Genomic DNA, 54,660 nt, shown 5'->3' on the forward strand with positions numbered 1-54,660 from the left:
GGTCGGCCGTCGACGTCGAACAGACCCTGGACCTGGCCTCGGCCCTCAACGGCGCGCGGGCAATTGCCTGTTCCGACGAGCACTACGGCAGCATGGGCAACCTGCTCAACCCCGGCCGCGGCGTGAACATGGGCGACGGCTGGGAAACCGCCCGCCGCCGCACCCCCGGCAACGACTGGGTGATCGTCGCGCTGGGCCATCCGGGCGTCATCGAGCAAGTGATCGTCGACACCCTGCACTTCAAGGGCAACTACCCCGACAGCTGTTCGATCCAGGGCGCATTCGTCAAGGGCGGCACCGACAGCCAGATCGAAACCCAGAGCCTGTTCTGGCGCGAACTGCTGCCCAGCCAGAAGCTGAGCATGCACGCCGAGCATGTGTTCAACGAACAGATCAAGGACCTGGGTCCGATCACCCATGTACGCCTGAACATTTTTCCCGATGGCGGCGTGAGCCGGTTGCGGCTGCTGGGCGTCGCGAAAAGCCTCGGATGATTCAAGGCTTTTCGCGACCGCTGGTCGCTCCTACCTATCTCTATCCACAGAAGAATCCCCATGCGCCGCCTGATCATCGAACCCTTGACCAAACACGCCTTCGCCCCTTTCGGCGAGGTGATCGAAACCGAAGGCAGCGCGCATTTTGCAATCAACAACGGTTCAACCCAGCGCTATCACCGCCTGGCCGAGGTGCAGACCGCCACCCCTGACGACAAGGCGATCATCAGCATCTTCCGTGCCCAGGCGCTGCCGTGGCCGCTGACCATTACCATGCTCGAACGCCACCCACTGGGCAGCCAGGCCTTTATCCCGTTGCTGGGCAACCGCTTTGTCATCGTGGTGGCGCCGGCAGGTGACGAGCCGGATCCTGCGTTGATGCGCGCCTTTATCACCGATGGCAGACAAGGCATCAACTACGGTCGTGGCGTGTGGCATCACCCGGTGCTGAGCCTGCAGGCGCAGGATGATTTTCTGGTGGTGGACCGCAGCGGCGAGGGCAATAACTGCGATGAGTATTTCTTTGCAGAGGACCAGATGTACCAGCTGGACCCACACGCGACCTGATCGATAGCCTCCTGCAGTGATACGCCACGGCACACCGTTCATCTGACATTGTGTTGACGTAAGCGCCGCATTGGTGTCTTCTGAAACCGTTTTCAGAACCCGCCAATAAAGACAAAAGGTGTTCACTGTGGGCAGTTTTCCGGCGTCGCCACGCATGCGCGTGACCATGAACGATGTGGCCGAACTGGCCGGTGTGTCCAAGGCCAGCGTCTCGCGTTTCATTGGCGAGGACCGCCAGTTGCTGTCCGATGCCATCGCCTTGCGCATCGAACAGGCCATCGACACCCTCGGCTACCGCCCCAACCAGATGGCGCGTGGCCTCAAGCGCGGCCGCACCCGCCTGATCGGCATGCTGGTCGCCGACATCCGCAACCCCTATTCCATTGCTGTCATGCACGGCGTCGAGACCGCCTGCCGCCGCCACGGCTACAGCCTGGTGGTGTGCAACACCGACCGCGACGACGAGCAGGAGCGCCTGCACCTGGCGGCGCTGCGCTCGTACAACATCGAAGGCCTGATCGTGAACACCCTGGGCCATCACCTCGACGAGCTGCGCGACCTGCACCGCGAACTGCCCATGGTGCTGGTGGACCGTGACGTCGACCAACTGGACAGCGACCTGATCGGCCTGGACAACGTCGCCGCCGTGCAGCAAGCCATCGATCACCTTGAAGGCAATGGCTATCGCGACATCCTCCTGATCAGCGAACAGCAGGACGGCACCAGTTCGCGCGCCCAGCGCATGGCGGCCTTCAAGGCGCAGATCAGCCAGCGCCCGGCCTTGCGCGGCCAGGTATTGCAGACCGACGAGCACCTGGGCGACCACTTGCGTACGTTTCTCGCCGCACCAGGGCCGGGCCCCAAGGCGCTGTTTACCGCCAATGGCGTCGCCACCCTGACCTGCACGCGCCTCTTGCGTGAACTGGGTTGCGACCTGTTCAACGACATCGGCCTGATCGCCCTGGACGAACTGGACTGGTATCCCCTGGTGGGCAGCGGCATCACCGCCCTGGCGCAACCGACCCACGAGATCGGCGTCACCGCGTTCCAGTGCCTGCTGGGCCGGCTGCGTGGCAACGAAGACCCGGCCCGGCACCTGGATTTCACCGCCCGGCTGATCGAACGCGGCTCGACCCGACCGCGACCCTGACACCTGCTACGGTCAAACCGGGGCGCCATCCGCCGTTTTTCACCAGCCCCTTTCACGAAACAAAATGAAACCGGTTTCAGAGGACAATAACAATGCACATGAACCCCGTCTCCATCAGCCTTTCCAGCTTCGGTGCCAGCGTGGTGCGCGAACGCGGGCAGGCGGCTTTTATCCCGCTGCTGGTCGACTGTGGCGTGTCGCGCATCGAACTGCGCGAAGAGCTGTTCACCCGCGAAGACCTTCCGGCCCTGGCCCATGCCATTGCCGCACAAGGGCTGGAATGCCTGTATTCATCCCCTCTGGAGCTGTGGCTGCCCGACCAGGCGCAGCCCAACCCGGCACTGGCCGCCGCCCTTGAACGTGCGCAAGCCTGTGGCGCGCAATGGCTGAAAGTATCGCTGGGGCACTTCACCCCGGCGTGCGACGTGCAGGCGCTGAGTGCGCAACTGGCGCGCCAGCCAGTGCAGTTGCTGGTCGAAAACGACCAGACCGCCCACGGCGGCCTGATCGCGCCGTTCTGCGCATTCTTTGCCAGGGTGCAATCGCTCACGCCCGCCATTGCCATGACCTTCGATGTCGGCAACTGGCAGTGGCAGGGCCAGGACGTGCTGCACGCCGCCGAGCAACTGGGGCGCCATGTGCGCTACGTGCACTTCAAGGCCGTGGCCCGCAAGGCCGACGGCCGGCTGGTCGCCACGCCACCGACCGAGGCCGACCTGCCGCACTGGCGCGCCGTGCTGGCGCACCTGCCTGCCGCCGTACCGCGTGCCATCGAGTACCCCTTGCAAGGCGACGACCTACAGGCGGTGACGCTCAGCCAGGTCCACCTGCTGGCGCGCCTGGCGCCGCCGGCACCGGTTCAACCCGCACAGGTGGCTCATCATGGCTGAGATCGACATCCTCTCCTTCGGCGAAACCATGGCCATGTTCGTTGCCGAGCAGCCGGGCGATCTGGCCGGCGTCAGCCATTTTGAAAAACGCATCGCCGGCGCCGACAGCAACGTCGCCATCGGCCTGGCACGCCTGGGCTTCAAGGTAGCCTGGCTGAGCCGGGTCGGTGACGACTCGCTGGGGCGTTTTGTGGTCGACACGCTGGAGCGCGAAGGCGTGAGCTGCGCGCACGTCAAGACCGACGCACACCTGCCCACCGGCTTTCAGCTCAAGTCCCGCGAGTTGGGCGGTGCGGACCCTGTGGTGGAGTACTTTCGCAAGGGCTCGGCGGCCAGCCGCCTGGCGCCCAAGGACATCGACCCACGCCTGTTCCAGGCCCGGCACCTGCACGCCACCGGTATCCCGGCGGCGCTGTCGGACAGTTGTCGCGAGCTGTCCCATGTCTTGATGCAGGGCATGCGCGACGCCGGGCGCAGCGTGTCGTTCGACCCCAACCTGCGCCCGTCACTGTGGCCGGACAAAGCCTGCATGGTGCGCGAGATCAACGCCCTGGCCGGCCTGGCGGATTGGGTATTGCCGGGGCTGGCCGAAGGCAAGGTGCTGACCGGCCATGACGACCCGCGCGACATCGCGGCGTTCTACCTGGAACGCGGGGTCAAGGCCGTGGTGATCAAGCTGGGGGCCGAAGGCGCCTATTACCGCACCCCCACCGATGAAGGCCGTGTGGCCGGCGTGCCGGTCAGCCAGGTGGTCGACACCGTGGGCGCCGGCGATGGCTTTGCTGTCGGGGTGATCAGCGCCCTGCTGGAACACCAGGACCTGACCCAGGCCGTGGCCCGCGGCAACTGGATCGGCAGCCTGGCGGTACAGAGTCGCGGCGACATGGAAGGCCTGCCGGGACGCGCGGCGCTCGACGCCGCCTGGCCGCCTGTTTCACACCCGTTAAAACAACCGGCCTGACCGCCATGCCCCTCCAGGGCACAACCGGCCCTGCTGGCCTGCTGACAACAACAAGAAACACAGGAATATCAAAATGGAAAAGCTACTTGACCGTGCCAAGGCCACCGGCCTGAAACGCCGCTGGCTGTTGATCATGCCCATTGTTTTCATCACCTACAGCCTGGCCTACCTGGACCGCGCCAACTACGGCTTCGCCGCCGCCGCCGGCATGGCCGAAGACCTGCACATCACCCCGGGCATGTCGTCGTTGCTCGGCGCGCTGTTCTTCCTGGGGTACTTCTTCTTCCAGGTGCCGGGCGCCATCTATGCCCAGAAGCGTAGCGTGAAGAAGCTGATCTTCGTCAGCCTGATCCTCTGGGGCAGCCTGGCGACCCTGACCGGTGTGGTGTCCAACGCCTACATGCTGATTGCCATCCGCTTTCTGCTCGGGGTGGTCGAGGCGGCGGTGATGCCGGCCATGCTGGTGTACCTGTGCTACTGGTTCACCCGCGCCGAGCGTTCACGGGCCAACACCGTGCTGATCCTCGGCAACCCGGTGACCATGCTCTGGATGTCAGTGGTGTCCGGCTACCTGGTGGCGCATTTCAGCTGGCGCTGGATGTTCATCATCGAGGGCCTGCCGGCGGTGATCTGGGCCTTTATCTGGTGGCGCCTGGTGGATGAACGCCCCGCCCAGGCCAAATGGCTGAGCGAAGCCGAGAAAACCCAGCTGCAAGCGCAACTGGATGCCGAGCAAGTGGGCATCAAGCCGGTAAAGAACTACGCCGAAGCCTTTCGCTCGCCCAAGGTGCTGCTGCTGGCGGCGCAGTATTTTTGCTGGAGCATCGGGGTCTACGGCTTTGTGCTGTGGCTGCCGACCATCCTGAAAAAAGGCATGCAAATGGACATGGTCGAGGCCGGCTGGCTGTCGGCGCTGCCGTACCTGGCAGCCGTGATCGGCATGGTCGTGGTGTCCTGGGCCTCGGACAAGACGCAAAAACGCAAGGCGTTCGTCTGGCCACCACTGCTGATCGCCGCCATCGCCTTCTACGGCTCCTATGCGCTGGGCACCGAGCACTTCTGGTGGTCGTACACGCTGCTGGTGATTGCCGGCGCCTGCATGTACGCACCCTATGGTCCGTTTTTTGCCATCGTCCCGGAAATCCTGCCGTCCAACGTCGCCGGCGGTGCCATGGCGTTGATCAACAGCCTCGGCGCCCTGGGCTCGTTCGCCGGCTCCTATCTGGTGGGTTACCTCAACGGCGTGACCGGCACCTTGAGCGCGTCGTACCTGTTCATGAGCGGTGCGCTGCTGGTCTCGGTGCTGCTGACGCTGATGCTGCGGCCCGATAACAAGGCCACGCCGGCCCGTCACGAATCCAACACCCAGCGCGCCTCGGCGCACTCTTGAGGCGGAGAGCCTGACGATGAAAAAACATGTTGTGCTGTACAAGACCCTGTCAGCACCCTTGATGGCCCGCTTGCAGGCGCACGCCGAGGTCACGCTGATCGAAGACCCCAAGCGCGACGGCCTGGCCCGGCTGCGCACCGCCCTGCCCCACGCCCATGGCCTGCTGGGCGCCAGTATCAGGCTGGATGCTCCTCTGCTGGACCTGGCCCCGCACCTGCAAGCCATCGCCACCGTGTCGGTGGGCGTGGACAACTACGACATCGATGAACTGAACCGGCGCGGCATCGCCCTGTGCAATACTCCGGACGTGCTGACCGAGACCACCGCCGACACCGGCTTTGCCCTGATCATGGCCACCGCCCGGCGCGTGGTGGAACTGGCCAGCCTGGTGCGCAGCGGCGAATGGACGCACAACATCGGCCCGGCGCACTTTGGCAGCGACGTGCACGGCAAGACCCTGGGCATCGTCGGCATGGGCCGCATCGGCGAGGCCCTGGCCCAGCGTGGGCACTTCGGTTTCGGCATGCCGGTGCTCTACCACTGCCGCTCGCCGAAACCGGCAGTCGAGGCGCGCTTCAATGCCGGCTATCGCAGCCTGGAAGCGTTGTTGCAGGAAGCGGATTTCGTCTGCCTGACCGTGCCGTTGACCGCCGAGACCGAGGGGCTGATCGGTCCACCGCAACTGGCGTTGATGCGCCCGCACAGCATCCTGATCAACATCGCACGCGGCAAGGTGGTAGTCGAACAGGCGCTGATCGAGGCCCTGCAACGCGGGCAGATCGGCGGCGCCGGGCTGGACGTGTTCGAACGCGAACCACTCGACCCCGCCTCGCCGCTGCTGCAGATGGACAACGTGGTGGCCACCCCGCACATGGGCTCGGCCACCCACGAAACCCGCGAAGCCATGGCCGCCTGCGCGGTGGGCAACCTGATCGATGCGCTGCAAGGCAAGCGGCCTGCCAACCTGGTCAATCCGCAAGCGTGGCCAGTGGCGTAGGAGCGCGCTTGCCGGAATGCCGGCAGAGACAGATGGCCGCCCCCGCGCTACAAGATCATTCCCCGGCTAGGCGGCAGTACTTTGCATACCTGTCCTGGAAATGTGGATCTTGTTGTCGCGTTCGAGCGGTTCGATGCGGCTGTCAATGTAGGTCGAGAAAAGCGGCGTCGTCATGGACGGTTTATCTTTCATCGCACCCAAGGTGTCAAACCAGCGTTGCGCCCAGGCAGTGGTAAATTCGATACACCCAAACGGTGGGAATTTCGTGTAGAGGCGAAGCCTGTAGCCTTCCACCTCGTGGTGAGTCCAGTCCCCGCTATTCATACCGATCACATCCACCTGCCCCTTGCGAACCTGATGAATGTAAAGAACCGTGCCGTTCTTTATGTCAATACCGAAGTATTTACCATCGCCTTCGCGATACACCTCGTGGGCTGAATCAGGATTGAAAATAGCGGGAGCGCTGAGAGCGTCTTTCAAATTCCGCAACATACGTTTGCGCGCTCGCAGGCGTACAATCAACATCAACACGGGCACCAGCACCGCAAGCCATAAAAGCGCCCACACATTCAAAGTCATGTACGCCTCTCTTCGACGCTTCTTTAATGGCATTCAGCCTACCACCCGAGAATGTCAGTCGGTAGCCTGCTTTTCTTGACGCCCACAAACGCAAAAACCCGCCGAGGCGGGTTGTTTGCACATGACCATCCGACATCCTGTCAGCAGCCGTCCTGGCAATGGTCGATCGTCCTTGATCACCGTAGCGCTTCCTTGGCTGCGGCTGTTGGATCCTATCTTACGAGTGTACGTTGCCTGCGCAAATGGCCGAATGCCGTCAGCGCGTGTAAGCCTTTGGCTATCGACCAAAGTCGTAGCCACAACACACAAGAAATTTCGTGACCCATCGCTCAACTCTGGTCACGATAGGTCGACAGCCTTCAATAAGCGCCTCGGGCTGTTCGGGCTCTTACCTGCATAACAATAACAAACGAGGGTCGATGCCATGAGCATGCGCCATCTTTCCATCAGCCGGCGGTTATGGCTGATTCTGGTTGTCTGTGTCCTGATGCTGTTCATCCTGGCCGCTGCGCTGCTCAAGCAGATCCACGACGACCTGTACCTGGCCAAGGCGCAGAAAACCATGCATGTGGTGCAGACCGCCAGTGGCCTGCTCAATCACTACCACGGCCTGGAAACGGCCGGCACTCTGACCCGTGAGGCCGCCCAGCAACAGGCGTTGGCCGCGATACGCGGGCTTCGCTATGACCAGAACGACTATTTCTGGATCAACGACCTGCGCCCGGTCATGGTCATGCACCCCATCAATGCCAAGCTTGAAGGCCAGGACCTGTCCGGCATCAAGGACCCGGACGGCTTTGCGCTGTTCAACGAGATGGTCAGCGTGGCCAAGCGCCAGGGCTCGGGCATCGTCGATTACCGCTGGCCCAAGCCCGGCGCCAGCGAGCCGGTGCGCAAGACCTCTTATGTGCAACTGTTCAGCCCCTGGGGCTGGATCATCGGTTCAGGCGTGTATGTCGACGACGTCGCCGTCGAGTTCAAGGGCCAGATGATCAAGGCCGCCCTGGTCTGCCTGGCAATCAGCGTGCTGATGGCCCTGCTGGTGATTCTGATCGTGCGCAGCATCGTTGTGCCGCTGAGGGCGGCCGTGCAGGCGATGGCCAATGTGGCCAGCGGCGAAAGTGACCTGACCCGCACCCTGGAAACCCGGGGCAGTGACGAGATCACCCTGCTGAGCCAGCATTTCAACACCTTCATTGCCCAGTTGCGCGATGTGATCCGCCAGTTGCAGCAGTCGGCGGTGGCGCTGGGCGAAGCCTCGCAAGGCATGGGCAGCAGCGCCGAGCAGGCCCAGGCGCGCAGCCAGCAACAGTCACAGCAGATGGAACTGGTGGCCACGGCGGTCAACCAGGTGACCTACGGCGTCCAGGACGTGGCGCGCAATGCCGAGCATGCCGCCAGTGAAATGCGCAATGCCGAGTCCGAAGCTCAGCAGGGGCTGGTCAATATCGACGGCAGCCTGCGCCAGATCCAGCTGTTGTCGACCACCATCGACCAGGCCGTCGAGGTCATGCGCACGCTGTCGGACGAAAGTAACCAGATCGGTGGCGTGCTGGAGGTCATCAGCTCGATCGCCGACCAGACCAACCTGCTGGCCCTCAACGCAGCCATCGAGGCGGCACGCGCCGGCGAACAGGGTCGCGGCTTTGCGGTGGTGGCCGATGAAGTGCGCCTGCTGGCCCAGCGCACGCAAAAATCCACGGCGCAGATCCAGGCCATGATCGAACGCCTGCAACACCACTCCAATGCCGCGGTGAAAGTCATCGGTGACAGCAGCCGCGCCTCGACCCTGACCCTGGAGCAGGCCAACCTGGCCGGCCAGAGCCTGACCTCGATCAGCCAGGCACTGCGTAACCTCAATGGCCTGAACGCCTCGATTGCCAGCGCTACCCTGCAACAGTCGCATGTGGTCGACGACATTAACCAGAATGTCACCCAGACCGCGCAACTGTCGCAAGGCACTGCGCTGGCCGCCGAGCAGTCCAGTGCCGCCAGCGTGAACCTGGCACGCCTGAGCGAGCAGCTCAATGGCTGGCTCAAGCCGTTCCGGGTGTAAATGTCGGCCCTTGGCGGGTTGAACCTGATCGCGGTTTGATCCTCCAATGGCCATCGTTCGACTGGCTTGGGGTTTTTATCAATGCGCACTTTGACACTGACAGGCAAGACGGTCCCGGCGCTGGGCCAGGGCACCTGGCACATGGGTGAAAAGAACCACCAGCGCTCGGCAGAAATTGCCGCGCTGTGCCTGGGCATCGAGCAGGGCATGACGCTGATCGACACCGCCGAGATGTACGCCGACGGCGGCGCCGAAGAAATCGTCGGCCAGGCCATCGCCGGCCAGCGCGACAAGCTGTATATCGTCAGCAAGGTCTACCCCTTCAATGCCAGCACCGAGGGCATCCCCAAGGCGTGCGAAGCCAGCCTGCGGCGCATGAACACCGACTACATCGACCTGTACCTGCTGCACTGGCCGGGCCAGTATCCCTTGTTCGAAACCGTGCTGGCCTTCGAGCGCCTGCGCGAGCAAGGCAAGATCGGCGCCTGGGGCGTGTCGAACTTCGATGTGTCGGACCTGCTGGCCCTGGACGACCCGCGCTGCGCGACCAACCAGGTGCTGTACAACCCGTCGCAGCGCGGCATCGAATTCGACCTGATCCCGTGGGCCGCCAACCGCCACCTGCCATTGATGGCCTACTGCCCGATCGGCCAGGGCGGCGACCTGCTCTGGCACCCGGCCCTGCAAGAAGTCGCCCGGCGCCATAACGCCACCCCGGCACAGATCAGCCTGGCCTGGGTGCTGCGCCAGGACAACATGATCGCCATTCCCAAGGCCGTGGACCCCGAGCACATTCGCCTGAACGTCGCAGCCGCCGATATCGTGCTCAGCCCTCAGGACCTGGCCGACATCGACCTGGCCTGGCCGGCGCCGATGCGCAAGCAGCGACTGGAGATGGTGTGACGTGCCTTTGGATGCCATTCGACAAGTCGTCGGTGGCGCGAAAGGTAAAGGCTTGGGCACATTAAGCACGTTCTGAACGCCGCCCTTGTCAAGCACCCGTGTTTACGCCAACAATGTAGAGAATCATTCTCACATACACGGCTGCCATGTCTGCACTCGACTCCTCCTCGCTGCACCACCTCTACCAGCAACACCACGGCTGGCTGAATGCCTGGCTGCGCGCGCGGCTGGGGCATTCGAGCGATGCGGCGGACCTGGCGCAGGACACCTTCATGCGGGTACTGACGGCGCGCAATGTGGAGGTGATCCGTGAGCCGCGTACCTACCTGAGCGCCATTGCCCGAGCCTTGATGATCGACAGGTTTCGCCGTCGGGCCGTCGAGCAGGCGTACCTGGATACCTTGATGCTGCGCCCGGAAGCGCTGGATATTTCGCCGCAGACCCGGCTGTCGATCATCGAGACGCTGACGGCCGTGGACGCCATGCTCGATGGCCTTGGCGAGCGCACCCGCTCGATTTTCCTGGCCGTGCAACTGGAGGGCTTGAGCTACGTGGCCGTTGGCGAACGGCTGGGGGTCTCGGTGACAACGGTAAAGAAACACATGGTCCGCGCCATGACCGAGTGCCTGTTACTGGTGGAGGACTGAGCCGTGCTGGATCGCAGCGTGCTTGAAGCGGCGGCCACCTGGTACGTGCAGCTCAGTGCTGCCGCGCCAGGCCAGGCCGACCGCAGCGGCTGGCAGGCCTGGCTGGAGCAGGATGCCCGGCATGTCCAGGCCTGGGCGCGCGTGGAGAAACTGCAGCACCAACTGGGCGGGCTGCCTCAGGAGGTAGCCCTGCCGACCCTGGCCGGCGCCCGCGCACGGCGACGCTCGGTGGCCAAGGTGCTGGGCCTGCTGCTGGCCCTCGGGGCCACCGGCTGGGGACTTGATGCCATCGAGCCTTTGCCTGCACGGCTGGCAGCCTTGCGCACCGGCAAGGGCGAGCGGCGTCAGGTGCAGTTGGCCGATGGCAGCCAATTGCACCTCAACACCCACAGCGCCGTGGACATTCACTACAGCGCCAGCCTGCGCGAAGTGCGCCTGCATCACGGCGAAGTGCTGATCGACACCGCCAGAGACCGATCCGGACGGCCCTTTGTCGTGCACACGCCCGAAGGCAGCGTTCACGCCCTGGGCACGCGTTTCAGTGTTCGCAGTGAAGCGGCGCAAACCGAAGTACGGGTGCTGCAACAGGCGGTGGAACTGCGCCCGTCAGCTAACCCTGTCGGTGTGCTGCGCCTGGAGGCAGGCCAGCAGGCGCGCTTCGATCAAGCCCACTTGGGTAAACCCACGCCCCTGCCCGCCCATAGCGATGCCTGGCTGCAGGGTCGGTTGATGGTACTGGAGTGGCGCCTGGCCGATCTGCTGGTGGAGCTTGAGCGCTACCGGCCCGGTGTCTTGCGGTGCAGCGAAGCGGTGGCCGACTTGCGGGTATCGGGCGGGTTCGATCTGGACCATACCGATGTCATTCTGGAAAACCTGGCCCTGTCACTGCCGGTGCACGTGCGCTACCTGACGCGGTATTGGGTGTCGATCGAGGCGGTATGAACAATCGTTGGGGCCGAACGTGCCCATTGTCTCGCCGTTCAAGGCGCGCTGATTAAACAAAATAACTTACTGATTTTATTGACTATCAGATTTCCCTGGTAGGAGCGCGCTTGCCCGCGACCGAGTGCGCAGCGCTCGCAAAATCTCGGAAACGCCACAAATTTACGACTGTGAATGCATTCAAGATTTGCGAAACGCCACAAATTCACGACTGCTAACGCAGCCGGTCGCGGGCAAGCGCGCTCCTACACCGGTCGCATGGTTGCTGCGCTTTAGCCGGGCGACAGGCAGGCGAACAAAAAACCTCGCTCAAGGGTTGCTGATTTTCATTCTCATGCGGCCATGCACTGAAGCGGCGAAAACGACCGCATGTGTGCCACGCCAACCCAGGAAAATCCGATGTCCCGTCTCCCTTTGCCCCGCGCCGTCCACCTGGCCCTGTTCGGCCTGATCGCCCTGCCCCTGATGGCCCCGGCAAGCTTTGCCGCCGAGCAGAATCAGGCCGGCCGTTTCGATATCGCCCCAGGCCCGCTGGGCACGGCATTGAGCCAGTTCGCCGTCGCTGCCGGAGTGACGTTATCGTTCGCCAGCAGCCAGACCCATGCCCTGACCTCGCCCGGCCTGCAAGGCAGCTACACCGTGGAGCAAGGCATTGAGCAATTGCTGGCCGGCAGCGGCCTGCAAGCACAACCGCAGGGCAATGGCAGCTTCGTGCTGGTGGCGCGGGCGCTCCCCGGCGACACGGCGATGGAGCTGGGGGCGGTGAGCATTTCCGGCAAGGCGCCAGGCTCGACCACCGAAGGTTCCGGGTCCTATACCACCGACTCCTCCAGCAGCTCGACGCGCCTGAACCTGTCGCTCAAGGAGACTCCACAATCGGTCACTGTGCTGACCCGTCAGCGCCTGCAAGATCAGAAGCTCGACACCCTCACCGATGCCCTGGACGCCACCACCGGCATCACCGTGATTCGTGAAAGCCTCGGTGCCGACAGCACCTCGTACCTTTCGCGCGGCTTTGCCATCAGCAACTTCGAGATTGATGGCGTACCGACCTCCTCGCGCATGGATAACTACACGCAGAACACCGCCATGTACGACCGAGTCGAGGTGGTGCGGGGCGCCACGGGTCTGATCAGCGGCCTGGGCAACCCGTCGGCGACCATCAACCTGATCCGCAAGCGCCCCACCGCTGACCCGCAAGTCGTGCTCTCGGCCGAGGCCGGCAGTTGGGACCGTTACGGCCTGAGCGCCGACGTAGGTGGCGCACTGAACGACAGCGGCACTCTGCGCGCACGCCTGGTCGTCGACCAGAAAGACCAGCACGCCTGGGTCGATCGCTTCAGCCAGGACACCTCGACGTTCTATGGCATCACCGAGCTTGACCTGAGTGACTCGACCTTGCTGACCCTGGGTCTGAGCCATCAGGTCACCCATGCCAATGCGCCGATGCGCACCGGTTTTCCGCTGTTCACCGTCGATGGCGGGCGCACCGACATCAAGCGCTCGTTCAACAGCGCGCCCGATTGGTCGTACTACGATCGCGAGCAAAGCACCGTGTTCACTTCGGTCGAACACCAGTTTGCCAATGGCTGGAGCGGCAAGCTCGAATACAGCCATGCGCGCAACGACTATGACACCGTGGTCACCTACATGGACGGCGCCATCAACCCGGCCACCGGTGCCGGCGGCTACATCATGCCGACCCGCTGGCAGGCCACCCCGACCCAGGACAACCTCGATGCCTACGCCACGGGTGGCTTCAACCTGCTGGGCCGCGAGCACGAACTGATCACCGGTATTACCCTGTCGCGCCTGGAAGAGCGCGGCACGCCCAATTACGGCGGCTGGCAGCGTCCGGGCAGCCGTTACCCCGGCACGATCGACAACATTTACACCTGGGACGGCCAGTCGCCCAAGCCGTCGTTCACCAAGACCGGCGCCAGCGACCTGACCGAAACCCAGTACGCTGCCTTCCTGACCTCACGCTGGCACCTGACCGACAAGGCCAGTCTGATCCTCGGCAGCCGTGTGGTGGACTGGAACCGTGAAAGCAAGGACTGGCTGTACAGCGGCAGCAACAGCAAGACCGAGCGCACCGAGAACGGTATCGTCATTCCTTACGCCGGCTTCGTCTATGACCTGAACGACACCTGGACCGCCTACGCCAGCTACACGCAAATCTTCAATCCACAAAGCGCCAGCATCCGCGACGTCAAGGGCACGTCGCTGGATCCACAGGAAGGCACCGGCTACGAGGTGGGGGTAAAAGCCAGTTTCAACGACAACCGCCTGAACACCAGCCTGGCCCTGTTCCGGGTCGAGCAGGACAACCTCGCCGTGGCCGACGGCAACCTGCTGCAACCCAACGGCTTCCAGGCCTACAAGGCTGAAAACGGCACCACCAGCGAAGGCGTCGAACTGGAGTTCAACGGCGAGCTTCTCGACGGCTGGCAGTTGAGCGGCGGTTATTCCTACAGCGTCAGCTTCAACGATGACGACCAGCGTATCGTCACCGAAATCCCGCGCAACAGTGTCAAGCTGTTCACCACCTACCGGCTGCCCGGCGCACTGGACAAACTGACTGTAGGCGGCGGGCTGAACTGGCAGAGTGAAACCGGCTATAACCTCAGCTACGCCACCACCCAGAGCAGCTATGCCCTGGCCAGCCTGATGGCACGCTATCAGGTCAATTCGTCGATGTCGGTGGCGGTCAATGTCAACAACCTGTTCGACAAGCAATACCTGACCACCACCGCTGCCGGTCTGTATGGCGCACCGCGTAATGTCATGACCACCCTGCGCTACGCCTATTGAGATCACGATCGCCACGACACGCGCTACACTGGCCGGCTTTTGCCACTACAGGGTCGAGGTGAACATGCGTTGCGTGGTGATCGGCACCAGTGGAGCCGGCAAATCGACCTTTGCCCAGGCCTTGTCGCAGGCCGCCGGGTGCCCCTGGATCGAACTCGATGCGCTGTACTGGGGGCCGCACTGGCAGGCCGTGGCGCCCGAGCAGTTCCGGCAGGCAGTCATCGACGCGACCCGGGGCGACTGCTGGGTCGCCGATGGCAACTACAGCGCCGTGCGCGATGAACTCTGGTCACGGGCTACCCATGTGGTGTGGCTCAACTACGGGCGCTGGACGGTGTTCCCACGGGTGCTGTGGCGCACCGTGCACCGAGGGCTACGGCGTACACGACTGTCCCACGGCAACCGCGAATCGCTGCGCATGGCATTTTTGTCCAGAGATTCGATCCTGCTCTGGTCATGGTCGACCTTCAGCAAGAACCGACTGAAGTTTGCCCGCCTGCGCGAACAGGCAGATTTTGCGCACCTGCAATGGACCGAGATTCGTCGGTCTGCACAGGCCAGGGCGTTTATCGAGCGGCATCGCCTGCAACACTGAACGAGCTTCGAGGGCACCTTCGGCGGCCACGCCACCGGCTCTATTCCCACTGCACCGCAAAGCGATAGTTGATGTCGACACCCTGTACCTGAAGCGGCCCCTCGCGCAGGCTCAGGACAAACTCGAACGCCGGTTGCAGGCTCCCTTCACGTTCAATCTCGCCGGCCAGCACTTGCACTTCATACCAGCCATTGGCGACCTCGATGGTCGGCCGGCCCTGCGCCGGATCGGCGTAGCGCTGCAACAAGTCCTCCACTTCCACAGGCGTAAAATCCTGCAGGATGCGCCAGGTGAATAGATGCACACGACCGCTTTCGACCTGCAACACATAACCGTCGCGCCGGTGCTGCAAACGGCTGCTCGGCTTGAGCAGCTCAGGCTCGGTGTCGTCCAGGGTGAACAGCACGGTGTAAGGGTGGTTCTCGACCCCTGCCAGCGGAATCAGCACGCCCTCCAGCACGGCACGGTCGCCGCTGTCATTGCTGATGAACTCGGCAGCCAGGTCGTCATCCAGTTGCTGTTCATCCTTGAAGCGCTGCAACCGCCTGAGGTCGCCAAGCAGGAAGTAGTCGATCAGGTCGTTGAGCACTTCGGGGAATTCATACTGCATGGGGCATCCTTGAACACGCGTGGCGGTGTTTACTTTTTGTTGGCGCAATCGATAACGCTGGCCTGGGTGATGATGTCCTGCGCATCGGTAAACAGAGTGATGTTGCAGAAATAGTCGATGACCGTCTCGTTCTCGTAGTAACCGACCGGGCGGTACACCGGGGTACTGTTGACCGGCATGATCCCGGTCGCGCCGCCACCGCCGATCACCGCGTAGGTCGTTTGCTCACCGACGTATTCGGTGCCGGTCTGGACAAAGACCTTGTCCGGGCCCACATGCGTCTGCAGCCGGTTCCAGGCGTAGAAACCGCCACTGCCATACGAAGACGGCCCCATGCCGTGGTCCGGCTTGCCAAACAGGTCAAAGGCCGTTTTCGCGGGCTGCCCTACCAAGCGCTCGGCAGCCTGCTGAATGTCATTGCCCTGATTTTTTGCAGGACCTGCACATCCGCTGATCACAAGCGTGAGTAGTGCAATACTGGCGAATTTCATTGAGGACATGACACAGACTCCTTGTGCGTGGGGCAGACTGAGAGGTTCGTAACTGAGCTACGGACGCCGGCAAGCAACGGTAAGTTCAATGCGCAGGTCCAGGCGCCGGAATCGGGCTCGGCCTCGCTCATGACACGCGGCTACTCCACTGCCGGGTTATAGAGCCCCAGGTACTCGACGGTGGCCGTGCTCTGGGGCAAACGCCAATCCGCCTGGGTCGATGGAGAACGCCGGTCACCCCAGATTGCATTGATACCCACCAGGATGAAATGACTGAACCGCGCCGCCTGGGCACTGAAGGCCTGCTGCTGCGACGCGTCGTGAATCTGCGATTTGACGTAGTCGGCATCATCGACCAGCTCGACAAAATCGGAATCCATATGGAACGCCAGTTCGTCCCTCAGCCGCCAGGTCGGATTGCTGTTTTCCCAGGCACTGTACTGGGCATCGGTGGCCGATGCCGGCGGCTCGGGCGCCCACTGCTCGAAGGCATACTCACGTGCCGCCAGGTCGCTGCTGAACGTGGCGGCGAACAGATGAAAGGTCCAGGCGTCGTCAGGCATGAGGGGCGTTTCCCGCTGGGTTATGGGCCGGTTTTGAACTTGAAGGGTCATTGCGGTCTTAGCACCACAGACGCCCACAAGCGCAAAAAAGGATTGAAGCGTGAACACGATACAAGACTGGCTGCAAAGGTTGAATGCCCGCAAGACACCGGCCCCGGACTGGCAGGGCCAGCATCACCTGGAGGCGCTGCGCTTGATCGAGCAGGTCGGGACCGGGGTCACCTGGGTCGAGCTGAGCCGCCATCGCAACGGGTTCATCCGCGAGATCGCGGTGCGCACGCTGTGCGAGCAGCCCTCCCCCGAGTCCTTGAACGCCTTGATCGAGCGCCAGAACGACTGGGTGCCGCAGATACGCGAACTGGCGGTCCAGGGCGTGGTGCATTACCTGGTGCCATCGTGCGCCGAGTCCTTGTTGTGGGCGCTGGAGCCATTGATGGCCCTGGCCGCCCGGCACCGCGCCGACCACGGCCCGGTCCTGACGAAGGTGCGGGCGGTCTTGCAACTGCCGGAAAATCGCGATCAGGTGCATGCGCACTTTCTGACCCGGCAAAGCAAGGCGGCGTGCTACCTGTTCAGCCTGTTGCTGGACAGTGACCCGGCACCGCAGGCGCTGCTGCGCGATGCCTTGGCCCATCGCGAGGTCACGGTGCGGTTGCTGGCCATCGCCGCCTGCCAGGCCTTGCCGGTCGAAGACGCCCGGCCACTGCTGCTGGGCGCACTGGCGCAACCGGGGGCCAAAGTCCGGGTCTGCGCGATGCGCGCTTTGCTGCCGTTGCTCGACGATCCAAAGCCCGTGCTGCGCACGGCCTTGCTTGATGCCGCGCCCTCGATCCGCAACCTGGCGCACTGGATGGCGGCACGCAATGAGGTCGATGCCCGTGCAGTATTGAGCGAACGTCTGGCGCAGCCACTGCCCACCGGCAAGCGTGAGTGGCTGGGTGTGCTGGGCCTGGCGGCGGAATTGAACGTCGAGCTTCCCGGGCACTGGCAGGTGCAGGCGTTGCAGGGCGCCTGCGCCAGCGTCAGGAAAATCATCGTGCGCCGGCTGGGTGCAGACCAGTTGCCCGAGTTGCTCAACGCGCTGGATGATTCGGCCGAGGGCGTATTCAACGCCGCCATTGCCGGCCTGGACGCTCTGGCCTGGGCCACGATCAAGCATGAACTGGATACGCGCCTGGCCAGGGACTGGCATCACCTGCCGGCGGCCCGACGCATTGCCCTGTTCGGTGTACGCCCGCAATGGCAACAGGTGGCCTTTTTGCTGGCGCGCCTGGATCAGGAGCCTGAACGCATGGCCTTCTGGTTGCGGCAGCTGAACCTCTGGTGCCACCGCCAGTACCACGTGGTCGACCACACCACCTCCAGGGCCGAGCGCAGCCTGCTGATCGAACGACTGCAAGCCCTGGCAGAGCGCGGCCTGCTGGACCGCGATAATGTCAGCCGTATTGTTTGAGGCGCGTATGAACACACCCTCTTCACCTGTCAGCGCGCAACAGGCCCAGGCTATTGTCCTGGCGCTGTACACCGGCAGTGAGCGTCTGCATGAAGGCGAGCCGGAGCGTTACGCAATCCAGTCATGCGAGCGCTCGCCCCGGGGTGATTACTGGATCGTGCGCTGCAATACCGAGGACTGGGTGCTGAATCAAGAGTCGATGCGCTGCCTGGTCGGGGTCAATGCTCATCTGGTCAATGTCCACAGCGGCGAGGTGGACGTGGTGGCCAGCGTCATGAGCGTCGATGAGTACCTGCAGGACAAATACGACCTGATGACCGCGGCTGGCCAGGTGTATGTGCTGGGGCCGGCATTTGATCGTTCCGACAAGGCGGCGCTGATTAACCTGCGCCAGGCGCTGGCTTGCACCTACCCCGAGGCCTTTGCGCTGTTGTCGCCCGAGCACGCCCGGTGGCTGACGGGCACCGCGCGCCAGCTTGCCGAGGTTCAGCAATTGCTGGCGGGCGTGCACATCCGCACTGTCGTGACGCTGAATGCCAGCGCCGGCCAGGCAGTGCCGGTCGGGGTGGAAACCTGGTATGCGGAGGCGGCCCTGAAAGCGTTGCGACAGCGGCTACGGCTTGCCAACGGTTAACGGCTGGATTGCCGACTGCTGTAGGAGCCCGCTTGCCGGCGACCGAGTGCGCAGCGCTCGCAAAATCTCGGAAACGCCACAAATGTACGACTGCTAACGCAGCCGGTCGCGGGCAAGCGCGCTCCTACCAAGCGCGCAGTACATCAGGGGATCAGGCGTGCCTGGCGCAGGCAGTCAGATTGCCGACTGCTGTAGGAGCCCGCTTGCCGGCGACCGAGTGCGCAGCGCTCGCAAAATCTCGGAAACGCCACAAATTTACGACTGCTGCGCAGCCGGTCGCGGTGGTCCGGCATTCCGGCAAGCGCGCTCCTACTAAACGCGCAGTACATCAGGGAATCAGGCGTGCCTGGCGCAGGCGGTCAAAGACGTCGAAGAACGCCTGGTCGCTGGCCTGGAAGGCGGTGAAGCCCAGCAGGCGGCTCTTGGACATGTCGGTGACCACTTCGATAGGACGCCCCAGGTCGGCATCGGTGTGCCAAGGCGAAACCAGGCGGCTGATGTCGGCTTCCTGCAAGCCGTGCTCACGCACGATCTCGCTCCAGGCACGCTGGTCGTCGGCCATCTGGGTTTCCAGCGGCGAAGGCTGGGCCGGGAAGTCGGCCGGCCGGATCTCGAAATATTCGGCGATGCGACCCCACATCCACTGCCAGCGGAACACATCGCCGTTGGTAATGTTGAACGCCTGGTTGGCCGCCGCCGGCGTGGTCGCCGCCCAGAGCTGCTGCGCAGCCAACTGACGCGCGTCGGTCATGTCGGTCAGGCTGTCCCACTGGACCCTGGAACCTGGGAATACGAACGGACGGCCGGTGGCCTTGCAGATAGACGCATAGACGGCCAGGGTGGTCGCCATGTTCATGGCATTGCCCACCGCCACACCGGTGACGGTGTGCGGGCGATGCACGCTCCAGGTAAAGCCGTCTTTCTCGGCGGCGGCAAAGACTTCGTCTTCCTGGGCGTAATAGAAATTCTCGACGTCCAGCCGCCCTTGCGACTCGCGGAACGGCGTCTGCGGCAAGGTGCCTTTGCCATAGGCTTCGAACGGGCCCAGGTAATGCTTGAGCCCGGTCACCAGCGCCACATGCTGCACGCTGCCGGCCGGCCGCACGGCATCGAGCACGTTACGCACCATCGCCGCGTTGACGCGAATGTTCTCGGCTTCGGTGGCCTGGCGCGACCAAGTGGTGATGAACACATGGGTGGGCTTCACGTCTTTCAGCGCCTGGTTCAGCGAGGCCGGGTCCTGCAGGTCGGCGGCCACCGGAATCACCCCGGCCACGGTGGAGGGCTTGCGCGACAGCGCCGCGACCTGCCAGTGGTTTTCCAGCAACAGCTGGACGATAGCGCTGCCAACGATGCCGCTGGCACCGACGACCAAAGCGGTCTGGGACATTGGATTCTCCAAAGGTAGTGAAATGAACGCTGTGGCAGCGTCGGCCTCATAAGGCCGGCGCTGCGCCATGCAGGGTCAGAGCAGGCACAGGCACGAGAGGTTCAATGCCCGGCGACAACCTTCATCATGCCTGACGCCTCAAGGCTGGCCTGAGCGATTACGCAAAGCCATGATGCGGGCCGCAGACAGTGCGCGCAGGTCTTCGTTATGAAACACCAACAGGGCACGGAAGGCCTTGGTTTCCGAATCCCAATGTTCCAGGTCCTCCAGGCGAAAACGAAACCGGCCCAGATAGGCCGCTGCCAGGTCCGCCGCCAGTTGGCGCGCCGCTTCACCCGGGGTGCGCAGGGTCCAGTCGATCAGCTCGGCCACTTGCTGTTGCGGCGTGGGGGTCGATTGACCGTTGGCCTGTGCCTGAATGAAGTCATTGTAGAGCGCTGCACCCTCCTCGGGGTCGTCGGCAGGATTGCCAGGGCACAGCCGGTGCTCCCAGGGGAGGGTGTAGGTTGGCCGGCCGAGGATGTCGGTCAACATGTAATCGGTGGGTTTGGCCAGACGGTGCATGGGCGTCTCCTGCATGAAACAGACGATGGTAGTGACTGGGGGGCGTGCGAGTACAGCCTGCAAGTGCCTTTCACGGCTGAAGCGGATCGCCGCTCCCGGGATCCTGCTGCCCCATGCCTGCTGCGCGACAGCGTTGCACCCTGGCGCGCCGCGCCCTCACCTGAGTCTTTTACGACATCCTTTTGGCGCAGTTCGCTTGCGTTACCTAGACTCACTTTCGTGCTGATTCCGACAATACGCAGACAAGGGGCCTTCTATGCGCCTGCACTCGATACGCGTCCAGATGATATTGCCGATAGCACTGCTGGCCCTGATCCTTGCGGGCCTGTTGTTGTTCATGCTGTCGATGACACGCCTGCAGCAAGAGGCGATGCAACGCCAGACAGACCACTATTTCGAAGCCGCCTCCGTGGTGCTCAATGCCGATCGGGATATCTACCAGGCCCTGGTTGCCCAGGAACGGCTGATGAACGCTGAAGGCAACGCCGAAAAAAACCAGGCCGATTTTGATGAAAACGCCCAGCAGGTGAACGATCGCTTTCAGAAATTCCGGGGGTTCCTTGCCGGCGAGCCCGAGATATTGAAGCCGTTTGCCCATTTCGATCAGCTCTACAGTGAATGGCTGCAAGCCAGTCAGTCGGTCAATGCCGCCTCCCGGGCAGCCCAGCCCTCCTCCGCAGACCAGGCCGCACGCCTGCAGGCCAGGACCACGGCCAAAGAGCGATTTGCCGCCATTCGCAAAGTGCTCGACCAGGCCGGCGAAGCCACCAACGTGCATGCACGCAGCCAGAAAGAGGCCGTACAGGCACGCATCGCTGCCTATGAACAGATCGCTGTGGCGGTCATTGTCACCGCCTTCGTGATCGCCCTGCTGGCGGGTTATTACATGCCCTTGCGGCTGACCCGCAACGTGCAGCGCATCAGCCGGCGGATCAAGGAAATCGCCGAAGGCAACGGCGACCTGACCCAACGCATCAACTTCCACGCCCGCGACGAGCTGGGGGACCTTGCCCGTGAGTTCGACGGCTTTGTCGAACACCTGCGGGCGATCATCAGCGCCATCCAGACCCAGTCGGTGACGCTGGGCGGCATGACCGGTCAGCTCGACACCGTTTCCCGACAGGCCGGGCGCATCAGCGCAGGGCTGGTCAGTTCATCCGACGCCATGGTCAGTGCCGGCCAGCAGATGAATGCCTCGAACCAGCAGATGGCCAACCTGGCCAAAGGCACGGCCGACGAAGCCAACCTCTCCAGCCAGTTGACCCATGAAGGCGTCAGCGCGGTCAACCTGTCGAACCAGTCCATCGAACGGCTGGTGGCCGATATCGAGCAGGCCCTTGAGCGCTCGACCGACCTGGAGCAGAGTTCGGCCGCGATCGTGTCGGTTCTGGAGGTGATCCGTACCATCGCCGATCAGACCAATCTGCTGGCCCTCAACGCGGCCATCGAAGCGGCACGGGCCGGCGAACAGGGGCGCGGCTTTGCGGTGGTGGCCGACGAGGTGCGCACGCTGGCCACGCGCACCCAGGAAAGCACCCGCGAGATCGAGGCCATGATCGAGCGCCTCAAGAACAGCGTGGTCGAGTCGAGTACCGCCATCCGCAGCAGCCGCGACAATGCCCGCACGACCATGGAGCAGATCAATCAGGTCATCACGATCTTCGGCACCCTGAGCACCTCCTTCGACCGGGTCCAGACGATGGCCACGCACACGGCACAGACCACCGATGAACAGGCCAGGGCCTCGCACCACATCCGCGAAAACCTGCTGGCCCTCAAAGAACAGACCGACGGTGTCAGCAGCATGTCGGATGAAGTACAGAGTCAGTCGCGGCAGATCTCAGGGCTCTATCAGGCATTGAGCAGCCAGGTCGAACGCTTCAGGGTCTGAGCCGATCACGGGCATGGACTCACACAGGCGCAAACACACCGGCCTCTACCAGGAGACCCACCAGCCGCTCAGGCCATACCGTTTCCTTTGTCGCCCGCAAGTCTTGAGCGGACCACCAGCGGTGCTCCGCCATCACCTTACGCTCGTGCAAGGTCCATTCGGCACTGCAAAGCGTCTGGTCTTGCACATGAATCACGAAATACTGCTCGACGGCGAGCACCGTCTCGCCATCGGGCAGCATCAATGAAACCCGGCGATCGGCCACCGGCGCATCGACACGCTCAACCCGGATACCCGTTTCTTCCCGCAGTTCACGGATCGCGGCCGCCTGAAAGCTTTCGCCCTGCTTGAGGCCGCCACCGGGGGTGGCCCAGTGGCTGGTGCCGGCCAGGGCGTCCTGGGTGTGGACAAACCTGAACAACAAGACCTCGCAAGCGGGGTTGATCACCAGTAACCGTGCTGCCTTGCGTGCTCGCATCTGACGCGCCTTTTCCCTGACATTCCGAGCGGACCGGGACGGCCGCTGCAAGCCGGCAGAGCGTACCACTGCGTGAGGCCGGGCAGACCGAATCACTCTGGCTCCGGTCACGATTTACGCTTACCCTATGCCAACTCGTATTACCGCGGCTGCTGAACCCGGTATTCACGAGGACAAGACCATGCAAAGAACCCGCGCCTGGAGACGCTCCCAGGCCTGCAAGCACAACAACGACCAGAAAGTCCGTACACAAACATTCAAACCGCCCAAGAAGTGGAAGCTGATGTACACCCGCTCCGACAAGCTGGCCAGGGCTCGCCAGCTCGGCATGAGCTACCCCGTTCGCAACAACCGTCAATGGCTGGAGTACGCGTGACCAACCTTTTGTTTGTCTGCAGCCGCAACCAGTGGCGCAGCCCTACTGCAGAGGCGATCTGGCGCCGCCGTCCGGGCTTTGATGCCCGTTCGGCGGGCACCAGCCCCAACGCACGCAAACCCATTGGTCCTGCGGACATCCGCTGGGCCGACATCATTTTTGTGATGGAGCGCAAGCACCTGCACCGCCTCCAGGCCGACTATGCCCGCCTGCTTGAATACAAGCCGCTGCATTGCCTGGACATTGCCGATGACTATCGCTTCATGGACCCTGAGCTGATCGAGACCCTCGAAGACAGCGTGACGCCTTATCTGGACTGATACGTCAACCTGGCCTTGCTGTACGGTCCAGACACAGCAGCACCGAGGGCAGCGCACAGAAATACTTCCCGTCCCCACCTTGCAGAAAATTCCCGGCGCCTCACATAATGATAATGAATCCTAATTACATTATCCCTGGGCGCCATGCCAAGCCATTCTCCTTTCAAACAGCAGGTCGACACCTTCTATCGCGATCATCATCGCTGGCTCTTTGGCTGGTTGCGCCCGCGTGTCGAGTGCCGGGACCTGGCCGCAGACCTGGTGCAGGATGTCTTCATCCGTGTGCTGACCGCCCGGAACGGTGAGGCGCAGCTTGAGGCGGTACGTGAACCCAAGGGCTATCTGGCGACCATCGCACGGCGCCTGATGATCGACCATTTTCGTCGTGCGCGGCTGGAGCGGGCCTGGTTGCAGGCGCTGGCCGAGCAGCCGGAGGCGGCGACCATCAGCGAAGAAACCCGTGCCATCCTGCTGGAAAGCCTGTGCGCACTGGACGCCATGCTTGCCGGCCTGGGTGCCAACGTGCGCCGGGCGTTCCTGTTGTCGCAACTGGACGGCATGACCTACAGCGCCATCGCCGCCGAACTGGGCGTTTCGGTGGTGACCATCAACCGTTACATCGCCAAGGCCACACAGCATTGCGTGCTGTTCAGCCTGGGCGTGGTCGACGGCGGCGCATGACCACTCTGGATTCGCGGCAGATGACCGCCATCCGGCAGGCGGCCCAGTGGTTTACCACCCTGCAAGGCGAGGCGGTGACCGATGCCGACCAGAGCGCCTGGCGGCAATGGCTGGAGGCGTGCGCTGAAAATCGCTGGGCGTGGGAACAGGTACAGGGCGTGCAGCAACGCCTGCACGGGATGCCGGCCGGGCTGACCGGGCGTGCCTTGAGCCTGGCCGGGCAGCCGCAGAAGATCGGCCGGCGCTCTGTACTCAAGGGCCTTGCGCTGGCCGCCGGCACCGGTTTGCTCGGCTATGGCGGCTACCGCGAGGCACAGACCTCAGGCTGGATGGCCGACTACCGCACCGCCACGGGCGAACAGCGCCAGGTGACCCTGCCCGATGGCTCGCACCTGCAGCTCAACACCGCCAGCGCCGTGGACATGGCCTACAGCGCCAGCGAGCGGCGCCTGGTGGTGCGCGAGGGCGAAGTCTTGATCACCACGGCGGCGGACAACGCCGGCCGGCCGTTTTTCGTGCAGACTCCGTACGGCACCGTACAGGCCCTGGGCACCCGCTTTTCAGTGCGCCGCGCAGGTGAGCAGGATCATGTCGCGGTCTTCGAGCATCAGGTGCGCATCACGCCTCTGGCCGGTCAGCCCCTGGTGCTGGCCACCGGCACCCAGTGCGCCTTCAACCGGCATCAGGCCGACGCCGTAGCGCCGCTCAACCCCGGACAAGATGCCTGGGCCAAGGGCGTGCTGGTGGCCAACGACCAGCGCCTGGATGCGTTTCTCGCCGAGCTGGCCCGCTATCGCCGGGGCTGGCTGCACTGTGATCCGGCGGTGGCCGGGCTGCGCATCAGCGGTGCATTTGCCGTGAGCGATACCGATCAGGCTTTGCATGCACTGAGCACCAGCCTGCCGGTACGGATTGAGCAGCACACGCGCTATTGGGTCACGGTCACGGCCCGCTGAAATTATCTTCAGCGCAGATGATAGGTTTTCTCGTTCTCATTCGACTCATTGGGCAAAGGGCGCTGCGCGTCCCACCTTGCCCACTTTCATCACGAGAACCACCCGACATGAAACGCCCTTCACAGCCCGGTCGCCTGGCGACCAGCCTTCGCCATGCCCTGCTCTGCTCGACCTTGCTGACGGCCGGTGCCGGCGTGCAGGTGCACGCTGGCGAAACCGTCGTGCGCGAGTACCACATCAGTGCCGGCGACCTGGGCGCGGCCCTGACCCGCTTTGCGGCCGAGACGGGCGTGGTGTTGTCGTTCGACCCGGCACTGACGCGTGGGCAGCGCACCACCGGGCTGGAGGGCCGCTTTGCTGCCGCCGAGGGCCTGGCGCGCCTGCTGTCTGGCTCAAGCCTGCAGGCCATTCGCGAAAACGACGGGCGCTATTCGCTTCGCGCTGCCCGTCAGGACGCCTCGGTGGTGGAACTGGGGCAGACGCAGATCGTCTCCAACGAACTGGGGACCATCACCGAGGGCTCGGGGTCCTACACACCGGGCACGATTGCCACGGCCACGCGCCTGGTGCTGTCACCGCGTGAAACCCCGCAGTCGATCACCGTCGTCACGCGCCAGCACATGGACGACTTCGGCCTCAACAGCGTCGACGACGTGATGCGCCACACCCCGGGCATCACCGTCTCGGCATTCGACACCGAGCGCAGCAACTACTACGCGCGCGGCTTTTCGATCAACAATTTCCAGTACGACGGCATTCCGTCCACGGCGCGCAACGTCGCCTACTCGGCCGGCAATACCCTCAGCGACATGGCCATCTATGACCGCGTCGAGGTGCTCAAGGGCGCGACCGGCTTGCTGACCGGTGCTGGCTCCCTTGGCGCCACCATCAACCTGGTGCGCAAGAAGCCCACCGCCGATTTCCAGGGCCATGCCAGCCTGGGCGCCGGCTCCTGGGACAACTACCGCAGTGAGCTGGACGTCAGCGGCCCGTTGACCGAGACCGGCAACGTGCGCGGCCGTGCGGTGGCGGCCTACCAGGACAAGCACTCGTTCATGGACCGCTACTCGCGCAAGACGCCGGTGTACTACGGCATCATGGAGTTCGACCTGTCGCCGGACACAATGCTGACCGTGGGGGGTGATTACCAGGATAGCCTGCCCAAGGCCTCGACCTGGTCGGGCAGCTTTCCGCTGATCGACGCCAACGGCGAGCGCAACCATGTCTCGCGCTCGTTCAACAACGGCGCCGACTGGAGCAGCTGGGAGCAGTACACGCGCACCGTGTTCGCCATGCTGGAGCACAATTTCGACAACGGCTGGGTCGCCAAGCTGCAGGTGGACCACAAGATCAACGGCTACCACGCGGTGATGGGCTCGATCCAGGGCAGCACCCCCAATGCCGATGGCACCTCCTCGATCACCCCCGGCAAGTACACCGGCGAAACCGTCAGCGACTCGGCCGACCTCTACCTCAGTGGACCGTTCAGCCTGCTGGGGCGCGAGCATGAGCTGGTGGTGGGCGGCTCCATCGCCACCTCGAACTGGAAAGGCAAGGGCTTCTGGAACTACACCCCCTACGGCCCCAACGTGGTCGACTTCAACAACTGGCACGGCAACTTCCGCGAGCCGGACTGGGGCGAGCAGGCGCAGACCATCGACGACACCGTGCGCCAGACCGGTGCCTACATCACCACCCGCCTGAACCTGGCCGACGACCTCAAGGTGCTGCTCGGCGGGCGCGTGGTCAATTACCAATTGACCGGCCTGACGCCGTCGTACAAGGAAACCGGGCGTTTCGTGCCGTATGTCGGCGCCATCTATGACCTGAACGACACCTACTCGGTCTACGCCAGCTACACCGACATCTTCATGCCCCAGGAAAACTGGAACCGCGACCGTGATAACAAGATCCTCGAACCCGACGAAGGCCAGAACTACGAGCTGGGCCTGAAGGCCGAGTTCTTCGACAAGCGCCTGAACGCCAGTGCGGCGTACTTCGAGATCCATGAAGACAATCGCTCGGTGTCCGACGACGAGTACAACAACCGCCAGCCCACCCCGTCCAACTACGCCTTCAAGGGCACTCAGGCGGTGACCAAGGGCTACGAGGTCGAAGTCTCCGGCGAAGTGGCGCCCGGCTGGCAGGTGCAGGCCGGCTACACGCACAAAATCGTGCGCGACGACAACGACGTGAAGATCTCGACCTTCGAGCCTGAAGACCAGGTCACCCTGTACACCTCGTACAAACTGACCGGCCGCCTGGACAAACTCACCCTCGGCGGCGGCGCGCGCTGGCAGAGCGTGGCCTGGCAAGACATCTACAACTCGCCCAAGGGCGGCTACGAGTCATTCTCACAGGAATCCTACTGGCTGGTGGATGCCATGGCCCGCTACCAGTTCAGCGAAAACCTGTCGGCCACGCTCAATGCCAACAACCTGTTCGACAAGTCGTACTACACCAATATCGGCTTCTACAACTCGGCGGCGTATGGCGAGCCACGCAACTTCATGCTGACCACGCGCTGGGATTTCTGAGCGTGCGGTGATTCACCTGATAGACAGGCTTGGCGACCGTTGGTCGCTCCTGCGTGATTGGCGGGAGCAACCTACGGTCGCGCATGAGCCCTGCTGCGCCTCTGATCATTCATGCGATGAATACCCCTGGTGCACCCTTTCGATTTCCATTCGCCGTGTCAATCCCCCACGCTGCCCTCCTTCAAGGCAACCCACAGGGATGGAACCATGTTCAGCAAAACCGTACTTCTCACACTGATGCCCACGGCCATGGCCTTCATGGCCGGGGCGGTGATTCCGTTCCAGGCCGCCAGCAACGCGGCGGTCGGGCGGGCCTTGGGGCATCCGCTATGGGCGGCGCTGACCTCGCTGACCCTCAGCACGATCGTGATCATCGCCCTGCTGCTGGTGCTGCGCATTTCTGCACCGGACATCAACCGGGCGTTGCAGGGTTCGTGGTGGTTCTGGATCGGCGGCGTGCTGGGGGCGTTTTATGTCGGCTCGGCCGCGGCGTTGATCCCCAAGCTGGGCGCGGCGGGCTTTCTGGTGCTGGTGGTGGCCGGGCAGATTCTGGTGTCGGTGATCATCGACCACTTCGGCTGGATGGGCCTGACCGAAAAACCTCTCAGTCTGCCCCGGCTGGCCGGCATCGTACTGATTCTGGGCGGGGTGCTGCTGGTGCAATACACGCCCGGCGCGGCCATCCGCGATAACCCGGCGCAGACCGTCAAGTAGCGGACTCGGCCCGACCTGTCGGCTGGCTGCACGCCAGAATTGCCTCGCGCAACCAGCGGTGGCCGGGGTCGCTGTCCTTGCGCCGATGCCAGGCCTGTTGATAGGCAAACGGCGCCAGCGCCAGCGGCGGCTTGAACTCACGCAAGCCCTTGTAGGCCTTGAGCGAACCGATGGCGCGGCGCGCCACCGTGAGGATCAGGTCGGTGCCGGGCAGCACCTCGACCGCCGCGCTCCAGTGCGGCATCACCAGCACGATCTCGCGTTGCAGCCCCTTGGCTGCCAGCGCCCGTTCGACCTCGTCCTGTGCATCGGGCCGCATGGCCAGCATCACATGCGGTCGCGCCAGCCAGTCGTCCAGTGCCAGGCCACCCCTGCGCGGCAACACTCGCTTGTCGGCCAGGCTGACGAAACGCTCCTCGAACAGATCCTGCACCCGCACATCGTCAGCCACCGCCGGGAACAGCCCCAGCGCCAGGTCCAGTTCACCGTCGAGCAACTGCGCCAGCACGGTCTCGCGGCTGGCCTGGCTGATCGCTAGATGAATGCCCGGCGCCACCTGCCGCAAATGCCCGACCAGCCGCGGCAGGACCAGCCGCGACGCATAGTCGGACAACGACAGCCGAAAACGACGCTGCGCCAGCGCCGGATCGAAATCGGCCGCCGCCAGCAAACCGTTGAGGCTGCCAAGGGCCTCCTGCAGCGGCCGGGCCAGCGCCTGCGCCCGTGAAGTCAGCGCCATCTGGCCATGCTGGCGAATCAGCAACGGGTCGTTGAAGTGCGCACGCAACTGCGCCAGCGCATGGCTGACCGCCGGCTGGCTGCGGTGCAGGCGTTGCGCGGCACGGGTGACGTGGCGCTCGGTCAGCAGCGCATGCAGGGCCAGCAGCAGGTTGAGGTCGATCTTGCGCAGTTCATCCATGCAGCGAATAACCTCGGGGCTGGTGCGGGAATTTCATTCGATTAGAGGATGAAAACGCCACGCCGGCAAGCGGTCAGTTCTTCCAGCAATCGACCAGGCGCTCGCACACCCCGTAGCGTCTATCCAGGTCGGCCATGCGCGACAGATGATCGCTGTAGCCCTGCTTGAACACATCCTGGGTGAGCGCACGGTAGTACTGGGTCCTGGCGCTGTTGACTTCAAGGATCCGGCCTTCATCGGCACTGTCGCTGTCAGGCAGCAGGCGCTTGAGCTCGGCGTCATCAAGCTGGCGCAGGCGCGTGCGGTAGTCGTCCTTGTACAGTTGCAGGGCACGCGCCTTGCTGGCCATCACGTCCTGGGTATAGGCCTGCAGGTTCTGCCGGTACTCGGTCCAGTAGGCCGGCGGCAAGGTGAAGGTGATCTTCTGCTGACGTTCCTTGAGGCTTTTCTCGATCAGCCGCGTACGGTCCGCTTCGCTGCCGACGGCCAGCTCGGCCTTCATCTGTTCGGTCACGCTGTCGTCGATGATCTGCGCGATCATGGCTGTGCGTTCCGGGGTATCGGGCAGCAGCGTGGGCGCCGCCGGGAAGACCGGGTTGCTCCCGGCACAGCTGGGCAGGCCGTTGTTCAACAGCGGCACCGGCGAGCGCACTACCTCACCGTTCAGCGCATGCAGACGCATCAGCGACGACACGCACTGACGGTCGCGCCAGGAAAAGGTCAGCTCGTATTCGGCATTGGCCTGCGGCACGAAGTTGAACGCGTTGGTGCACACGCTGCCGGTGCTGAGCGTGTTGGGCCGCAGCAGTACTTCGTTGCCGGGCTTGAGGCGAATTTCCAGGTAGGGTTCGTCGTCGCTGGACGGCGCAATGCTCATGCCGGCGCGGCGCCGGGTGTCGGCCGAGAACAGGTTATTCATCAACCCGGTGGTCTGCCCGCCGCAATGGGCCGCATCGAACACATCCATCGTGACGTTGTCCATGCCGCTGATGAAGCGCAGCCTGGCCGCGTCGGCCTCGGTGGCATCGGGATAGGTGCCGTTGAAACTGCAACCACCGAGCAAGACGGCGCTGCCCACCAGCAGGGCGAATGAATGCAGAAAACGGGAGTCGAAGGTGACCATGAGTCGTCCTTGAAAGAATTGATACGCGCGACGATGCCATTCGGAGTGTTCCAACGACCTCGCCATTGTCCAGGTGCACTGGACCTGCGCAAGGCGACGAGGTTCCAGACAAGGGGGTCAATTGATGCGACAACTTCTGGCCATAGGGCTTTTAGGGATGATAGGGGGCTGCGCCACGATGCCCGATGAAGTCAGGCTGGACTCTTCCGTCTACTCGGCCGACAACGCAGGCCTGGTAACCGGCGCCCTGGCCGAAGGCGGCCCCTACGGCACCTGGATCGAGTTTCTCAACCTCGACACCGGCAAAAGCGTGGGCTGGGGCGCGCAGAACTACTACACCGCCTGGCTGCCGCCGGGCCACTACGAAGTCCATAGCCTGGGCTCGCGGCGCGGTGTAATGGGCCCCTACTCCAGACCCCTGCGCTTTACCGTGCAACAGGGCGCCATCAACTACCTCGGTGAAATGACCTACGGCTGCTCGTCGCTGGTACACCCCGATGCGGTGTATGGCGTGAAGAACTGTGGCTTGCTGGCGCTGTTCAGCTGCGACGTACCGGCGCCGAGCATTGGCGTGTGCGTGGAAGACCGACAGCAACAGAGCGTGCGCCGCCTGCTGAAAAAGAACCCGGAATATGCCCACCTGCCGGTGCGCTCTGCGGTGATGTCGCAGCAGGACCGATAGCCACCTGTGCGCTGTCGCGCAGCACACAGGTGGCCCGGTAGGAGCCCGCTTGCCGGCGACAAGGTCCGCAAGGACCTTCTTGCGATGGTGAGGCCACTATTTTCACGACTGCTGCCGCAGCCGATCGCGGTGGTCCGGCATTCCGGCAAGCGGAGGCGCCGATACAACAGAACACTAAGGAATGAGTTGCTGGACAATCTCGGCCAACCGCGTGCCCACCTGCAACTTCAGCGTCTCGATAAAGCGCGTGATCTTGGCATCGACAAACTGCCGTGACGTGTAGACGGCGTACACGTTGCGCTCATGCGTGTGGTATTCAGGCAACACCCGCACCAGCGCCCCCGAGCGCAAGTCTTCGATGGCACTGAAGCCGGCCAGCAAGCCGATACCCGCCCCTTCTCGAACCGCCACGGCCATAGCGTCCATGTCATTGACACTGAAACCGGGCCCTGCGTGGACAAACGTCGCCTCACCGGCCCGGCTCTTGAGTTGCCACTCATCACGCCCATAGTCCACGGTGCTCAGTAACAGGCATTGATGATCGCCCAGTTCATCAGGCGTCGCCGGGGCCGCATGGCGCGCCAGATACGCCGGGGATGCCACCAGCACGCAATGGCTGACGCCGATTTTCTGGCTGACACAGGCCGAATCCGGCAGCGTCCGGGCAATCAGGATCGACACATCCAGTTGGTCTTCCAACAGGTTGGGCATGCGCTGGGACAGCAACAGGTCCACGGTGACGTCCGGAAACTGACTGCGATAATCAAGCACCGCCCGGGTCACCAGTTGCCGCGCCAGCCCTGGCACACAATGCACCCGCAATGTGCCCCTGGGCTGCAGGGCGGCATTGCTGGCCTCGGCTTCGGCCTGCTCCAGATCGGCCAGGATTTTCGTGCACCGCTCATAAAAGCGCCGGCCGGCATCGGTGACCGACAGGCGCCGGGTCGAGCGCTGCAACAGGCGCGTGTCCAGTGCACTTTCAAGGGCGGTGACGGCACGCGAGACATTGCCGACCGTCGAGTCCAGATGGTTGGCCACCGCCGTGAAACTGCCCATCTCGACCACTTTCACATACACCGACATGTTCGAAAGCTTATCCATTGCGACTTTCCTGCCGACCTGATTGCATCTGTATTCCCTTGAAGACGTGCGTGCCATCCAACCATGGCCACGAATGCTACACCCTCCCCGCAGCACTCGATATTACCGCCCGCCACAACACTGATTCCCTCGCGGGCGGCTAAATCAAACGATCGGTCCTCCATAAACTGGATTGCACAGGCCGCCAGCCAGGCGCCGAACGCTTGCCAACCCACAGAGGGCCCGTGTCATGAATACCGCTTACGACCCGCTTTATCTTTTTATCGAGGGTAAATGGATCGCCGCCCAAGGGCGCGACACCGCCGCCGTCGTCAACCCGGCCACTGGCCGTGAACTGGGGCGCGTGCCACTGGCCGGCGCAGACGACCTTGATCATGCACTCCAGGTAGCGCAGCGCAGCTTTGCAACCTGGCGCCAGACCGTACCGGCCCAGCGCGCCAAGGTGCTCAAGCGCGCGGCCGAGCTCATCCTGGAACGCGCCCCTCACATTGCCAGGCAGATGACGCTGGAAGAAGGCAAGCCGCTGGGCGAAAGCCTGGATGAAGTCACCCGCGCTGCCGAGTACTTCGAATGGTTTGCCGAAAGCGCCCGACGCATCGATGGCCGTATCGTGCCGGCCAATCGTCCCGGCGTGCTGCAGATGGTCAAACGCCAGGCCATCGGCCCGGTCGCGGCCTTCACGCCCTGGAACTTTCCGGCCATCACCCCGGCCCGCAAGCTTTCGGCCGCCCTGGCGGCCGGCTGCAGTGTCATCCTCAAGCCAGGTGAAGAAAGCCCCGCCACCGCACTGGCCCTGGCACGCGCACTGGATGATGCCGGCTTGCCCAAAGGCGTACTGCAGGTGGTGTTCGGCGTGCCGGACCAGGTGTCCAGCCACCTGATTGCCTCGCCTGTCATTCGCAAGGTGACCTTTACCGGCTCCGTGCCCATCGGCCGGCTGTTGTCGGCCCGGGCGGCCGAGGGTGTCAAGCCCATCACCCTGGAGCTGGGCGGGCATGGCCCGGTGCTGGTGTTCGAAGACGCCGACATCGAAAAAGCCGCCGTCGAAGGCGTGGCCAACCGCTTTCGTGGCACCGGCCAGGTGTGCATCTCGTCCACACGGTTTCTGATCCAGCGCGGCGCCTATCGCGCCTTTGTCGATCACTTCGTGACCGCCACGCAGGCTTTGAAGATCGGCGACGGCCTGGCGCCCGGCACGCAGGTCGGACCACTGGCCAACCCCCGGCAACTGGCCAAGATGCAGGCACTGGTCGCCGACGCCGTCGCCAAGGGCGCACGTGTGCTGGCCGGAGGCAAGTGCCTGGACGGTGACGGTTTTTTCTTCGAGCCGACCGTGCTGGCCGATGTGCCCATGACCGCCCGCATCATGCACGAAGAACCCTTCGGGCCCATTGCCGTGCTGATGCCGTTCGACACGCTGGACGATGGCCTCCAGGAAGCCAACCGCCTGCCCTATGGCCTTTCGGCCTACGCCTTCACCGCCAGTGCCCGCACCGCCATCGACGTGGCCGACGGGCTGGAGGCCGGCATGATCGGTATCAATCAGTACCGCATCGTCGCCACCGAACTGCCCTTCGGCGGCCTCAAGGAAAGCGGCCATGGCTCGGAAGGCGGTATCGAAGGCATCGAGCACTATCTGACGAACAAATTCATCAGCCAGGTTTGAACACCCATTTACCGAATCGGAGAGACACGACCATGAAAGCCATCGACCTCAAGACCTTCGGCGCTGCTGATGTATTGCAACTGGCGGATGTGCCCGAGCCTGAAGTGCGCCCGACCGACTTGCTGGTGCGCGTCCATGCCGCCGGCGTGAACCGTGCCGACCTGACCCATCGAACCGGCGGCTACGGCCATCCGAACTTTGGTGATTCGACGATCATGGGCCTGGAAATGGCCGGCGAGGTGATCGCCAAAGGCGGTGAAGTGACGGGGTTCGAGGTTGGTGACCGGGTCATGGGCTTGGTGGGCGGCGGCGCCTACGCCGAGCAGGCGCGCATCGACTACCGCATGGCCATGCCCGTTCCGGCGTCGCTGGATTACGTGCAGGCTGCCGCCATTCCCGAGGTCTTCGTCACGGCCCATGAGGCCATGATGCACCTGGCGCAGCTCAAGCCTGGCGACTCGGTGCTGATCCATGCCGCCGCCGGCGGCGTGGGATCGGCGGCCGTGCAACTGGCCCATGCTACAGGCGCCACGGTGTACGCCACGGCGCAAGGCCGGAAACGGGCGCAGGTCGAGCACCTGGGCGCCAACGTCGTCATTGACTATACGACTCAGGACTTTGCCGAAGTGATCGCCGAGAACACCCAAGGGCGCGGTGTCGATGTGGTGATCGACTTTGTCGGCGAACCCTACTTCGCCCGTAACCTGGCCTCACTGGCCTACGGCGGTCGACTGATCCAGGTCGGTATCCTGGGCGGCGGTGGCCAGGTCAGTGTGGCGCTGCAAGATATCCTCTATCGCCACCTGCGCATCATCGGCACGGTGATGAAATCGCGTACTCCCTCAGAAAAGCACGCCATGATCCAGCGCTTTCGCGCGCACTGGCTGGAACGCTTCGACGAAGCAACAGGCCTTGCGCCGGTCGTGGACAGCACCTTTGCACTGTCACGCGCCGCCGATGCTCATCGGCGGATGGAGTCAGCAGAAAACGTCGGCAAGATCATTTTGACAATGGCGCCTGCAGACCTGGTCTGAGCCCCCTCAACGTCTGAAAAAGAGGCTGCACGCAATATGCACAATGCGCCGAAGATCACCTTCTACATATCAGGTGTTTGCCGCGCGACAGCGTGCCGCTTTGGTGCCGGTCAGACACACCGGTTGGGCATCTAGCGCTTTGCCAACACCCTGGCCAGCATTGCCGTGACCACCACCGCCAGCACCACGGCCGCTGCAATCGACAGCAACGCGCCCCATTGCACGATGCAATGCTGCAGCGTCAGGTAAAACCCCACCACCCCCACCGCGCCAATGGCATTGCCCCGGATGATCGCTGTCAGCTCACCCCGCCCGCCCTGCACATGGGCGAACACCGCCAGCGGCCAGGCAATCACCGGGATCGGCGCCAGCAGGCCGCTGACCACCGGGCCCAGCCAGGTGGCGCTGGCGGTGATCGCCAACAGCAGCAACGTGGCCGTGACCATGCGCATCGGAATCACCCAGCGCGGCACCGGCACGCAGGCTGCAGCCTGGGTTCGCGCCTGTCTGGTGGTGAAGACGATGATCAAGCCCACCAGCAGCAGCGCGACAGTGATCGACAGGGTCAGTACGCCCAGGCGGCTCATCAGCCAGGCCACAGCACCATACACCACCAGGGCGGCCAGGCATCCGGGCAGCGCCGACACATGGCGCGTCACCCACCAGTAGAACAGGTACGTCGCCTGGATCGCCGCCAGCCCGGCCAATGCCCCCGGCACGGCCATCAGGGCAAAGGCGCTGCCCTGCTCCAGGCTGAGAAACAGCATGACCAGCGCCGAGGTGATGGGCAGCCCCGAGAGCAGCCCGCCGACCGCAGTGCCCCAGCGCCTGGCCGCCAGCGAGATGGCCAGCATAAGCGCGGGGGTGATGAGCAACTTGAGGTAGAAGGCCGTCATGCAGGGATACTTCACATCCAGAGAAAGCCGTGAGCCTAATACTTTTGGCGCAGGTTTGCCTTGTGGAGAACGCCTTGCCTCAACCTGACGCCATGATGATCGCCTGCTTCAGCAGTCGTGGAGACCTGATGCTATTCGTCCCTTCTACCAAGAACTGGCGAGGGTTTGCGCGGTCAGTTGCACTGAATTGACCCACAGGACACATGAGTGAAACGACAACAACCCAACGCAGAGGTCTCATGAAGCCTTACCTCTTGTCCGTGTCATTGGCCTTGCTGACGGGATGCAGCACCGGGCCCTATCTGCATCCGGACTCACCGGTGGGCACCAACGCCCTGCTGTCACGTACCTGTCCGGGTCCCAAGGCCGCGATGAGCTACGCGCCACTATCAGAAGAACTCAACTGGGTGCATGTGCTGGTCTATGCAGCACCGCCGGGCGCGGTGAGCTGGCCGGACAAGCAGCGCTCCACGGACACTGAACTGCGTCTTTTCGGTCGCCTCTACACGCCTCCACGGCTGCGTAATCTCAATACACCCGAGCAACGCCAAGCGGCTTACAAACAGACCGATCCGCCACTGTGGGTCAGTGCGGCCTCTCCCATCGTTACGGTGACGCTCGCCAGTGGGGAAACCTATCCTGTCAGCATTGAACAACTGAAGACCGGCTTTGATCCTAGGAAGCAATTCCACGAAGGGTTCAAGGGCACCGCACTGGGTCAGGGCGATATGGATGACTTCACCCTCACTTTTCCAGATATCTTCGTTAACGGTGAAAAAATCCCCATGGCGCCCGTTCATTTCAAGAAACGCGAGGAACGCTACGCACCGGTCTTCAATTGCTGAGCGCTTGGTAAAAACCTGATAACACCTGACAAGAGAACGCAATGAACGTCCAGCAAGCCCTTGATCTGGTGTACGCCAGGCTGCTGGGAGAACACTCACTCCCGGTAAAAATCCGCACCCGGCAACCGCTGTGCAAGCAAGAGGTCGAGGCGTTGTTTCTGGCCATTGATTTTCTGACAACGCACTATAAAGACCATGAGCTGATCCCCAAGACGCTGGCCTCGGCCTTTGTCGATATTCATGGCAGCTTCAGTGTGAGCGATAAGGTCGTTGGCGAGGTCGAAGCCCGGTGGTACGAGGCGATCGGCATCGCGCTTCAGGATAAGGCTTATGCGTTGCTGGAATGAGGTCCAGGCGTGTCATCGCGGCAATATTCCATCTTGTGAATCGAGGTCTGACAATGCCTGGCTATGAGGATCAATCATGAACAGTCATCCACTGCGCCATGCGCTCCTGGTCTTGCCCTTCTTCCTGTTGTGCGGCCCCGTGCAGGCCTCGACCTGGCAGATTTGCCGCATGGAGCTGCGCATCACTGAGGTGGTAAAGCAGCCGTACCCGCAACTCAAGGCCCAGGTCTTGAAGGTGAACCCCGCATCGGCCACGGTGGAGTGCCCGGCACAAGGCGCGACCCTCACGTTTACCCCGGAAACCACCGATTACCAACGCACCCTTCCACGCCGACAGTGGCCAGGCAAGGGGCAGTCTGTGCGCATCGACTATCGCTATCTGGATGGTGTTTGCAAAGGCGATGGCCACAGCCATGAGTGCCGTATCAAACACTACCCAATGGCCGGTCCTTGACGCCTGATTGTGACTCGGCTCATCTCAGTACTTATGGACAATGCCCAGCCTGCCCATGATCTCCAGCGCATTGACCAGCCCCAGTCCGTTCATGGGCAGGCAGGCAAAGGCCTGGTACTCATCAAAGTGAGTGCCCAGCGCCAGCAGCTTCAAATCATGGGACTCCAGGTGCGTATTGAAGTACTGGAGCAAGGCACGCCCCCAGTCTTCGGCCTGGTTGACCGCCTTGACTGTCCTGGCATCCGGCACGGGGATTTCGAGACCTGCCAGCCGCAGCGGTGCCAGCTCATTGACGGCGCTGACCCCACCGGACGCCCACTCCTTCCATTCGAAATGAGCCAGTTGACCCGCCTCGGTGAGCGCTGAGGCGAGTTGATTCCAGGCCCGGTTCCACGCCGTCTGCGATGCAGCGGCCGGCAGGTTTTCAACCAGCGCCTGCGCCCGGTCCTCATCGAACAGGCAATCGAACAGGTCGGCCAACGCATCGGCTATATCCAGGGGTGGTATTTTCAGCTGAGGATCCAGATCCTGACTCAAGCGCTGCCACAAAGTGGCCAGTTCCTCCCAGTCGTCTTCATCCATGTCGTCATCGATCATCCGGGCCTTGTGGCCACGGCGGTAGTTATCCAGCCGCGTCATGCGCACACAGACCTCACCCCCGGCGATGCTGACCTCATAGCTGCGGTTGTCCATGAAGCGGGTCTGGAAGGCAATGCGGTCGGCGAACACATCATGGACGATGCTTTCTTCGGCATCGAAATACGCCGCGCCCTCGGGCGTGCCGTGAGCGGTGGTGATGCGCTGGAGCGACAACGGGTCGATAGAAGTCATAAGGGTGTGAGCCGCATGGGTGATGAGTGAGTAAGGCTGCCAAGGGCGAGATAGCTCATATCCAGCTTGATGGCTGGCCGTTTCAACCTGCCGTTTGAACCACCGTTTTCAGAGCGATGAGGGTGCGGCATCTTGTACTATTTCGCTTGCCACAAAACCCACCCCGCATTGATCGCAATAAAAGCCATCGACAAACTGCTCCAGTGGCGGCGCGTTCATAAGGTCAGGCTTGCATTCATCAACAGCCAGCTGATCGAGGCGTTGATAGCCTGCTCTTTCTTCGCCGTTGAAGCGCTTTTTCGGGCTTGCTGCGCCTATGAGCATTTGCTTTGGCCTGACGTATTGGGCAGAACTGCAGCGGGGGCAGGATTGCATGACGTAAAGGCTCATGGTGTGACCTGCTCTGAGGGTAGCGAGAGTGGTGAATTCAAGGGGCTTATCCTGTTCGACGCAGTGGCCCTTGCACCTGTGGTTCTTTTTGGCCTGAAATACCCTGCATCCTCGACATGTGCAGGGGCTGCCGCCTGAACAGACACGTCAGCACTGACGCCCCAGCTGTTTTTCCATAATGATCGTCCGCTCAGCGCCATAAAACGCGTCGTGGATTTTCCGATAGCCCAGTGCCGCATAGAATGCCTGCGCCGTCATCGAGGACGGTACACGTAAAGTGCCAACTCCGGCACTGGCAGCAGCCGCATGAATGACATTCATCAACTGCCGACCGACCCCTGCCCCCTGATAGGCAGGGTCAACGAAAACGCTTCTGACCACATCACCGTCGAGGCTTGCCGTGCCGGCAATCAATGACCCTGACACGGCGACGAAAACCTGACGTTTATCGAGCAACGCGCTGATGGCTTCAGGGCTGAAGCTGCGCTCGACCCGAGCGATAACGTCAGGTGCATAATCCTGCGAATTTGATTCATGAAGGGCCGCGATCACTACACGGCTGATCGCTGCCGTGTCTTCGCCTGTGGCGGGCCGAACCTGACATGCCATGCGCAAAACCTCAGTGTTCGATGCAAAGGTTCATCAAGCCATAAAGGAGCAATGGCCACAGATCATTGAATGGAAACCACCCGGCGTGTTTCGAGGCACGCCTTTACCTGATCACGTAACGCGCCGGCCTTCCAGAGCAGAAAACACATACATACCCGCCAGCAAGGCCAACAGGAATACACCTGCCTGCCAGTGCCCGGTAAGCACAATGGCAATCGCGGGGCCGGGGCAGATGCCTGCCACGCCCCACCCGACACCGAATACCAGGCTGCCACCGATCAGGCGGGCGTCCAGTTCGCGCTTCACGGGTAGCTGCATCCGGGCGCCCAGCAAAGACTGCTTGTGCGTGCGCGCCCAGTTCAGCGGAATGACCGCCACGGCAATGGCGCCGGCCATCACGAGCGCAAGCGACGGATCCCAGGCTCCGCCAATGTCCAGAAAAGCCAGCACCTTGGCCGGATTCGCCATGCCGGCCAACAGCAGGCCCAGGCCAAATAGCACGCCCGCAACAAATGAGGTCAACCTGATCATCTTCAAGCGCCCAGTACGTGGCGGCTGGCGTACACCGTGGCAAATCCGCTGGCCATGAAGCACAGCGTCGCCACGATGGAGCGAGGCGACAATCGGGAAATCCCGCACACGCCGTGACCACTGGTGCAGCCCGAAGCGTAACGGGTGCCCACGCCGACCAGCAGGCCCGCCACGATAAGGGCTGGCCACTGTGCATCAATCTCTATCACCGGCAAGACGGTGAACACGCCCCACAACACTGGCGCAACCAGCAGGCCAAGCAGAAACAGGGCCTTCTCGCTCCAGCCCTCACTGCCAGGCTGCAGCACGCCGGCCAGCAAGCCGCTGATGCCAGCGATTCGGCCATTGGCCAGAACGAACACGCTGACGGCCAGCCCTATCAGAGCCCCTCCGAACAACGAAGTCCACGGCGTGAAGCTGATCCAGTCAATGCTCATTTTTCTATCTCCGCCACACAGAGGCGGCTAAAGGAGGCTGATGTTATTGGATGCAATGGGCGTCGACTCATTCCAGCGCCTGCAATGAGGACTGTTCGAGTAGCACCGCGCCTTCTCCCTGCTCGCGCAAATGATCACCCGGATTGCGCAGCGGACAGTCATCCATGGAGAGGCAGCCACAGCCGATGCAGCCATCGATTTGATCGCGTAACCGGGTCAGGCTGTCGATGCGCTCGGTAAGCATGTCTCGCCACTGCCTGGAGAGGTGAGCCCAGTCCCTGGCTGTCAGCGCTCGCCCGGGGGGAAGCCCGTCCAGCGCGTCCTTTATCGCCGACAGGGGAACGCCTGCGCGCTTGGCAATCTTGATGATCGCAATCCGGCGCAGTGTATCGCGAGGGTAACGCCGCTGGTTGCCGGCGTTGCGCTGCCCCTGGATCAGGCCTTTGGCTTCATAGAAGTGCACGGTCGCAACCGTCACCCCGCATCGGCGCGCCAGTTGCCCGACCGAAAGCGCGACGCTCACATCGATCATGAAGGATTCCCCTGTTGACCTCATCTATACATGAGGTTTTATAAGGAGTGTCACCTTGCCTTGGCAAGGCTTCATTTGCCGCATGCGGTGACACCTGGAAAGGAATACACATGGATAAGCATCACGTTGCATCGGGCTGGGCTGCCTTGCTGTCGGGCCGCAATGGCGTACGCTCACTCGCGCTGGCTGGGGGCGTTGTGCTGCATGCGATTAATGTCTATATCGCCACCACGATCCTGCCATCGGTGGTCAGGGACATTGGTGGCCTCGATTACTATGCCTGGAACACCACCCTGTTCGTCGCCGCCTCCATCCTCGGCTCGGCGCTGGCGGCAAAATTGCTGGCCACGGCGGGGCCTCGCAGCGCGTACGTCATCGCCACGCTGGTGTTTACCATCGGCACGCTCCTGTGTGCAGTGGCCCCGTCCATGCCGGTCATGCTCGGCGGCCGTCTTGTCCAGGGTCTGGGCGGCGGTTTTTTGTTCGCGCTTTCCTACGCCATGATCCGGCAGGTGTTCGATCAAGCGTTATGGCCGCGGGCAATGGCGCTGGTGTCCGGTATGTGGGGCGTGGCCACCCTGGTCGGTCCGGCCGTCGGCGGCCTCTTTGCCGAACTTGGCGCCTGGCGCGCGGCGTTCTGGTCGCTGGTACCCGCCGCCTTGCTGTTCGCCGGACTGGCGGTGGTGGTGCTGCCCAGGCGCGGCACGACCAAGGCCGAACGCTCACCGCTACCGCTTGCCCAACTCGTGCTCCTGACAGCGGCCGTGCTTGCCGTTTCGTTCGGCAGCGTCTCTGCTGCCCTGCACTGGAATCTCACCGGGCTGGCTGTCGCCGGGTTGCTGACAGCCTTGTTGATCGGTACAGAAAACCGCGCCCGGCAGCGGTTGCTGCCGACCGGAGCCCTGCGCAGCACAACGGCGCTGGGCGCACTCTATGCCACGATGTCGCTGCTGGCGGTGGCCGTCACCAGCGGTGAAATATTCGTTCCGCTTTTTCTTCAGGTGCTGCATCAGCAGTCGCCTCTGATGGCCGGGTATCTCGCCGCGCTGATGGCGGCCGGGTGGACGTTGGGGTCCATTGCCAGCGCAGGCGTCAGCGCCAGGCACGTTCGCTACGCGATGCTGCTGGGCCCCTTGCTGGGTGTGGCTGGCATGCTGACGCTTGCCGTGTTGATACCCCGTGAAAGCACCGGTAACGGGCTTGCCCTCGGCCCGCTCTGCCTGGCGCTGGTGGCCATCGGTTCAGGCGTGGGCATGGTATGGCCGCACCTGCTGACTCAGGTGTTTCAGGTCGCGCCGGCCGGCGAGCAGAACCTGGCAGCGGCGTCCATCACCACCGTACAGCTGTTCGCCACTGCGCTCGGCGCAGCACTGGCCGGCATGGTGGCCAACGTGGCCGGCCTTACCGACCCGGGCGGCACCGAGGGAGTCGCCAATGCTGCGGCCTGGCTGTTTGGCCTCTTTGCCCTGGCGCCGATGCTGGCCGTCTTTATTGCATGGCGCGTCATCAACCAGCGCGTGGTGACGTCAGCGTGACTGGGGCGCGACCTGCTGGTGTGCTAGATAACCGGCCAGATGCGTGCGGGCCCACTGCTCGGCGGTGGTGACCGCAATCGACTGCTGCGCATTGAATGTCGCCGCTTTGGGCCACGCCACGCCTCTGCCTTGAGCGAATACGGCGCGGTATTTTTTGATGTGATTGGCAGGGTCTTTTTCCAGTGCCTGGATCAGCTGTTCAACGGTCCATACGTTGCGCTTGAATGGACGTTCCAGCACCCGCTCAAGGAGGCTCGCCACCTGCCCGTACGTCACTGTGTCGCCGGCCAGGTAGACGATCTGATTGCGCAGATGCGGCTCGAAGAACACGATGTCGGCGGTCAGCGTACCGATGTCGTCAGGGGTCGTGAGCGTCACACTGTTGTCAAGACTGCCCAAGGCGTTCACCGCGTCGTGCTCAAGATCGACGACCTCGAACACAGGCTCGAACAGGAAGCTGGTGAACATGCCCGTCGAGATGATGACCCATTCGGTCTGGTCCTGGGCACGCAGCAACTCGCGCACATCAAGCTGGGCATCGAACAGGTCCTGGGGACTGCCTCGGCCGATCTCGTCGTAGTCAACGCCAAACTGCCATGGGAAATAGCGCTTCACACCGGACTTGAGCGCTGCGGTAGCCAGCTTCATCGGCGTTTCCCGACCGGCGACCATGCCGGCGCAGCCGATGACGGTGTCGAAGCGTGCGAAGATTTCAGCCAGTTGCTCGATTGAATCATTTACCAGATCGGCAGCGACCATCTGGATGCCCAGACCGCGCAGCTCATCGATTTCTGCCTTTTTCTCAGGCACCTGCGTGTGGATTGTCGATTCCCTGAGCAGGACGCCGATGCTGGAGCCGGGCGAGCGCTTCGACACCCGCGCAAGATTGCGCAGCACCGGCAGGCCAAGCTCGCCGGCCCCCAGAACGAGAATGGATTGGGGGGAAAGCGGGGTGACTTCGGTCATGACTGCTCCTGAAACCTGTTGTCTGTAAGATGCGCAAATGCTTGCACACTTGCGCAGCGCTCAGAAGAAGGCACACCGGTGATACCAGGGGGAGCAATGATCGATCATGGGGTGCTTGACCAGGCACAGGCCATCTGCCAGACGCTCAGGGAAGAGGATGACGGGGTCAGGCGCGAAGTCCTTACGCATGCCGGCAGCCGCTGGTCATTTGGCATCCTGCATGCCTTGGGGGTGTACGGCAAAATGCGCCATGCCGAGATAAAACGGCAGATGACGGGGGTGACCCAGCGCATGTTGACCAAGACGCTACGTGCTCTGGAGCGTGATGGCCTGGTGCTTCGGCAAGAGTTTGGTGAGGTTCCACCGCGCGTGGAGTACGAACTGACACCGCTGGGCATGGAATTGCTGATCCGCATGTCGCCCATCTGGATCTGGGTGGTTGAAAACGTCGAGGACTTCCGTAAGGCGCGTCGCACGTTCGACAGTCAGGAGGACAAAAAACCGGCATGGCAAACGCCAGTGTCATGAACGCCCTCTGTACCTCACCCCACGCAAGGACCTGCCGCCCATGAAGCCATTTCCCGAAGCCCTTCACACGTTCCTGGCCCAGGGCACGGTGGTGGGCGACCTGCTCTTGCCCATGCACTATGCAACGCCTGATCGCTTCGAGGCGTTTCAATCGGGCTTTCGCACCCAAGGCCTGACCGGCGAGAGCCTGGTGTCCGAGGCCGATGGCGGGTGGCATCCGCAATGGTATGTCATTGCCCTGAGCGGGCTGGACGATCCGCTGTTCATTGCCGCAGGCGAGGCCGACAGCGGTTATCCGGTGTACACCGCGCCGCATGGGGCCGGACGCTGGGACGCGCTGCAGATTGCGCCGGACCTGACAACGTTCGGGCGCCTGCTGCAGGCCCTGGCCGAGGTGACAGACGATGACCTTGAATCCGAGCGCCGGGTGCGCACCGCGACCGGTTCTGTGAATGAATACTGGCGCGAGATATTCGACGCACGCGTCGAGCAGGCCGAGCTTGAGGAAGAACTGCCGACTGATGACGTGCCGTGCGACCCGGACGACTTTACGAGCGGCGACTTGATCGTGACCGCCTTGGGCCCTCACAAGCTCAAGGTCGTGCAGCTCGTCAGCCAGTGCCGCGGGCTGGCGTTGAAAGACGCGCTGGCCCTGGTCGAAGCGCCTGAATTTCAGGTGGCCTGTGGCGTGAGGCGCTCACTGCACCACTTGATTGCCAAACTTGAAGCACTGGGCGCAACAGTGGCGTTTCGGCCTGCGCGATCGCCAGGGCGTTGAGGCATGGATGCGCTGCCTCGCCTTATCGCGCATTCAAACGGGTGGCCCACGCCTGTTCCCGCGCCTGCCCGACCAGAAAATCGACGAACGCTCGTGTCTTGGCCGGCAGCAGTTTCTGGCTGGAGAAATACAGCGAGATCTGCCCGGCATCCACAGACCAGTCCGGCAGCACCCTTTGCAGACGGCCGCTTTCAAGGTCCGCCAGCACATCCGGCACCGCCAGCAAGGCCACGCCCAGGCCCAGCCGGGCACACTGGCGCAGGGCTTGCGGGTCGTTGACCAGCAGCCGTGGCGTCAGGTCCAGCGGTCTTTTCTGAGCGTCGGGTCCTTGCAGTATCCAGCTTCTGATTCTGCCGGTCTGCACCGAACGCATGGCCACATGCTCCAGCGTGGCCAGGTCCTCGAAACGACGGACAGGATCTTGTGCCGACAGGTAAGCGGGCGCTGCGACCAGAATCAGATGCGCAGGCGCAATGTCCCGGGCGACAAGGGTGGGCGCCAGCTCGAGGCCGCCGCCGATGGCGGCATCGAAACCCTCGGCAATCAGGTCGACCTGGCGGTTTTCAAACGTCCACTCAAGCGTCACGTCAGGGTAGCGCTGCAAGAACCCGGGCATCAGCGGCAGCAGGAAATCACAGCCAAACCCAGGGGCTGCGGTGAGGCGCAGCACGCCGGCGGGCTGGCCGGCGTGCGTGGCAACGTCCGCAATGGCGGCCTGAACGCTTTCGAGCCCCGAGCCGACATTCGCCAGGAACCGCTCGCCGGCTTCGGTCAGAGTCAGGCGGCGCGTGCTGCGCTGGAACAGACGAACCCCAAGGTTGGCTTCCAGCTGCGCCACGTTACGGCTCACGGCCGCCGGCGTGAGCCCAAGACGACGGGCCGCAGCAGAAAAACTGCCTGATTCGGCACTGCGCACAAAAGACACCAAGTTGCCCATCGTCTCCATTGCACTCACCTTCAAGCATTGATTGAAAGTGATTCTAGTCATTACCCGCTACTGGCGAAAGAATGAAAAGCGTCTCATAGCCTCATCAACTTCACCTACCGAGGCTTCATCATGAATACAGTCAATCTTCCTCTTGCCGGCAAAGTGGCCGTTGTCACCGGTGGTTCGCGCAGCATCGGCGCGGCCATCGCCAAACGCCTGGCCGCCGACGGTGCCACCGTGGCCATTACCTACAACGCCTCGCCTGAACGCGCCGACGCCGTGGTCAACCAGATCGTGGCCGCCGGCGGCCAGGCGCTGGCCCTGGCGGCCGATGCGGGCAATCCGCAGGCGGTGCGTGCGGCCATCGATGAGGTCGCCAACCGGTTTGGCCGCGTCGACATTCTGGTGAACAACGCGGGTATCAGCGTACTGGGCGCCCCCGAAGACATCGCTTTCGAGGACTTCGAATGGATCCTGGCGGTGAACGTGACCGGGGTGTTTGTTGCTACCCAGCAAGCCCTCAGGCACATGGGCCATGGCGGACGCATCATCAATATCGGCAGTTCCATGGTGCAGTACGCGGCCTTCGGCACCGCCTCGGCCTACACCCTCACCAAGGGCGCGCTGACCGGTTTCAGCCGTGGCCTGGTGCGCGACCTGGGACCACGGGGCATCACCGTCAACACCGTGCACCCCGGCCCGACCGACAGCGACATGAACCCGGCCGAGGGTCCGGTGGCCGACTTCGTGCGCCCCAATATCGCCGTGGGCCGCTATGGCGAAGGCCAGGACATCGCCAGCGCCGTGGCCTACCTGGCCAGCCCCGAGGCCGGCTTTGTGACCGGTGCCGAGTTGATGGTCGATGGCGGCTTTACGGCCTGAGCCAGTAGGGGGCGCGCTTGCCGGTATACCGGACCACCGCGACCGAGTGCGCTAGCGCTCGCAAAATCTCGGAAACGCCACAAATTTACGACTGCTGCGCAGCCGGTCGCGGGCAGAGCGCGCTCCTACGGCGGTCAATTCAGATCCAATACCCGGACCACCCCGGTTCGCTAACCTTGCCGCCGCTCGCTGCCAAATCAGCAGGTGCCCAGGACGACAGGATTCTGGAGCAGGGTTTGGCTAGCGTGGCGAATCACCACACAAACGTGATGGGTCATAACTATAAACTTCATACTGACCCTGCATTCCCCACGCGGGTCAGATGCCGTCCGCCATACTGCATCAGCAAAATCGCCGTTTTACAGGACTCAAAATGATCGCAAAGACCGATCGCCTGACGCTTGCAAACCATTGATAGCTTTATCTAAGGCCTAAAATCAAACCGCTTGCTTTTCGAACATCTCAATCATTGCCAGCACCTCCATAATGCTGTCTTGCATATGATTCCCCATCTTGTACTCACGCAACGCCTGCTCGCCGCCATCCGTTACAACCCCCTGTGGACGTTCGACAAACTGGCCGATCAGACGAAAGTGTTCGTCCAGCACCAGTACAAGCGGAATGGCAATCTTCTCCAGGCCCAGTTCAGTCTGCAACGTGTTCTGCGCACGGCCTCTGGACACGATCGCCAGGTCAATCGCGGGCTGCACCTCGCAGAGATAATCGAAGGCGGCCACGTTGATCTGGCAATCCGGGCACCATATTTCGCCGGCGATCAGCAGATGATAGGTGCCTTGAATGGCCGTCAGCCGTTGTTGCGTGGCCGTGGACAGTTCGCCGGGCCGGCGGATCCTGTCGGCGAAGTGCTGCGTGGCGGTCAGTTCGGCCGGCAAGCCTGTCTTGACGAAGCCATCGAATCGCTGGCCTGTGGCGAAGAGTTCTTTGTACGGGACCATGGTTGTTTCCTTGAGAGTGTCTGGCGCCGGGCCTGGAACAGTGGGTCATCAGGGCAGCATTGTGCGCGCCGCTATAAAAAATCGTCGATCAACAGGGCATGTTCGGTGGCGAACGTCGACTCGTACACCGCTTCGTCCCACACGCCGCGCACCAGAAAGGCAGCGGCACTGTACGCGCGGGCCTTGGCAAAAAACACGGGGTGACGGTCATCGCCGCGCTCGGCCAATTCGAAGTAGTGCTCCTCGTGTTCAGCGCACAGGGCCTCGAAGGGTTCAGGCTGATTGCGGGCTAACAATGCACGCATAGTGTCAGGATCGAGGCCGGCCTGCTGCGCGGCCCAGAGCACGATGCGGGTGGCCAGTGACCGGCGCTCCCGTGTATCCAGCGCCTGGAGCAGGCGCTGGATGTCCGGGTAGTTCAAGGCTAAGCGTGAGGTCATTCTGTGCGCTCATCAAACAAGATAACTTACTGATTTTACTGGCTATTGAATTCACCGCTTGTAGGCGCGCGCTCTGCCCGCGATTGAGCGCAAAGCGCTCACAGAAATCTCGGAAACGCTGAAAATCTACGACTGCTGCGCAGCCGGTCGCGGCGGTCCGGCATTCCGGCAAACGCGCTCCTAGCTCAGTGCTGGAGGGGAAATCAACGCCAAAGCTCCACCACCCCGCCTTGGTCGCCCAGCACTGGATCTGTGTGGGGAAATCCCAGCCGGGCGATCTGTTCGATCTGCGCAGGCGTGGCCGGGTCGCGGTTGATATCGCCCTCCTGTCCAGGTGGATAGGCGCCGACCACTTCGAAATCCTCGCTGGCGCCCAGGTTGCAATGCCCGGTGCCTGCCGGCAGCAAGAGCACATCCCCGGCCTTGACCTCGACCACGTGGCCGTTCGGGCCGCCGAGCATCAGCCGCGCATGGCCGGCATGGACGCCGAGCACTTCGTGCCCACGGGTGTGGTAGTGATGGTAATCGAACACCCCGTAGCGCCACTGCGGCGGCCAGCCGTTGGCGGCGAAGATGCGCTCGAATACCGACGCCGGATCGCTGCCGGTCACGCGCATGGCCTCGGGGTAAATCAGTACGGGCAGCGTCGGATGGTTGGGGATACCGCCATTGGCCTTGAACATCAGCGCCTGCACGGCGCGGACAGTCAGTGTCTGTTTCATGATTATTGCTCCTGTCAGGTCAATGCACACCGTCAGCCTTGCCAGGCAAGCGCACGGTCTTCGTAGTCGAAGACGTCATAGGCCGGCACTCGCCCATTGAGCAGGACCGGCACCGTCAGGCTGCTGCGGTCGCCGTATTCCGGGGGGTACACCATCCACTCGACTTCGTAGTACCACCATCCCCTGTCAGAGTCGTGGGTCTTTTTCAGGGCGCAGGCATGAAATTCAGGTTCGGCATAAGGATAATCCTTGAGCATGTCGAGCACGACGAGCCTGGACGTCTCGATGGCCGCGCGCGGCGACAGCGGCGGAAAATCCTCAGTCTCGAGCCAGGCCGGCGTCTGGGGAATATCATCAGGGCCGACCGAGAACCTGAACACGAGTGTCTCCACGTAATAGGCATAGACCTTCAGCATTGCAGCCTCCGTTCAAATCAGATGCGACAGTCAAACTTAATGCGTGCAGGATAAAACCGGCGGCACCGGTGTCCTAGTGCCACGATTCAATACATCCCCCTGCCCCTGGAGAGATTGCGGCATGATGCCTTCCGGAAAATCGCGACTGACCCGCTGGGTCGGCATCTCTTCGATCCTCGTCCTGATCGCTGGCAGTTTCATGGCGCTGTATGTGCTGATGATAAGCGCCTCCTTGCCCATCAATATCTCGGGCCCCCTGGTGCTTGGCGTGCTGTGGCTGACCAACCTGGTGTCGGCGCTGGTCACCGCGATCTACGGTTTTTTCCGCCGCTGGCCGCGCTGGCTGGTGGTTGCCCTTGTGGTACAGGTCGCGGCGGTGGTGGTTCCGCTGGTGATCTTGATCATCATGAGTTTTAGCAACTGACTACCCCGACCCACGGCGAATGAATAACGCTGCACGACCAAGGAAGCAAGACACATGAAGTGCGCAGGCGTATGGAAGTATGCGTTATGGGTGGCCGCATTCGGCTCGAGCGGCTTGAGTCACGCCGTCTCGTTGCCACAAGACTGGGCGATCCTGCCAGGTCCTGACGAAACCGTTGAGCAAGGGCTGCCCGCCGCCCTGCAATCGCCGGAACTGGCCAAAAGCGGACAGCGGCTGGCCGAGGTGGAAATGCTCGTGGCCCTGCCCTACGCCCAGGTGCTGCCGGTGGTGGTCTCGGCCCTGGCAGCGGTCGGCCCCCTGGAGGAGCAGACTGGTGTGAGCCCGCTGTCGGAGCTGGATGAAGGCTGGGGCGATGTACTGTTTGCACGGCGACCGGACCTGGTGCACCAACTGGTGAGCAAAACCGACCTGCCCAGGCTGCAGCAGGACGTACGCGACGGCGCCCTGGCCGAAGCGGAAATTCCCGGGCGCCTGGCCAGCATCGAACGCACACTGCGCTTTCAACCCGGCAGTGCGCGTACGGCGGCACTGACCGAGCCGTACCGGTATTGGTACGGCAATGCCGAACGCACCTACGGTGCGACGGGCGGCAGCAGCAGCCGGGTCATTGTGCGGGTCATGCAGCTCGATGCCGTGATGGGTCATCCGGCCACGGCGGTGTACCTGACACGCAAGGACGAGTTTGCCAACCCCAAGGCAAGCTTCACCCATCAGGTGCGCGAGCTGGCCAACCTCAATATTTTCAGCCCTGGCCAACCCAAGCGCCTGCACCGCAGCAGCGTGCCCGAGGCGGTGTTCAGTCCCGTTTATACGGCACTGAATACGCTGCCCGGCGCCAACTTGCAGCTCGGGCTCGATGCCGGGCAATGGCAGCCACCGGCAGCGCCACGCCGTCTGGTCACAGAGCCAAAACTGACCCTGCCCGACCCGCAGGCCAGGACGCTGCAGGCGCAAGCACTGCTGATTACCAAAAACCCCGACGACATGCTCGTACTGGCCGATGGCAGCGCCCTGCTGGTGCGCAGCTATCCGCGTGCGCTGCTGCACTGGGCGCCGGACGATGGTCAGGAACCGCGTGTGATCTGGACGCCGAACGACACGGTGATCCAATGGCACATGGCGCGTGATGAGCGCGGCCAATCGGCCTACATGGTGGCCGACGGGCAGGTGCTGCACTTCGACGCCGCCACCCGGCGGCTGGCCAGGCACCCGATCGTGTTCGACAAACCGGAGCTGCTCAAAAACGTTGATTATTTCCCCGACGGCAAGGGCGTGCCCCTGGCCTACCGCCACGATGTCAGGAACCGTCGCGACACCCTGTCGATCTGGCAGCCCGGTGCACAACCGGCCGCCGATGGCGCACCCTGGCAATACGCGCTACGCCTGGCTTCACTGCGCCAGGACGTGATGCGTCATTCCATGCGCACCAATACGCAGATCAAGCCGGTGCGCTGGGACGGCGTGCAAGCCAATCAGTGGATCGAAGACAGCGACGGGCTGGCCGAACTCGATAGCCGCACTGGCCGGGTCTTGCGTGCCGTGCGCTTGCCGCGCCGCTTCGGTGAGGTCGACCCCAGCGATGACACCGGCATGGCGCAATGGACGCCGCCGCCGTTCGGCTCGGTCAAGGGCGGCTGGATTGCGGTCGGCTTTGTGTTGATGGACGGCAAACGCCGCAACCCCGGCCTGCATGTGGTCGACGTCGCCAGCGGCAAGGTGCGCTATTCGCTGACCCTGCCTGACCAGGACTCGCTCAAGACGGCGGCAGGCTCGCCCAACGGGCGCCTGCTGGCCCTGGGCACCGGCGCAAACAATAAAGCCATCGTGGTCTGGAACCTGGAAAACGGTCGGTCACTGACGCTGCAAGCCGATGCTTCCGGCTGCAAGGACCTGGCGCAGCTGCAATGGAGCCCGTCCGGCGAACGCCTCTGGGGGCGTTGCTCGAACGGACTGCTGGCCTGGGATATACCGACCACCTGGTGAATACAAGCGGCGCGAGTTCGCGCCGCCTTTTGTGCCTAAGGCTTGAACTCCCAGTACTGACCACCCGGTGCCGTGACCACCTGAAGATTGAACCGGTCAGCCGCCTTGGCGCCCTTGAACAGGTAATACATGTCGGCCACTACGGACAGCTTGTCGCCATAATAAGAATGACCGATAAAGTCGGTGCTCAAGGCGCTGGCATCAATCAGCTCGACCCCGGAATAAATCACCACAGGCTTGCGAAACATGCCCGCTCGCGCCGCCCCGTGAAACACTTGCGAAAGCGCCAGCGCCTTGTCGTTGGCAGAGACATAAAGGGTCACGGGAGCGCCTTGCCTGCGCAACTCGGGGACGATCTTGTCAGCAAACTCACCGGCATCGATATCAGGCGCTGCCAGCACGACTTCCTGCAGTTTTGCCGCCAGGTCAGGCGACTCCGAGTACAGCCGTAACAAGGCCTGGGTCAACGCCCGATTGCCCATGCTGTGCGCCACGATATAGACCTTCTTGACGCCAGGATTTTCGAGGTGATCTTTCAGAAAGTCATACACGGCCGGATAGGACTGGGCGATGGCGCTTTCATCCGCCCGGTACTGGCTTTCACTGCCCGACGAGGGCCAACTGAACAACAGCGGCGCACCCTTGAACTGCAGGTCATACGCCAATTGCGCTGTACGTTTTACCGAGTCCTCGAAGCTCACGTTGTAGCCGTGTATGAATATCAGCGAAGCTCCGCGCTCTCCCAGCCGCAGTGCCAGCGACTGGTTGAATTGTTCGCGGTCAAGGCGCCGCCCGTTCTTGATCATCACGTGATCGTCGGGGTTGGATTTCATCCAGTCAAAGAAAGGCGACTCGATGATCCCGACCCTGTGATCAGGCGGAAACGAAACCCGACACTTGCCGTACGACAAGGCTTCGACGCTGCTTCGTGCGCCTGAAAACCGACAATCCCCGGCCAGCGCCTGGCGGTTGGTGCCGTAAAACACATCGACTTCATTGGTGGCGGGCGCGGTGTCCCCTGAAGCCTCGACGGGGTCAGTGATGACAGGCGGCAGCGGGCTTGGCACAGCCGGAGACTGCGAACTCGGCGCACAGCCTGCAAGCATTAAAAAGACGGACAATAACAACAGCGTGCACTTCATAGACCCACTTCCCTTTCAGGTATATCGAACAGCGCGAGATGACGGTGAACACCGAAAACCGGTGCACCAGGCATGATGACAAGGTAAACCGCATGCCATGAAAACAGACATCGATACGGCTCAGGTAAACAAGATTGGGTGGTTCCTCTCGTTACCCTGGAGCTTGAGCACGGCATCGTATCGTTATGTCAGCCGATGACAAAGGGTGAATGCATGGCCTGTTCCAGATGTAAAACCAATATCTGCCCGCCCTCTGCAACTTCACCTCCAGCGGCCCCTCTAACCCCCACCCATTAAACCTTGACCCCGTTCCCCCTGCGCAGGATGCCCCATGTCGTCTCAACCGGACTCCACCCTCCCCGCAACCACCCTTACCGAAACACCCGCCTTGCTCGCCGAAGCCTTCGAGCAGGCGCAACAGGCCGAGCGCGCCTTGAAGCAGCGCAGCCAGAAGCTGACCAAGCGCTTCATGATCGCCCAGGCGATCTTTTGCGGTTACTGGATGCTCAAGTGGATCTGGCAGGGGCACTACATTGGCGGGCCGATCTATGCGGTGTTGATCTGGTGTTTTTCATGGGTGCTCTACGCGCCGATGCCGCTGCTATGGCGCTCGCAGCAGAAGGCAGTGAATCGGGCCTGGCAGCAGGTCGACGAGGCGCGGATGGAATCGGGCCGGGTGTTCCTGGAAGAACAGGCGCTGGGGCCGTATCGCTGGATCTGTCGCAACGGCCGCATGCTCGGCGTGTTTCCCGACAGCCAGGTGCTCTATGCGCTGGTGCCGGAACTGGGCAATCGCCACGCCCTGATGGCGGCGCCGCAGGTGGTCAAGCAGGTGGTGGTCAATGAACAGGTGATCTCCAGCAGCACCACGCACACCACCACCGAGCATGACCGGCGCAATGTCTATGGCGTCAACGGCCATTTCGGTGTGCTGGGTCGGGGCAAGTCACGCTCCACCTCGACCACGACCAACACCACGGCGCACACCTTCACCCTGGGGGTGCAGTTACAGGGTGCCAACTATGAGCCCTACTGGATTCAACTGCCCTTTGGCGCGGACTGGCAGGAAGCGCGCAACTGGCAGTTGCTGATCGAGCAGACGGCCGGGCGCTGAAAGCCCGTCTTTGCAGCCACTCAGTGACGCTGCAGGTCGAACATGAAACGGGCGCTTCCGGTCTCCTGGCCCATGGTGTTGAGCATCGGCGGCCGATGGTACTTGTCCAGCAATTGCCGTTGCTGTGCGGTGCCGATAGCCAGGCGTTCAAGGATCTCGCAGACGAGCCGGTAAAGCACTTGGGTGTTGCCGTCCTCGACCTTGACCGACAGGCCGATCGCGCCTGATGCGCCCAGGCGCCGGGTCTGCGCCGAGGCCCGTACGCCCAGTCCGTAGCAGGCATCAGCCCCTGTCTTGCCGACGACATTGCCCTCGAAGGCGCGCATCAGGTCCGTGCAGTAACGCCCTTCGCCGGCCACCATTTCAGGGTACGTGGTCATGGCCCGGTAAATCCGCGTCAGCGCCTGGCCGCGTGCTGACAAAGGCTCGCCCTTGTGCGCCGCGTCAGCGCTTTGTGCAAGCCTGGCGTAGATCAGCCCCAGCTTGTCGAGCGCGAAGGCGGGCGTGGGCAGGTTGCAGCCATCGACGGCCCATTCCACGGCTTCCACCGGCAGCTCGCAGACATCGGCCATCACACGCCTGACATGCGCCTGCAGCGGATGGACCGGTTCGTTGTAACCCGAGAAAGACTCGCCCAACGCCAGTGCAGCCGCCAGCATGCCGGCGTGCTTGCCAGAGCAATTGCTGCAACAGGCCGTGGGGATGAAGTCGCGTTTGATCCAGGCCCGATTGACGGTGTCCGAAACAGCCGGGTGACCCCCACAACGCAGATCCGACTCATCGGC

At 62.8% G+C, this 54,660-nt stretch carries 59 protein-coding genes and 3 pseudogenes (2 of these 62 cut by a window edge); 37 read left to right on the forward strand and 25 right to left on the reverse strand.

The genetic code is table 11. The annotated features are described in order from the left end of the window. The 7 genes from alc to DGA31_RS12190 form a co-directional block, all read left to right on the forward strand. Window positions 1-494, forward strand: partial view of an allantoicase gene (gene alc, locus DGA31_RS12160; RefSeq protein WP_109512696.1) — the 3' portion only. The gene continues 508 nt to the left of window position 1, outside the view; only the last 494 of its 1,002 coding nucleotides appear in the window; its start codon lies off the left edge, out of view; it ends in the stop codon at window positions 492-494. 60 nt (window positions 495-554) lie between these two features. After that, window positions 555-1,061, forward strand: coding sequence for an ureidoglycolate lyase (locus DGA31_RS12165; protein ID WP_109512697.1), 507 nt, complete (start codon window positions 555-557; stop codon window positions 1,059-1,061). 154 nt (window positions 1,062-1,215) lie between these two features. Then, window positions 1,216-2,211, forward strand: a complete 996-nt coding sequence (locus DGA31_RS12170) for a LacI family DNA-binding transcriptional regulator (RefSeq protein WP_056840799.1) — start codon at window positions 1,216-1,218, stop codon at window positions 2,209-2,211. A gap of 92 nt (window positions 2,212-2,303) precedes the next feature. After that, window positions 2,304-3,101: a sugar phosphate isomerase/epimerase family protein gene (locus DGA31_RS12175; RefSeq protein WP_109512698.1), complete on the forward strand. Its 798-nt coding sequence runs from the start codon at window positions 2,304-2,306 to the stop codon at window positions 3,099-3,101. Then, window positions 3,094-4,062, forward strand: a complete 969-nt coding sequence (locus DGA31_RS12180; RefSeq protein WP_109512699.1) for a sugar kinase — start codon at window positions 3,094-3,096, stop codon at window positions 4,060-4,062. The genes DGA31_RS12175 and DGA31_RS12180 overlap by 8 nt, the downstream gene beginning before the upstream one ends. A gap of 73 nt (window positions 4,063-4,135) precedes the next feature. Then, window positions 4,136-5,452, forward strand: a complete 1,317-nt coding sequence (locus DGA31_RS12185) for an MFS transporter (protein WP_056840307.1) — start codon at window positions 4,136-4,138, stop codon at window positions 5,450-5,452. A 16-nt stretch (window positions 5,453-5,468) separates the two neighbouring features. Further along, entirely contained in the window at window positions 5,469-6,449 is a 981-nt protein-coding gene (locus tag DGA31_RS12190) for an NAD(P)-dependent oxidoreductase (protein WP_056840308.1), read from the forward strand. 66 nt (window positions 6,450-6,515) lie between these two features. Here the strand turns inward: DGA31_RS12190 and excA are convergent, their stop codons facing one another. Next, entirely contained in the window at window positions 6,516-7,028 is a 513-nt protein-coding gene (gene excA, locus DGA31_RS12195) for a plasmid IncI1-type surface exclusion protein ExcA (protein WP_109512700.1), read from the reverse strand. Window positions 7,029-7,515: 487 nt separating this feature from the next. Between excA and DGA31_RS30710 the strand changes: the two are divergent. From DGA31_RS30710 to DGA31_RS12225, 7 genes and pseudogenes are all read left to right on the forward strand, one after another. After that, window positions 7,516-8,229: pseudogene (locus tag DGA31_RS30710) on the forward strand (cache domain-containing protein); the annotation flags it as partial. Window positions 8,230-8,349: 120 nt separating this feature from the next. Continuing rightward, window positions 8,350-9,084 carry a methyl-accepting chemotaxis protein gene (locus DGA31_RS30715; RefSeq protein ID WP_421957965.1) on the forward strand — a complete coding sequence of 245 codons (735 nt, stop codon included), beginning with the start codon at window positions 8,350-8,352 and terminating at the stop codon, window positions 9,082-9,084. Between the two features lie 81 nt (window positions 9,085-9,165). Beyond that, window positions 9,166-9,987, forward strand: a complete 822-nt coding sequence (locus DGA31_RS12205; protein WP_056840311.1) for an aldo/keto reductase — start codon at window positions 9,166-9,168, stop codon at window positions 9,985-9,987. A 146-nt stretch (window positions 9,988-10,133) separates the two neighbouring features. After that, window positions 10,134-10,634: a sigma-70 family RNA polymerase sigma factor gene (locus tag DGA31_RS12210; protein WP_056840312.1), complete on the forward strand. Its 501-nt coding sequence runs from the start codon at window positions 10,134-10,136 to the stop codon at window positions 10,632-10,634. A gap of 3 nt (window positions 10,635-10,637) precedes the next feature. After that, window positions 10,638-11,576, forward strand: a complete 939-nt coding sequence (locus DGA31_RS12215) for a FecR domain-containing protein (protein ID WP_109512702.1) — start codon at window positions 10,638-10,640, stop codon at window positions 11,574-11,576. Window positions 11,577-11,975: 399 nt separating this feature from the next. Next, window positions 11,976-14,390: a TonB-dependent siderophore receptor gene (locus DGA31_RS12220; RefSeq protein ID WP_109512703.1), complete on the forward strand. Its 2,415-nt coding sequence runs from the start codon at window positions 11,976-11,978 to the stop codon at window positions 14,388-14,390. 64 nt (window positions 14,391-14,454) lie between these two features. Further along, on the forward strand, window positions 14,455-14,985 hold the full coding sequence (locus DGA31_RS12225; protein ID WP_109512704.1) for a P-loop NTPase family protein: 531 nt from the start codon (window positions 14,455-14,457) through the stop codon (window positions 14,983-14,985). Between the two features lie 40 nt (window positions 14,986-15,025). On the opposite strand, the gene DGA31_RS12230 is transcribed toward DGA31_RS12225, so the two are convergent. The 3 genes from DGA31_RS12230 to DGA31_RS12240 form a co-directional block, all read right to left on the reverse strand. After that, the gene (locus tag DGA31_RS12230; RefSeq protein ID WP_109512705.1) at window positions 15,026-15,595 is read right to left on the reverse strand and encodes a hypothetical protein; all 570 of its coding nucleotides are present in this window, start codon (window positions 15,593-15,595) and stop codon (window positions 15,026-15,028) included. A gap of 29 nt (window positions 15,596-15,624) precedes the next feature. Continuing rightward, complete coding sequence (locus DGA31_RS30235) at window positions 15,625-15,930, reverse strand: hypothetical protein (protein WP_240043386.1); 306 nt, start codon at window positions 15,928-15,930, stop codon at window positions 15,625-15,627. 296 nt (window positions 15,931-16,226) lie between these two features. Further along, window positions 16,227-16,649, reverse strand: coding sequence for a hypothetical protein (locus tag DGA31_RS12240; RefSeq protein WP_109512707.1), 423 nt, complete (start codon window positions 16,647-16,649; stop codon window positions 16,227-16,229). 100 nt (window positions 16,650-16,749) lie between these two features. On the opposite strand from DGA31_RS12240, the gene DGA31_RS12245 reads away from it, so the two are divergent. Both DGA31_RS12245 and DGA31_RS12250 read left to right on the forward strand, forming a co-directional pair. Then, window positions 16,750-18,102 (forward strand): PBS lyase, encoded by a 1,353-nt coding sequence (locus DGA31_RS12245; RefSeq protein ID WP_109512708.1) that lies wholly within the window; start codon window positions 16,750-16,752, stop codon window positions 18,100-18,102. Between the two features lie 7 nt (window positions 18,103-18,109). Next, window positions 18,110-18,736 (forward strand): hypothetical protein, encoded by a 627-nt coding sequence (locus DGA31_RS12250; RefSeq protein WP_109512709.1) that lies wholly within the window; start codon window positions 18,110-18,112, stop codon window positions 18,734-18,736. Between the two features lie 328 nt (window positions 18,737-19,064). Here DGA31_RS12250 and DGA31_RS12255 read toward each other — a convergent pair whose 3' ends face one another. Together DGA31_RS12255 and DGA31_RS12260 are read right to left on the reverse strand one after the other, a co-directional pair. Beyond that, window positions 19,065-20,126 (reverse strand): SDR family oxidoreductase, encoded by a 1,062-nt coding sequence (locus tag DGA31_RS12255; RefSeq protein WP_109512710.1) that lies wholly within the window; start codon window positions 20,124-20,126, stop codon window positions 19,065-19,067. Between the two features lie 138 nt (window positions 20,127-20,264). Beyond that, the gene (locus DGA31_RS12260; RefSeq protein ID WP_109512711.1) at window positions 20,265-20,690 is read right to left on the reverse strand and encodes a hypothetical protein; all 426 of its coding nucleotides are present in this window, start codon (window positions 20,688-20,690) and stop codon (window positions 20,265-20,267) included. 886 nt (window positions 20,691-21,576) lie between these two features. On the opposite strand from DGA31_RS12260, the pseudogene DGA31_RS30720 reads away from it, so the two are divergent. Together DGA31_RS30720 and DGA31_RS30725 are read left to right on the forward strand one after the other, a co-directional pair. Further along, window positions 21,577-21,726 (forward strand): annotated as a pseudogene (locus DGA31_RS30720) (HAMP domain-containing protein); the annotation flags it as partial. A gap of 312 nt (window positions 21,727-22,038) precedes the next feature. Continuing rightward, window positions 22,039-22,581: pseudogene (locus DGA31_RS30725) on the forward strand (methyl-accepting chemotaxis protein); the annotation flags it as partial. A 19-nt stretch (window positions 22,582-22,600) separates the two neighbouring features. On the opposite strand, the gene DGA31_RS12270 reads toward DGA31_RS30725, so the two are convergent. Next, window positions 22,601-23,059 (reverse strand): NUDIX hydrolase, encoded by a 459-nt coding sequence (locus tag DGA31_RS12270; RefSeq protein ID WP_109512713.1) that lies wholly within the window; start codon window positions 23,057-23,059, stop codon window positions 22,601-22,603. Window positions 23,060-23,240: 181 nt separating this feature from the next. On the opposite strand from DGA31_RS12270, the gene DGA31_RS12275 reads away from it, so the two are divergent. The 6 genes from DGA31_RS12275 to DGA31_RS12300 all read left to right on the forward strand — a co-directional run bounded on the left by DGA31_RS12275 (window position 23,241) and on the right by DGA31_RS12300 (window position 28,643). Further along, window positions 23,241-23,435 carry a hypothetical protein gene (locus DGA31_RS12275; protein WP_109512817.1) on the forward strand — a complete coding sequence of 65 codons (195 nt, stop codon included), beginning with the start codon at window positions 23,241-23,243 and terminating at the stop codon, window positions 23,433-23,435. Beyond that, entirely contained in the window at window positions 23,432-23,755 is a 324-nt protein-coding gene (locus tag DGA31_RS12280) for a low molecular weight protein tyrosine phosphatase family protein (protein ID WP_109512714.1), read from the forward strand. Before DGA31_RS12275 ends, DGA31_RS12280 begins: the two co-directional genes overlap by 4 nt. Before the next feature lie 144 nt (window positions 23,756-23,899). Continuing rightward, window positions 23,900-24,436, forward strand: a complete 537-nt coding sequence (locus DGA31_RS12285) for a sigma-70 family RNA polymerase sigma factor (RefSeq protein ID WP_109512715.1) — start codon at window positions 23,900-23,902, stop codon at window positions 24,434-24,436. After that, entirely contained in the window at window positions 24,433-25,392 is a 960-nt protein-coding gene (locus tag DGA31_RS12290; protein ID WP_109512716.1) for a FecR domain-containing protein, read from the forward strand. The genes DGA31_RS12285 and DGA31_RS12290 overlap by 4 nt, the downstream gene beginning before the upstream one ends. A gap of 107 nt (window positions 25,393-25,499) precedes the next feature. Further along, window positions 25,500-27,929, forward strand: a complete 2,430-nt coding sequence (locus tag DGA31_RS12295) for a TonB-dependent siderophore receptor (protein WP_109512717.1) — start codon at window positions 25,500-25,502, stop codon at window positions 27,927-27,929. 207 nt (window positions 27,930-28,136) lie between these two features. Beyond that, window positions 28,137-28,643, forward strand: coding sequence for a DMT family transporter (locus DGA31_RS12300; protein WP_109512718.1), 507 nt, complete (start codon window positions 28,137-28,139; stop codon window positions 28,641-28,643). On the opposite strand, the gene DGA31_RS12305 is transcribed toward DGA31_RS12300, so the two are convergent. Further along, window positions 28,636-29,562 carry a LysR family transcriptional regulator gene (locus DGA31_RS12305; protein WP_109512719.1) on the reverse strand — a complete coding sequence of 309 codons (927 nt, stop codon included), beginning with the start codon at window positions 29,560-29,562 and terminating at the stop codon, window positions 28,636-28,638. The genes DGA31_RS12300 and DGA31_RS12305 overlap by 8 nt on opposite strands. A 73-nt stretch (window positions 29,563-29,635) precedes the next feature. After that, on the reverse strand, window positions 29,636-30,685 hold the full coding sequence (locus DGA31_RS12310; RefSeq protein WP_109512720.1) for a hypothetical protein: 1,050 nt from the start codon (window positions 30,683-30,685) through the stop codon (window positions 29,636-29,638). Between the two features lie 178 nt (window positions 30,686-30,863). Here DGA31_RS12310 and DGA31_RS12315 point away from each other — a divergent pair, with 178 nt between their 5' ends. Beyond that, window positions 30,864-31,367 carry a hypothetical protein gene (locus DGA31_RS12315; RefSeq protein WP_241509575.1) on the forward strand — a complete coding sequence of 168 codons (504 nt, stop codon included), beginning with the start codon at window positions 30,864-30,866 and terminating at the stop codon, window positions 31,365-31,367. A gap of 174 nt (window positions 31,368-31,541) precedes the next feature. Here the strand turns inward: DGA31_RS12315 and DGA31_RS12320 are convergent, their stop codons facing one another. Next, complete coding sequence (locus DGA31_RS12320) at window positions 31,542-32,468, reverse strand: LysR family transcriptional regulator (protein WP_056840333.1); 927 nt, start codon at window positions 32,466-32,468, stop codon at window positions 31,542-31,544. A 229-nt stretch (window positions 32,469-32,697) separates the two neighbouring features. Here DGA31_RS12320 and DGA31_RS12325 point away from each other — a divergent pair, with 229 nt between their 5' ends. Then, window positions 32,698-34,134, forward strand: coding sequence for an NAD-dependent succinate-semialdehyde dehydrogenase (locus DGA31_RS12325; RefSeq protein WP_109512722.1), 1,437 nt, complete (start codon window positions 32,698-32,700; stop codon window positions 34,132-34,134). A gap of 32 nt (window positions 34,135-34,166) precedes the next feature. Continuing rightward, a complete protein-coding gene (locus DGA31_RS12330) occupies window positions 34,167-35,168 on the forward strand; it encodes an NAD(P)H-quinone oxidoreductase (protein WP_109512723.1) in 1,002 nt (333 codons plus the stop codon). Window positions 35,169-35,299: 131 nt separating this feature from the next. Here DGA31_RS12330 and DGA31_RS12335 read toward each other — a convergent pair whose 3' ends face one another. Further along, the gene (locus tag DGA31_RS12335) at window positions 35,300-36,064 is read right to left on the reverse strand and encodes a hypothetical protein (protein ID WP_109512724.1); all 765 of its coding nucleotides are present in this window, start codon (window positions 36,062-36,064) and stop codon (window positions 35,300-35,302) included. Window positions 36,065-36,303: 239 nt separating this feature from the next. Here DGA31_RS12335 and DGA31_RS12340 point away from each other — a divergent pair, with 239 nt between their 5' ends. The 3 genes from DGA31_RS12340 to DGA31_RS12350 all read left to right on the forward strand — a co-directional run bounded on the left by DGA31_RS12340 (window position 36,304) and on the right by DGA31_RS12350 (window position 37,710). Next, complete coding sequence (locus tag DGA31_RS12340; protein ID WP_109512725.1) at window positions 36,304-36,909, forward strand: hypothetical protein; 606 nt, start codon at window positions 36,304-36,306, stop codon at window positions 36,907-36,909. Window positions 36,910-36,950: 41 nt separating this feature from the next. Continuing rightward, window positions 36,951-37,256 (forward strand): hypothetical protein, encoded by a 306-nt coding sequence (locus DGA31_RS12345; RefSeq protein WP_109512726.1) that lies wholly within the window; start codon window positions 36,951-36,953, stop codon window positions 37,254-37,256. 76 nt (window positions 37,257-37,332) lie between these two features. Next, window positions 37,333-37,710 carry a hypothetical protein gene (locus DGA31_RS12350; RefSeq protein ID WP_109512727.1) on the forward strand — a complete coding sequence of 126 codons (378 nt, stop codon included), beginning with the start codon at window positions 37,333-37,335 and terminating at the stop codon, window positions 37,708-37,710. 24 nt (window positions 37,711-37,734) lie between these two features. Here the strand turns inward: DGA31_RS12350 and DGA31_RS12355 are convergent, their stop codons facing one another. From DGA31_RS12355 to soxR, 6 genes are all read right to left on the reverse strand, one after another. Continuing rightward, window positions 37,735-38,541 (reverse strand): DUF6630 family protein, encoded by an 807-nt coding sequence (locus DGA31_RS12355; protein ID WP_109512728.1) that lies wholly within the window; start codon window positions 38,539-38,541, stop codon window positions 37,735-37,737. Between the two features lie 108 nt (window positions 38,542-38,649). Further along, entirely contained in the window at window positions 38,650-38,931 is a 282-nt protein-coding gene (locus DGA31_RS29610; protein ID WP_152035027.1) for a hypothetical protein, read from the reverse strand. Window positions 38,932-39,078: 147 nt separating this feature from the next. Continuing rightward, window positions 39,079-39,540, reverse strand: coding sequence for a GNAT family N-acetyltransferase (locus tag DGA31_RS12365; RefSeq protein ID WP_109512730.1), 462 nt, complete (start codon window positions 39,538-39,540; stop codon window positions 39,079-39,081). A 111-nt stretch (window positions 39,541-39,651) separates the two neighbouring features. Next, window positions 39,652-40,071 carry a DUF6691 family protein gene (locus DGA31_RS12370; RefSeq protein ID WP_109512731.1) on the reverse strand — a complete coding sequence of 140 codons (420 nt, stop codon included), beginning with the start codon at window positions 40,069-40,071 and terminating at the stop codon, window positions 39,652-39,654. Between the two features lie 2 nt (window positions 40,072-40,073). After that, a complete protein-coding gene (locus tag DGA31_RS12375; RefSeq protein ID WP_109512732.1) occupies window positions 40,074-40,508 on the reverse strand; it encodes a YeeE/YedE family protein in 435 nt (144 codons plus the stop codon). A 67-nt stretch (window positions 40,509-40,575) separates the two neighbouring features. Further along, window positions 40,576-41,040, reverse strand: coding sequence for a redox-sensitive transcriptional activator SoxR (gene soxR, locus DGA31_RS12380; protein WP_109512818.1), 465 nt, complete (start codon window positions 41,038-41,040; stop codon window positions 40,576-40,578). Between the two features lie 110 nt (window positions 41,041-41,150). Here soxR and DGA31_RS12385 point away from each other — a divergent pair, with 110 nt between their 5' ends. Then, entirely contained in the window at window positions 41,151-42,575 is a 1,425-nt protein-coding gene (locus DGA31_RS12385; RefSeq protein ID WP_109512733.1) for an MFS transporter, read from the forward strand. Here DGA31_RS12385 and DGA31_RS12390 read toward each other — a convergent pair. Continuing rightward, complete coding sequence (locus tag DGA31_RS12390) at window positions 42,567-43,541, reverse strand: aromatic alcohol reductase (RefSeq protein ID WP_109512734.1); 975 nt, start codon at window positions 43,539-43,541, stop codon at window positions 42,567-42,569. The two genes, DGA31_RS12385 and DGA31_RS12390, sit on opposite strands and share 9 nt — an antisense overlap. Before the next feature lie 96 nt (window positions 43,542-43,637). Between DGA31_RS12390 and DGA31_RS12395 the strand changes: the two genes are divergently transcribed. Together DGA31_RS12395 and DGA31_RS12400 are read left to right on the forward strand one after the other, a co-directional pair. Beyond that, complete coding sequence (locus DGA31_RS12395) at window positions 43,638-44,069, forward strand: winged helix-turn-helix transcriptional regulator (RefSeq protein ID WP_056840348.1); 432 nt, start codon at window positions 43,638-43,640, stop codon at window positions 44,067-44,069. Window positions 44,070-44,109: 40 nt separating this feature from the next. Next, window positions 44,110-44,847: a ribosomal protein L7/L12 gene (locus tag DGA31_RS12400; protein ID WP_109512735.1), complete on the forward strand. Its 738-nt coding sequence runs from the start codon at window positions 44,110-44,112 to the stop codon at window positions 44,845-44,847. 22 nt (window positions 44,848-44,869) lie between these two features. On the opposite strand, the gene DGA31_RS12405 is transcribed toward DGA31_RS12400, so the two are convergent. Continuing rightward, window positions 44,870-45,793, reverse strand: a complete 924-nt coding sequence (locus tag DGA31_RS12405; protein ID WP_109512736.1) for a LysR family transcriptional regulator — start codon at window positions 45,791-45,793, stop codon at window positions 44,870-44,872. A gap of 111 nt (window positions 45,794-45,904) precedes the next feature. On the opposite strand from DGA31_RS12405, the gene DGA31_RS12410 reads away from it, so the two are divergent. Beyond that, window positions 45,905-46,657: a 3-oxoacyl-ACP reductase family protein gene (locus DGA31_RS12410; RefSeq protein ID WP_109512737.1), complete on the forward strand. Its 753-nt coding sequence runs from the start codon at window positions 45,905-45,907 to the stop codon at window positions 46,655-46,657. Between the two features lie 437 nt (window positions 46,658-47,094). Here DGA31_RS12410 and DGA31_RS12415 read toward each other — a convergent pair whose 3' ends face one another. The 4 genes from DGA31_RS12415 to DGA31_RS12430 form a co-directional block, all read right to left on the reverse strand. Then, window positions 47,095-47,613: a thioredoxin family protein gene (locus tag DGA31_RS12415; protein ID WP_109512738.1), complete on the reverse strand. Its 519-nt coding sequence runs from the start codon at window positions 47,611-47,613 to the stop codon at window positions 47,095-47,097. 71 nt (window positions 47,614-47,684) lie between these two features. Next, window positions 47,685-48,053: a hypothetical protein gene (locus tag DGA31_RS12420; RefSeq protein WP_109512739.1), complete on the reverse strand. Its 369-nt coding sequence runs from the start codon at window positions 48,051-48,053 to the stop codon at window positions 47,685-47,687. Window positions 48,054-48,256: 203 nt separating this feature from the next. Further along, the gene (locus tag DGA31_RS12425; RefSeq protein WP_109512740.1) at window positions 48,257-48,775 is read right to left on the reverse strand and encodes a cupin; all 519 of its coding nucleotides are present in this window, start codon (window positions 48,773-48,775) and stop codon (window positions 48,257-48,259) included. A 32-nt stretch (window positions 48,776-48,807) separates the two neighbouring features. Continuing rightward, window positions 48,808-49,191, reverse strand: a complete 384-nt coding sequence (locus DGA31_RS12430; protein ID WP_109512741.1) for a hypothetical protein — start codon at window positions 49,189-49,191, stop codon at window positions 48,808-48,810. Window positions 49,192-49,312: 121 nt separating this feature from the next. Between DGA31_RS12430 and DGA31_RS12435 the strand changes: the two genes are divergently transcribed. Continuing rightward, a complete protein-coding gene (locus tag DGA31_RS12435) occupies window positions 49,313-49,615 on the forward strand; it encodes a hypothetical protein (protein WP_109512742.1) in 303 nt (100 codons plus the stop codon). A 54-nt stretch (window positions 49,616-49,669) separates the two neighbouring features. Next, a complete protein-coding gene (locus DGA31_RS12440) occupies window positions 49,670-51,619 on the forward strand; it encodes a WD40 repeat domain-containing protein (RefSeq protein ID WP_109512743.1) in 1,950 nt (649 codons plus the stop codon). A gap of 35 nt (window positions 51,620-51,654) precedes the next feature. On the opposite strand, the gene DGA31_RS12445 is transcribed toward DGA31_RS12440, so the two are convergent. Beyond that, the gene (locus DGA31_RS12445; RefSeq protein WP_161959183.1) at window positions 51,655-52,605 is read right to left on the reverse strand and encodes an alpha/beta hydrolase; all 951 of its coding nucleotides are present in this window, start codon (window positions 52,603-52,605) and stop codon (window positions 51,655-51,657) included. Between the two features lie 487 nt (window positions 52,606-53,092). Between DGA31_RS12445 and DGA31_RS12450 the strand changes: the two genes are divergently transcribed. Then, window positions 53,093-53,875, forward strand: coding sequence for a hypothetical protein (locus DGA31_RS12450; protein WP_109512745.1), 783 nt, complete (start codon window positions 53,093-53,095; stop codon window positions 53,873-53,875). Window positions 53,876-53,895: 20 nt separating this feature from the next. Here DGA31_RS12450 and DGA31_RS12455 read toward each other — a convergent pair whose 3' ends face one another. Continuing rightward, on the reverse strand, window positions 53,896-54,660 hold the 3' portion of the coding sequence (locus DGA31_RS12455) for an asparaginase (protein ID WP_109512746.1). The gene runs 297 nt beyond the window's last position; 765 of the gene's 1,062 nt are visible here — the last part of the coding sequence; its start codon lies beyond the right edge, outside the window; its stop codon occupies window positions 53,896-53,898.

It is taken from the genome of Pseudomonas ovata, assembly GCF_003131185.1.
In the GTDB taxonomy this organism is placed as follows: Bacteria; Pseudomonadota; Gammaproteobacteria; order Pseudomonadales; family Pseudomonadaceae; genus Aquipseudomonas; species Aquipseudomonas ovata.

What these genes read in the sequence shown, in the direction of transcription:
- DGA31_RS12365 (WP_109512730.1), bottom strand. Translation starts at nt 39,540, where the DNA reads ATGGCATGTCAGGTTCGGCCCGCCACAGGCGAAGACACGGCAGCGATC.
- excA (WP_109512700.1), bottom strand. Translation starts at nt 7,028, where the DNA reads ATGACTTTGAATGTGTGGGCGCTTTTATGGCTTGCGGTGCTGGTGCCC.
- DGA31_RS12385 (WP_109512733.1), top strand. Translation starts at nt 41,151, where the DNA reads ATGGATAAGCATCACGTTGCATCGGGCTGGGCTGCCTTGCTGTCGGGC.
- DGA31_RS12320 (WP_056840333.1), bottom strand. Translation starts at nt 32,468, where the DNA reads ATGGATAAGCTTTCGAACATGTCGGTGTATGTGAAAGTGGTCGAGATG.
- DGA31_RS12175 (WP_109512698.1), top strand. Translation starts at nt 2,304, where the DNA reads ATGCACATGAACCCCGTCTCCATCAGCCTTTCCAGCTTCGGTGCCAGC.
- DGA31_RS12420 (WP_109512739.1), bottom strand. Translation starts at nt 48,053, where the DNA reads ATGACCTCACGCTTAGCCTTGAACTACCCGGACATCCAGCGCCTGCTC.
- DGA31_RS12260 (WP_109512711.1), bottom strand. Translation starts at nt 20,690, where the DNA reads ATGCACCGTCTGGCCAAACCCACCGATTACATGTTGACCGACATCCTC.
- DGA31_RS12225 (WP_109512704.1), top strand. Translation starts at nt 14,455, where the DNA reads ATGCGTTGCGTGGTGATCGGCACCAGTGGAGCCGGCAAATCGACCTTT.
- DGA31_RS12240 (WP_109512707.1), bottom strand. Translation starts at nt 16,649, where the DNA reads ATGCCTGACGACGCCTGGACCTTTCATCTGTTCGCCGCCACGTTCAGC.
- soxR (WP_109512818.1), bottom strand. Translation starts at nt 41,040, where the DNA reads ATGATCGATGTGAGCGTCGCGCTTTCGGTCGGGCAACTGGCGCGCCGA.
- DGA31_RS12180 (WP_109512699.1), top strand. Translation starts at nt 3,094, where the DNA reads ATGGCTGAGATCGACATCCTCTCCTTCGGCGAAACCATGGCCATGTTC.
- DGA31_RS12330 (WP_109512723.1), top strand. Translation starts at nt 34,167, where the DNA reads ATGAAAGCCATCGACCTCAAGACCTTCGGCGCTGCTGATGTATTGCAA.
- DGA31_RS12335 (WP_109512724.1), bottom strand. Translation starts at nt 36,064, where the DNA reads ATGACGGCCTTCTACCTCAAGTTGCTCATCACCCCCGCGCTTATGCTG.
- DGA31_RS12270 (WP_109512713.1), bottom strand. Translation starts at nt 23,059, where the DNA reads ATGCGAGCACGCAAGGCAGCACGGTTACTGGTGATCAACCCCGCTTGC.
- DGA31_RS12290 (WP_109512716.1), top strand. Translation starts at nt 24,433, where the DNA reads ATGACCACTCTGGATTCGCGGCAGATGACCGCCATCCGGCAGGCGGCC.
- DGA31_RS30715 (WP_421957965.1), top strand. Translation starts at nt 8,350, where the DNA reads ATGGAACTGGTGGCCACGGCGGTCAACCAGGTGACCTACGGCGTCCAG.
- DGA31_RS12345 (WP_109512726.1), top strand. Translation starts at nt 36,951, where the DNA reads ATGAACGTCCAGCAAGCCCTTGATCTGGTGTACGCCAGGCTGCTGGGA.
- DGA31_RS12165 (WP_109512697.1), top strand. Translation starts at nt 555, where the DNA reads ATGCGCCGCCTGATCATCGAACCCTTGACCAAACACGCCTTCGCCCCT.
- DGA31_RS12185 (WP_056840307.1), top strand. Translation starts at nt 4,136, where the DNA reads ATGGAAAAGCTACTTGACCGTGCCAAGGCCACCGGCCTGAAACGCCGC.
- DGA31_RS12295 (WP_109512717.1), top strand. Translation starts at nt 25,500, where the DNA reads ATGAAACGCCCTTCACAGCCCGGTCGCCTGGCGACCAGCCTTCGCCAT.
- DGA31_RS12425 (WP_109512740.1), bottom strand. Translation starts at nt 48,775, where the DNA reads ATGAAACAGACACTGACTGTCCGCGCCGTGCAGGCGCTGATGTTCAAG.
- DGA31_RS12405 (WP_109512736.1), bottom strand. Translation starts at nt 45,793, where the DNA reads ATGGAGACGATGGGCAACTTGGTGTCTTTTGTGCGCAGTGCCGAATCA.
- DGA31_RS12400 (WP_109512735.1), top strand. Translation starts at nt 44,110, where the DNA reads ATGAAGCCATTTCCCGAAGCCCTTCACACGTTCCTGGCCCAGGGCACG.
- DGA31_RS12220 (WP_109512703.1), top strand. Translation starts at nt 11,976, where the DNA reads ATGTCCCGTCTCCCTTTGCCCCGCGCCGTCCACCTGGCCCTGTTCGGC.
- DGA31_RS30235 (WP_240043386.1), bottom strand. Translation starts at nt 15,930, where the DNA reads ATGGGGCCGTCTTCGTATGGCAGTGGCGGTTTCTACGCCTGGAACCGG.
- DGA31_RS12355 (WP_109512728.1), bottom strand. Translation starts at nt 38,541, where the DNA reads ATGACTTCTATCGACCCGTTGTCGCTCCAGCGCATCACCACCGCTCAC.
- DGA31_RS12450 (WP_109512745.1), top strand. Translation starts at nt 53,093, where the DNA reads ATGTCGTCTCAACCGGACTCCACCCTCCCCGCAACCACCCTTACCGAA.
- DGA31_RS12395 (WP_056840348.1), top strand. Translation starts at nt 43,638, where the DNA reads ATGATCGATCATGGGGTGCTTGACCAGGCACAGGCCATCTGCCAGACG.
- DGA31_RS12410 (WP_109512737.1), top strand. Translation starts at nt 45,905, where the DNA reads ATGAATACAGTCAATCTTCCTCTTGCCGGCAAAGTGGCCGTTGTCACC.
- DGA31_RS12275 (WP_109512817.1), top strand. Translation starts at nt 23,241, where the DNA reads ATGCAAAGAACCCGCGCCTGGAGACGCTCCCAGGCCTGCAAGCACAAC.
- DGA31_RS12390 (WP_109512734.1), bottom strand. Translation starts at nt 43,541, where the DNA reads ATGACCGAAGTCACCCCGCTTTCCCCCCAATCCATTCTCGTTCTGGGG.
- DGA31_RS12350 (WP_109512727.1), top strand. Translation starts at nt 37,333, where the DNA reads ATGAACAGTCATCCACTGCGCCATGCGCTCCTGGTCTTGCCCTTCTTC.
- DGA31_RS12255 (WP_109512710.1), bottom strand. Translation starts at nt 20,126, where the DNA reads ATGTCCCAGACCGCTTTGGTCGTCGGTGCCAGCGGCATCGTTGGCAGC.
- DGA31_RS12415 (WP_109512738.1), bottom strand. Translation starts at nt 47,613, where the DNA reads ATGGTCCCGTACAAAGAACTCTTCGCCACAGGCCAGCGATTCGATGGC.
- DGA31_RS12325 (WP_109512722.1), top strand. Translation starts at nt 32,698, where the DNA reads ATGAATACCGCTTACGACCCGCTTTATCTTTTTATCGAGGGTAAATGG.
- DGA31_RS12300 (WP_109512718.1), top strand. Translation starts at nt 28,137, where the DNA reads ATGTTCAGCAAAACCGTACTTCTCACACTGATGCCCACGGCCATGGCC.
- DGA31_RS12340 (WP_109512725.1), top strand. Translation starts at nt 36,304, where the DNA reads ATGAAGCCTTACCTCTTGTCCGTGTCATTGGCCTTGCTGACGGGATGC.
- DGA31_RS12435 (WP_109512742.1), top strand. Translation starts at nt 49,313, where the DNA reads ATGATGCCTTCCGGAAAATCGCGACTGACCCGCTGGGTCGGCATCTCT.
- DGA31_RS12285 (WP_109512715.1), top strand. Translation starts at nt 23,900, where the DNA reads ATGCCAAGCCATTCTCCTTTCAAACAGCAGGTCGACACCTTCTATCGC.
- DGA31_RS12310 (WP_109512720.1), bottom strand. Translation starts at nt 30,685, where the DNA reads ATGGTCACCTTCGACTCCCGTTTTCTGCATTCATTCGCCCTGCTGGTG.
- DGA31_RS12230 (WP_109512705.1), bottom strand. Translation starts at nt 15,595, where the DNA reads ATGCAGTATGAATTCCCCGAAGTGCTCAACGACCTGATCGACTACTTC.
- DGA31_RS12370 (WP_109512731.1), bottom strand. Translation starts at nt 40,071, where the DNA reads ATGATCAGGTTGACCTCATTTGTTGCGGGCGTGCTATTTGGCCTGGGC.
- DGA31_RS12430 (WP_109512741.1), bottom strand. Translation starts at nt 49,191, where the DNA reads ATGCTGAAGGTCTATGCCTATTACGTGGAGACACTCGTGTTCAGGTTC.
- DGA31_RS12170 (WP_056840799.1), top strand. Translation starts at nt 1,216, where the DNA reads ATGCGCGTGACCATGAACGATGTGGCCGAACTGGCCGGTGTGTCCAAG.
- DGA31_RS12440 (WP_109512743.1), top strand. Translation starts at nt 49,670, where the DNA reads ATGAAGTGCGCAGGCGTATGGAAGTATGCGTTATGGGTGGCCGCATTC.
- DGA31_RS12315 (WP_241509575.1), top strand. Translation starts at nt 30,864, where the DNA reads ATGCCCGATGAAGTCAGGCTGGACTCTTCCGTCTACTCGGCCGACAAC.
- DGA31_RS29610 (WP_152035027.1), bottom strand. Translation starts at nt 38,931, where the DNA reads ATGAGCCTTTACGTCATGCAATCCTGCCCCCGCTGCAGTTCTGCCCAA.
- DGA31_RS12205 (WP_056840311.1), top strand. Translation starts at nt 9,166, where the DNA reads ATGCGCACTTTGACACTGACAGGCAAGACGGTCCCGGCGCTGGGCCAG.
- DGA31_RS12190 (WP_056840308.1), top strand. Translation starts at nt 5,469, where the DNA reads ATGAAAAAACATGTTGTGCTGTACAAGACCCTGTCAGCACCCTTGATG.
- DGA31_RS12210 (WP_056840312.1), top strand. Translation starts at nt 10,134, where the DNA reads ATGTCTGCACTCGACTCCTCCTCGCTGCACCACCTCTACCAGCAACAC.
- DGA31_RS12375 (WP_109512732.1), bottom strand. Translation starts at nt 40,508, where the DNA reads ATGAGCATTGACTGGATCAGCTTCACGCCGTGGACTTCGTTGTTCGGA.
- DGA31_RS12250 (WP_109512709.1), top strand. Translation starts at nt 18,110, where the DNA reads ATGAACACACCCTCTTCACCTGTCAGCGCGCAACAGGCCCAGGCTATT.
- DGA31_RS12305 (WP_109512719.1), bottom strand. Translation starts at nt 29,562, where the DNA reads ATGGATGAACTGCGCAAGATCGACCTCAACCTGCTGCTGGCCCTGCAT.